At 61.5% G+C, this 57,671-nt stretch carries 51 protein-coding genes, 4 tRNA genes and 1 pseudogene (1 of these 56 only partly in view); 38 read left to right on the top strand and 18 right to left on the bottom strand.

Annotated elements, in window-relative coordinates; translation table 11 throughout:
- The 3 genes in view from R4P64_RS26810 to R4P64_RS26800 are tightly spaced (each overlapping or abutting the next) and all read left to right on the top strand, a layout consistent with a single transcriptional unit that may run on beyond the window.
- A protein-coding gene (locus tag R4P64_RS26810; protein ID WP_245005992.1) for a YbaB/EbfC family nucleoid-associated protein crosses the window boundary here: on the top strand, positions 1-15 show its 3' end. Its footprint begins 387 nt before the window's first position; 15 of the gene's 402 nt are visible here — the last part of the coding sequence; its start codon lies beyond the left edge, outside the window; its stop codon occupies positions 13-15.
- Positions 8-319: a WXG100 family type VII secretion target gene (locus R4P64_RS26805; RefSeq protein ID WP_033234752.1), complete on the top strand. Its 312-nt coding sequence runs from the start codon at positions 8-10 to the stop codon at positions 317-319. Before R4P64_RS26810 ends, R4P64_RS26805 begins: the two co-directional genes overlap by 8 nt.
- Positions 319-996 carry a hypothetical protein gene (locus tag R4P64_RS26800; protein WP_095886092.1) on the top strand — a complete coding sequence of 226 codons (678 nt, stop codon included), beginning with the start codon at positions 319-321 and terminating at the stop codon, positions 994-996. The genes R4P64_RS26805 and R4P64_RS26800 overlap by 1 nt, the downstream gene beginning before the upstream one ends.
- A 31-nt stretch (positions 997-1,027) precedes the next feature.
- Here the strand turns inward: R4P64_RS26800 and R4P64_RS26795 are convergent, their stop codons facing one another.
- From R4P64_RS26795 to R4P64_RS26785, 3 genes are read right to left on the bottom strand one after another with little or no spacing between them, the layout of a single operon-like run.
- Entirely contained in the window at positions 1,028-2,254 is a 1,227-nt protein-coding gene (locus R4P64_RS26795) for an MFS transporter (protein ID WP_317823342.1), read from the bottom strand.
- Entirely contained in the window at positions 2,251-3,333 is a 1,083-nt protein-coding gene (locus R4P64_RS26790) for an LLM class flavin-dependent oxidoreductase (protein ID WP_317540499.1), read from the bottom strand. Before R4P64_RS26790 ends, R4P64_RS26795 begins: the two co-directional genes overlap by 4 nt.
- A complete protein-coding gene (locus tag R4P64_RS26785; protein ID WP_141485941.1) occupies positions 3,330-4,451 on the bottom strand; it encodes an acyl-CoA dehydrogenase family protein in 1,122 nt (373 codons plus the stop codon). The genes R4P64_RS26790 and R4P64_RS26785 overlap by 4 nt, the downstream gene beginning before the upstream one ends.
- 298 nt (positions 4,452-4,749) lie before the next feature.
- On the opposite strand from R4P64_RS26785, the gene R4P64_RS26780 reads away from it, so the two are divergent.
- The 12 genes from R4P64_RS26780 to R4P64_RS26725 are packed head-to-tail and all read left to right on the top strand — an operon-like array spanning position 4,750 to position 19,246.
- Positions 4,750-6,384 (top strand): ABC transporter substrate-binding protein, encoded by a 1,635-nt coding sequence (locus tag R4P64_RS26780; RefSeq protein WP_317823341.1) that lies wholly within the window; start codon positions 4,750-4,752, stop codon positions 6,382-6,384.
- 14 nt (positions 6,385-6,398) lie between these two features.
- Positions 6,399-7,463, top strand: a complete 1,065-nt coding sequence (locus tag R4P64_RS26775; protein WP_233363660.1) for an ABC transporter permease — start codon at positions 6,399-6,401, stop codon at positions 7,461-7,463.
- The gene (locus R4P64_RS26770) at positions 7,460-8,374 is read left to right on the top strand and encodes an ABC transporter permease (RefSeq protein WP_317823340.1); all 915 of its coding nucleotides are present in this window, start codon (positions 7,460-7,462) and stop codon (positions 8,372-8,374) included. The genes R4P64_RS26775 and R4P64_RS26770 overlap by 4 nt, the downstream gene beginning before the upstream one ends.
- Positions 8,371-9,987, top strand: a complete 1,617-nt coding sequence (locus tag R4P64_RS26765) for an ABC transporter ATP-binding protein (RefSeq protein WP_317823338.1) — start codon at positions 8,371-8,373, stop codon at positions 9,985-9,987. Before R4P64_RS26770 ends, R4P64_RS26765 begins: the two co-directional genes overlap by 4 nt.
- Positions 9,984-11,234 (top strand): acyl-CoA dehydrogenase family protein, encoded by a 1,251-nt coding sequence (locus R4P64_RS26760; protein ID WP_317823337.1) that lies wholly within the window; start codon positions 9,984-9,986, stop codon positions 11,232-11,234. The genes R4P64_RS26765 and R4P64_RS26760 overlap by 4 nt, the downstream gene beginning before the upstream one ends.
- Positions 11,231-12,475 carry an LLM class flavin-dependent oxidoreductase gene (locus R4P64_RS26755; protein ID WP_317823336.1) on the top strand — a complete coding sequence of 415 codons (1,245 nt, stop codon included), beginning with the start codon at positions 11,231-11,233 and terminating at the stop codon, positions 12,473-12,475. Before R4P64_RS26760 ends, R4P64_RS26755 begins: the two co-directional genes overlap by 4 nt.
- A 10-nt stretch (positions 12,476-12,485) precedes the next feature.
- Positions 12,486-13,406 carry an LLM class flavin-dependent oxidoreductase gene (locus R4P64_RS26750; RefSeq protein WP_317823335.1) on the top strand — a complete coding sequence of 307 codons (921 nt, stop codon included), beginning with the start codon at positions 12,486-12,488 and terminating at the stop codon, positions 13,404-13,406.
- The gene (locus R4P64_RS26745) at positions 13,403-14,641 is read left to right on the top strand and encodes an acyl-CoA dehydrogenase family protein (RefSeq protein ID WP_317823334.1); all 1,239 of its coding nucleotides are present in this window, start codon (positions 13,403-13,405) and stop codon (positions 14,639-14,641) included. The genes R4P64_RS26750 and R4P64_RS26745 overlap by 4 nt, the downstream gene beginning before the upstream one ends.
- 40 nt (positions 14,642-14,681) lie before the next feature.
- Positions 14,682-15,713: an aldo/keto reductase gene (locus R4P64_RS26740; RefSeq protein WP_317823332.1), complete on the top strand. Its 1,032-nt coding sequence runs from the start codon at positions 14,682-14,684 to the stop codon at positions 15,711-15,713.
- Between the two features lie 43 nt (positions 15,714-15,756).
- Positions 15,757-16,788, top strand: coding sequence for an aldo/keto reductase (locus R4P64_RS26735; RefSeq protein ID WP_317823331.1), 1,032 nt, complete (start codon positions 15,757-15,759; stop codon positions 16,786-16,788).
- Between the two features lies 1 nt (position 16,789).
- Positions 16,790-17,863, top strand: a complete 1,074-nt coding sequence (locus tag R4P64_RS26730; protein ID WP_317823330.1) for an LLM class flavin-dependent oxidoreductase — start codon at positions 16,790-16,792, stop codon at positions 17,861-17,863.
- Positions 17,864-17,884: 21 nt separating this feature from the next.
- The gene (locus R4P64_RS26725; protein WP_317823329.1) at positions 17,885-19,246 is read left to right on the top strand and encodes an NtaA/DmoA family FMN-dependent monooxygenase; all 1,362 of its coding nucleotides are present in this window, start codon (positions 17,885-17,887) and stop codon (positions 19,244-19,246) included.
- 93 nt (positions 19,247-19,339) lie between these two features.
- Here the strand turns inward: R4P64_RS26725 and R4P64_RS26720 are convergent.
- Positions 19,340-19,413: transfer RNA gene (locus R4P64_RS26720), tRNA-Cys, on the bottom strand.
- 234 nt (positions 19,414-19,647) lie between these two features.
- Between R4P64_RS26720 and R4P64_RS26715 the strand changes: the two genes are divergently transcribed.
- The 13 genes from R4P64_RS26715 to R4P64_RS26655 all read left to right on the top strand — a co-directional run bounded on the left by R4P64_RS26715 (position 19,648) and on the right by R4P64_RS26655 (position 36,477).
- Entirely contained in the window at positions 19,648-20,019 is a 372-nt protein-coding gene (locus R4P64_RS26715; protein WP_317823328.1) for a rhodanese-like domain-containing protein, read from the top strand.
- A gap of 11 nt (positions 20,020-20,030) precedes the next feature.
- A complete protein-coding gene (locus R4P64_RS26710) occupies positions 20,031-21,899 on the top strand; it encodes an ABC transporter ATP-binding protein (protein ID WP_317823327.1) in 1,869 nt (622 codons plus the stop codon).
- Positions 21,896-23,668, top strand: coding sequence for an ABC transporter ATP-binding protein (locus R4P64_RS26705; protein ID WP_317823325.1), 1,773 nt, complete (start codon positions 21,896-21,898; stop codon positions 23,666-23,668). The genes R4P64_RS26710 and R4P64_RS26705 overlap by 4 nt, the downstream gene beginning before the upstream one ends.
- A 403-nt stretch (positions 23,669-24,071) precedes the next feature.
- A complete protein-coding gene (locus tag R4P64_RS26700; RefSeq protein ID WP_317540487.1) occupies positions 24,072-25,715 on the top strand; it encodes an ABC transporter substrate-binding protein in 1,644 nt (547 codons plus the stop codon).
- Positions 25,716-25,718: 3 nt separating this feature from the next.
- A complete protein-coding gene (locus R4P64_RS26695; protein ID WP_051730538.1) occupies positions 25,719-26,735 on the top strand; it encodes an ABC transporter permease in 1,017 nt (338 codons plus the stop codon).
- The gene (locus tag R4P64_RS26690; RefSeq protein ID WP_317823324.1) at positions 26,732-27,613 is read left to right on the top strand and encodes an ABC transporter permease; all 882 of its coding nucleotides are present in this window, start codon (positions 26,732-26,734) and stop codon (positions 27,611-27,613) included. Before R4P64_RS26695 ends, R4P64_RS26690 begins: the two co-directional genes overlap by 4 nt.
- Positions 27,610-29,355, top strand: a complete 1,746-nt coding sequence (locus R4P64_RS26685; protein WP_317823322.1) for an ABC transporter ATP-binding protein — start codon at positions 27,610-27,612, stop codon at positions 29,353-29,355. The genes R4P64_RS26690 and R4P64_RS26685 overlap by 4 nt, the downstream gene beginning before the upstream one ends.
- Positions 29,352-30,590, top strand: coding sequence for an acyl-CoA dehydrogenase family protein (locus R4P64_RS26680; protein ID WP_317823320.1), 1,239 nt, complete (start codon positions 29,352-29,354; stop codon positions 30,588-30,590). The genes R4P64_RS26685 and R4P64_RS26680 overlap by 4 nt, the downstream gene beginning before the upstream one ends.
- Before the next feature lie 168 nt (positions 30,591-30,758).
- Positions 30,759-31,664 (top strand): LysR family transcriptional regulator, encoded by a 906-nt coding sequence (locus R4P64_RS26675; protein WP_033234734.1) that lies wholly within the window; start codon positions 30,759-30,761, stop codon positions 31,662-31,664.
- A 75-nt stretch (positions 31,665-31,739) separates the two neighbouring features.
- Positions 31,740-33,086 (top strand): LLM class flavin-dependent oxidoreductase, encoded by a 1,347-nt coding sequence (locus tag R4P64_RS26670; RefSeq protein ID WP_317823317.1) that lies wholly within the window; start codon positions 31,740-31,742, stop codon positions 33,084-33,086.
- A complete protein-coding gene (locus tag R4P64_RS26665; protein WP_317823315.1) occupies positions 33,086-34,411 on the top strand; it encodes an NtaA/DmoA family FMN-dependent monooxygenase in 1,326 nt (441 codons plus the stop codon). The genes R4P64_RS26670 and R4P64_RS26665 overlap by 1 nt, the downstream gene beginning before the upstream one ends.
- Positions 34,412-34,567: 156 nt before the next feature.
- Complete coding sequence (locus R4P64_RS26660; protein ID WP_317823314.1) at positions 34,568-36,157, top strand: FAD-binding protein; 1,590 nt, start codon at positions 34,568-34,570, stop codon at positions 36,155-36,157.
- Complete coding sequence (locus tag R4P64_RS26655; RefSeq protein WP_033234730.1) at positions 36,154-36,477, top strand: ferredoxin family protein; 324 nt, start codon at positions 36,154-36,156, stop codon at positions 36,475-36,477. The genes R4P64_RS26660 and R4P64_RS26655 overlap by 4 nt, the downstream gene beginning before the upstream one ends.
- 118 nt (positions 36,478-36,595) lie before the next feature.
- Here R4P64_RS26655 and R4P64_RS26650 read toward each other — a convergent pair whose 3' ends face one another.
- On the bottom strand, positions 36,596-37,111 hold the full coding sequence (locus R4P64_RS26650; protein ID WP_317823312.1) for a GNAT family N-acetyltransferase: 516 nt from the start codon (positions 37,109-37,111) through the stop codon (positions 36,596-36,598).
- 486 nt (positions 37,112-37,597) lie between these two features.
- Entirely contained in the window at positions 37,598-38,278 is a 681-nt protein-coding gene (locus R4P64_RS26645; RefSeq protein ID WP_317823311.1) for a TetR/AcrR family transcriptional regulator, read from the bottom strand.
- A gap of 233 nt (positions 38,279-38,511) precedes the next feature.
- Here R4P64_RS26645 and R4P64_RS26640 point away from each other — a divergent pair, with 233 nt between their 5' ends.
- The 5 genes from R4P64_RS26640 to R4P64_RS26620 all read left to right on the top strand — a co-directional run bounded on the left by R4P64_RS26640 (position 38,512) and on the right by R4P64_RS26620 (position 44,498).
- A complete protein-coding gene (locus R4P64_RS26640; protein WP_095886129.1) occupies positions 38,512-39,321 on the top strand; it encodes a TauD/TfdA dioxygenase family protein in 810 nt (269 codons plus the stop codon).
- Positions 39,322-39,441: 120 nt separating this feature from the next.
- Positions 39,442-41,007, top strand: a complete 1,566-nt coding sequence (locus tag R4P64_RS26635; RefSeq protein WP_317823309.1) for an ABC transporter substrate-binding protein — start codon at positions 39,442-39,444, stop codon at positions 41,005-41,007.
- A gap of 6 nt (positions 41,008-41,013) precedes the next feature.
- Positions 41,014-41,973: an ABC transporter permease gene (locus R4P64_RS26630; RefSeq protein WP_317823308.1), complete on the top strand. Its 960-nt coding sequence runs from the start codon at positions 41,014-41,016 to the stop codon at positions 41,971-41,973.
- Complete coding sequence (locus tag R4P64_RS26625; protein ID WP_233363707.1) at positions 41,970-42,830, top strand: ABC transporter permease; 861 nt, start codon at positions 41,970-41,972, stop codon at positions 42,828-42,830. The genes R4P64_RS26630 and R4P64_RS26625 overlap by 4 nt, the downstream gene beginning before the upstream one ends.
- 30 nt (positions 42,831-42,860) lie before the next feature.
- Entirely contained in the window at positions 42,861-44,498 is a 1,638-nt protein-coding gene (locus R4P64_RS26620) for an ABC transporter ATP-binding protein (RefSeq protein WP_317823307.1), read from the top strand.
- A 139-nt stretch (positions 44,499-44,637) separates the two neighbouring features.
- Here the strand turns inward: R4P64_RS26620 and R4P64_RS26615 are convergent, their stop codons facing one another.
- Positions 44,638-44,883, bottom strand: coding sequence for a hypothetical protein (locus R4P64_RS26615; protein WP_317540475.1), 246 nt, complete (start codon positions 44,881-44,883; stop codon positions 44,638-44,640).
- A 268-nt stretch (positions 44,884-45,151) separates the two neighbouring features.
- Between R4P64_RS26615 and R4P64_RS26610 the strand changes: the two genes are divergently transcribed.
- Positions 45,152-45,877, top strand: a complete 726-nt coding sequence (locus tag R4P64_RS26610; RefSeq protein ID WP_219111656.1) for a hypothetical protein — start codon at positions 45,152-45,154, stop codon at positions 45,875-45,877.
- A gap of 226 nt (positions 45,878-46,103) precedes the next feature.
- On the opposite strand, the gene R4P64_RS26605 is transcribed toward R4P64_RS26610, so the two are convergent.
- Positions 46,104-46,589: a DUF6301 family protein gene (locus R4P64_RS26605; RefSeq protein ID WP_317823305.1), complete on the bottom strand. Its 486-nt coding sequence runs from the start codon at positions 46,587-46,589 to the stop codon at positions 46,104-46,106.
- Between the two features lie 266 nt (positions 46,590-46,855).
- On the opposite strand from R4P64_RS26605, the pseudogene R4P64_RS26600 reads away from it, so the two are divergent.
- Positions 46,856-47,378: pseudogene (locus R4P64_RS26600) on the top strand (recombinase family protein).
- Between the two features lie 237 nt (positions 47,379-47,615).
- Here the strand turns inward: R4P64_RS26600 and msrB are convergent.
- From msrB to R4P64_RS26580, 4 genes are all read right to left on the bottom strand, one after another.
- Positions 47,616-48,035, bottom strand: coding sequence for a peptide-methionine (R)-S-oxide reductase MsrB (msrB, locus tag R4P64_RS26595; protein ID WP_033234722.1), 420 nt, complete (start codon positions 48,033-48,035; stop codon positions 47,616-47,618).
- 9 nt (positions 48,036-48,044) lie between these two features.
- A complete protein-coding gene (locus R4P64_RS26590) occupies positions 48,045-49,328 on the bottom strand; it encodes a glycosyltransferase family 87 protein (protein ID WP_045067463.1) in 1,284 nt (427 codons plus the stop codon).
- A gap of 61 nt (positions 49,329-49,389) precedes the next feature.
- On the bottom strand, positions 49,390-50,946 hold the full coding sequence (locus R4P64_RS26585; protein WP_317823304.1) for an alpha/beta hydrolase: 1,557 nt from the start codon (positions 50,944-50,946) through the stop codon (positions 49,390-49,392).
- Positions 50,947-50,965: 19 nt separating this feature from the next.
- Complete coding sequence (locus R4P64_RS26580; RefSeq protein WP_233365974.1) at positions 50,966-51,724, bottom strand: pyrimidine reductase family protein; 759 nt, start codon at positions 51,722-51,724, stop codon at positions 50,966-50,968.
- Positions 51,725-51,758: 34 nt separating this feature from the next.
- Here R4P64_RS26580 and zapE point away from each other — a divergent pair, with 34 nt between their 5' ends.
- Positions 51,759-52,775, top strand: coding sequence for a cell division protein ZapE (zapE, locus tag R4P64_RS26575; RefSeq protein WP_033234718.1), 1,017 nt, complete (start codon positions 51,759-51,761; stop codon positions 52,773-52,775).
- Here the strand turns inward: zapE and R4P64_RS26570 are convergent.
- Both R4P64_RS26570 and R4P64_RS26565 read right to left on the bottom strand, forming a co-directional pair.
- The gene (locus R4P64_RS26570) at positions 52,772-53,305 is read right to left on the bottom strand and encodes a GNAT family N-acetyltransferase (protein ID WP_092808381.1); all 534 of its coding nucleotides are present in this window, start codon (positions 53,303-53,305) and stop codon (positions 52,772-52,774) included. The two genes, zapE and R4P64_RS26570, sit on opposite strands and share 4 nt — an antisense overlap.
- 66 nt (positions 53,306-53,371) lie before the next feature.
- Positions 53,372-54,568, bottom strand: coding sequence for an MFS transporter (locus R4P64_RS26565; protein WP_317823303.1), 1,197 nt, complete (start codon positions 54,566-54,568; stop codon positions 53,372-53,374).
- A 118-nt stretch (positions 54,569-54,686) separates the two neighbouring features.
- On the opposite strand from R4P64_RS26565, the gene R4P64_RS26560 reads away from it, so the two are divergent.
- Together R4P64_RS26560 and R4P64_RS26555 are read left to right on the top strand one after the other, a co-directional pair.
- Positions 54,687-56,072: a GH1 family beta-glucosidase gene (locus R4P64_RS26560; RefSeq protein WP_317823302.1), complete on the top strand. Its 1,386-nt coding sequence runs from the start codon at positions 54,687-54,689 to the stop codon at positions 56,070-56,072.
- A 161-nt stretch (positions 56,073-56,233) separates the two neighbouring features.
- Positions 56,234-56,716 carry an alpha-isopropylmalate synthase regulatory domain-containing protein gene (locus R4P64_RS26555; protein WP_116104520.1) on the top strand — a complete coding sequence of 161 codons (483 nt, stop codon included), beginning with the start codon at positions 56,234-56,236 and terminating at the stop codon, positions 56,714-56,716.
- A 54-nt stretch (positions 56,717-56,770) separates the two neighbouring features.
- Here the strand turns inward: R4P64_RS26555 and R4P64_RS26550 are convergent, their stop codons facing one another.
- The 4 genes from R4P64_RS26550 to R4P64_RS26535 all read right to left on the bottom strand — a co-directional run bounded on the left by R4P64_RS26550 (position 56,771) and on the right by R4P64_RS26535 (position 57,671).
- Positions 56,771-57,232 (bottom strand): hypothetical protein, encoded by a 462-nt coding sequence (locus R4P64_RS26550; protein WP_317823301.1) that lies wholly within the window; start codon positions 57,230-57,232, stop codon positions 56,771-56,773.
- Positions 57,233-57,336: 104 nt separating this feature from the next.
- Positions 57,337-57,411: transfer RNA gene (locus R4P64_RS26545), tRNA-Val, on the bottom strand.
- A 17-nt stretch (positions 57,412-57,428) separates the two neighbouring features.
- Positions 57,429-57,504 (bottom strand) — tRNA-Gly (locus R4P64_RS26540).
- 92 nt (positions 57,505-57,596) lie between these two features.
- A tRNA-Val gene (locus R4P64_RS26535) sits at positions 57,597-57,671 on the bottom strand.

The following is a 57,671-nucleotide window of genomic DNA, read 5'->3' as shown; positions in this document are numbered from 1 at the left end:
GCGGGCAATGTCTGAACTGTGGATCGATGTTCAGATTGTGCGTGCATTGGCACCGCGATTCGTGGGACTCGCGGAAGACATCGAGAGGTCGAAAGCGGATCTCGAACGAGAAATGACTGCCGAAGGTTCGAGCTGGGGAAATGACGAGGTCGGCAACACTTTTGCCGCCGCCTACCTTCCGGGCTCGGAGTCGGTGATTGCCGGTATCTCGATGATGGCCGGCGTCATGCGGAATCTCACGGATGCGCTGTACCGGACATCGGACAACTTCGAGGGCGTCGACGCGGAACTTGCCGACAACTTTGCAGGTGGTCTCTGATGGGAATCGAGATACCGGGATACCTGCAGGCCGTTGCCAGTGTGGCAGTGGGTAGCGACTGGCCTGAGGGGGACGAGACTTCCTTGTGGCGATTGGGTGACGCGTGGACCGAGATTGCAGACCATCTGACCAGTGCATCCATGGGTGGTGATGTCACACTGAGAGGAGTACTGACAGCAATCACCGGTGAGACGCACGATTCACTCGATGCATTCTGGCAGGATTCCGGTGGCGTCGCTGATGTCTTTGATCGATTGATTGCTGCCGCAACGGAATTAGCGGAATCCTGCAACGCTACGGCGACGGAGATCGAGTACACCAAACTTGCGATCATCGCGGCGTTGATCGCGCTGGCGCTCGAGTTGGCGGCCATGGCAGCGGCAGCGATTCCCACTCTCGGGCTGAGTGCGGTAGGAGCAGGCGCAGCGGAGGTCGCTACCGCGGTTACTGTCCGAATGCTGTTGCGGCAATTACTGACCGGGGTGCTCGAAGCCGCTGCGGTGGAAGCAGCGTCGGCCGTCTTCTCCGGCCTGGCCATTCAGCTGGGCCAGATAACAATGGACCATCGCGAGTCCGTGGATGTCGGCAAGGTCGTGACCGAGGGGCGCGAGGGGTTTGTCACGGGCGCGGTGGATGAGTTGTCCACATCCGGCGGCGCACTGAACTGGAATTTCTGACGCCGTAACCGGGCCTGAGTGCACACAACGTTCACTCGCGTGCGGCCACGAGCCCGCTTTCCGCGGTGGATTTCACTCCGATGAGTGGAAGCAACGCGACGGCGGCAATCAGTGCGAGTGAGCCGCTGACCACGAGAAATCGCCAATCGGCGAGCCACGCTCCGAGCAGTGGTGAGCCGGCTCGGGCCAGCGCTGTCGGAATGGTGATCGCGGCAAGGACACTCGCGAAGTGGGTAACGCCGAAGTTGTCGGCCAATATCGACGGCCGCGCGATGACGCCGACGCCTTGGCCGAGACCCACAGCAGCGACGCACAGCAACGTCAGGGGTATCGACAAGCCCGCGAGTGGTAGCAACAGTAGGCCGAACCCCTGTATGGCGAAGGCGCACGACGTGACCGGTGTGATGGCCAGTCGGGTGCCCGCCACTGTGAGTATCAGCCGCGAGAGAATCTGCAGGACACCGACAGCGATGGGCACTGATGTTGCGACCGCAACAGAGTGACCTTGGTCGAGCAAGTATGCGATCACGAGTAGGAGGAAGGCCGACGCCGATCCTGCCTGAGCGACGAAAGCGATCAGCAGCAACCAGAACCGGCGCTGCCGCAGTGCTGCACCGAACGGCGTTCCTGACCTTGCCCGGACTCGGTTGCGATGAGCGGCGCGCGACGGTACGGCCCACAGATGACCCGGAACCGCGGTAGTGACGAGTATCGCCGACAGGATGATCAAGGTTGTGCGCCAGCCGAATTCGCTGTTCATCCAACCGAGGAGTGGATACACCAGATATGTCGACAGTCCGGCGATCATCGTGACGGTGAGAATCGCCTGATTTCGTTGATGCGCTTCGGTCGCCACCACGATCACCGCGAAGGTCGACTCGTACGTCGACATTGCCAGTGCCAGCCCGATCAAGGCAAACGCAACATACAGCGACATCAGGTTGGTTACCTGTGACCACATCAGTACCGAGCCTGCTCCGATCACCGAGCCGGTGGCCATGAGCGCGCGTCCGCCCCGCCGGTCGAGGATGCGACCGACGGGCAAAGCGGCCAGTCCGCCCACCAGCGTCGATACTGTGGCGGCACCTGCCACGGCGGTGCGTGAGACATCGAGATCGGTGGCGATGGGAATGAGGATCACCGGCAGGATCTGGTTCATCGCGATGAAACTGATGGTGTTCGTGAGCGCGAAGACCATCACCAGATGGCGTCGATACTTAGGGCTGAGAGAAGTTGGAGTGTCGGTCTCGGCGGTCATCCGCGAAGTAGCGGAAGCAACTGGCTGCCTTGGCGTTCGATCTCGGGCAAGTACGGGGTGTCGGACAGAACGAAGTGACTGATCCCGAGATCTTCGTATTTACGTAGCGATTTTGCAACGTCTTCGGCGGAACCGACCAGCCACGTGGTTGCCGCGCCACCACCGCCCACTTTGCCGGGCGTGGTGTAGAGGTTGTCATCGAGTACCTCACCGCGCGAGGCCAGATCGAGCAGGCGTTGTTGGCCAACTGCGCTTCGACGGTGTGGATTCTGCGCCAGCGATTCGGGTGCACCTTGTTCGCGCTGGCGGGCTGCCATCTGTGCGACTTTTTCTTCGGCTTCTTTCCACGCCTGCTCTGTTGTGTCTCGGACAAAGGTGGTGATCCGCAAACCGTATTCCAGTGGGGCGTGTTGCCGATCGATCTGTCGACTCAGTGCCTCGAGTCTGTCGATGCGTTCGGCGACACCGTCAAGTGTTTCGCCCCAGAACAATTGGACATCGGCCTCCGCGGCTGCGACTTTCTCGGCGGCTTCCGAGGCGCCGCCGAAGTAGAGCTTCGGGTGTGGACGGCCGGGCCGAGTCTCGATGCGCGGCCCAATGGTCGAGTTCTCCACGTGGAAATGCTCGCCGCGGTAGGTCACGTTCTCTTCGGTCCACAGTTTGCGAACGAGTTGGAGGAACTCCTGGGTCCGAGCGTAGCGATTCGCTTGATCACCATCGGTATCTCCGTAGGCAGCGAGATCGTCCTTGCCGGATACGATGTTGACGCGGACGCGACCGCCGGTGAGGTGATCGAGTGCCGCCGCAGACGCCGCAAAGTTAGCCGGCCGCCAGTATCCGGGGCGGATCGCGATGAGTGGCTCGAATGTGGTTGTCCGCGCGGCCAGTGCAGTAGCCACCGTGAAGGTGTCCGGACGCCCCCAGCCTGCGCCGATCAGGGCACCGGTCCAACCGTTCTGCTCCAGCGCGAGTGCCTGGCGAGTGAGGGTTTCGAGGCTGTTGTGACCGGCCTGCGTGTTGTCGCCGCGGTGGCCGGGCTCAACCTGATTGGGGATGTACCAGAGGAATTCGGTGCTCATTGCTTCTTCCTGATCTGTGCGAGATGGGACAACTGCGCGTCACGTACTTCGGCTGTTTGTCCTTGCACCAGGACGAAGAGGGCTGTGCGTGCGTACAACTGCGCGGTGTTGTCGCGAACGATGCCCCGTCCCGCTCGGGCTATGACAAGGGCGTGAGTGAGGGTGACGAGTGCTTCGCCCATGGCAACTTTTGCCGCAAGACGCTCATCGATTCGGTGCCTTTCGTTCCCCGTGCTCTTGGCTGCGTCGGAGAGTGCGTATGCGTCGGTCCGAAGCTGCGCGATCCGGGGGCGCCACAGGTCGGCGAGCTCACGGGAAGTGGGATGAGCCTGCTCGAGTTCGCCGAGGACTCTGTCGGCAAGCCCGAAATGATGTGGCCTGGCATCGCTCGCTGTGCTGAAATCGGTTGTGCGGTACTTGGATAGAGGAACCCTGCTGATGACATGCGCTTCCGGTACGAACACTTCGGACAATGTCACTCGTTCCGTTCGACTACCGGCCACGGCACTCAACTCCAGATCGGAGGACTGAACACGCTCGTTGATCGGTACCAGTGCGGTCACAACGGTGCGGGTCGAGCTTTCGACAGCAGCCACCATCAAGACGGTGTTCAGGCCCCAACCGCTGACCCACGAGATAGTGCCGGAGAACGTCCAGCCGGCAGATTCACGCGTCGCCGCGATGAAGTGGTCGGGGTATCGCCGGACGTCGCTGATCGCCGCTCCGGTCAGTAGGCGTCCGCGCAGAATCTGGTGGGCGATCGGGGGTAACTCGGTGCCTGCCGCGTGTGCATCGGCCAGTCGCCCGACCACTGGTGCATGCTGCGCCCATACGAGCCACGTGTTCAGGCAGGCACCGGCCAGGACTTCGTGGAGGAGTCGATCACTATGTCGGTCGACATGTGCCCCGTCGAACTCGGCCGGCGCCAGATGGTTCAACAGGTGGAGGTCGGAGAACTCGACAATGCGTTCAGGGGTTACTCCGTGCCGATCTGTTTCGAGCGCGGTCGGTAGCAGTACGGCGTCGGCATACTGCTTGGCACTGGCCACCAACGGATGCGTGTTGACAGCCGTAACTGCCTGAGCTCTCACGTGTGTGGCGAGTTCGGAGACAGTCATACAGGCACGATTCCTCTCGAGGTGTACTGGATTTCGGCAGCGGCGAAGAGGGGATTTGGATCGTCGCGAGAAAAAACTCGCTGTTGCGATCGCATGTGTCCCTACAGAGAAATCTACTGCGGTGGAGCAATTTTCACCAGATTGTGATCATCGTGAATGCAAGAGGTGACGTTTGCTCCGGGATCGGGTTGACTTCCATTCAGTGTCTACCGGACCTCGACGGGCTGCGTTCTCGTTTCAGTCGCGACGGTGATCGTCCGTCTCTCCCTTCGGAGCCCTTCAAGAAAGGCAAATTCCTTTGTTCACCAATAGTTTTCAACGTGCCGTCAAGTCTGCGGCGGCCGTGACAGTACTGGCCGTAGCACTTGCCGCCTGTGGTGGCGCGTCGGCGTCGGACGGCACCGCCGGAACACCGGTGGACGGCGGGACGCTGACCTTCTACGACCCTGTCGATTACGCGGCGTGGAAACCTACGAACTCGCTGTGGTCCAACAGCCAGGTTTCCAACAATCTTGCTGAGCGGCTGATCTGGCAGGACTCTGAAACGGGTGAATACAGGCCATGGTTGGCAGAGTCGTACCAGGTCAGCGATGACCATCTGTCGTACACATTCACGCTGAAGTCCGGCGTTACATTCAGCGACGGCACTGCGCTGAATGCCGGAGTGGTCAAGGCGAACTTCGATCAGCACGGCATCGGCGACCCGCAGAAGGGCATCACCGTGGATCCGTTCTGGACCGATTACGCCGGCACCGATGTGGTCGACGATCGGACGGTTGTCGTCAAGCTGGCGAAGCCCAATGTCGGCTTCATTCAGATCCTGTCGAACTACCGTGCCAGCTCGATCCTCGGGCAGTCGCTGCTGGATCGAGATCTCAACGGTCAGAGTGATATTCGTAACTGGGTGGGAACAGGCCCCTTTGTGGTCGAGTCGGTGAACGGAACCAGCGGCGTCACTCTCGCGCGACGTGACGATTACAACTGGGCGCCCGAAGGTTCGGGTCATTCCGGCCGAGCCTACTTGGAGAAGATCGTCTTCAAGACAGTTCCGGAAGCCGGAACGCGGGTCGGCGCATTGCAGTCGGGTGAGGCACAGATCGCACGCAACATCGCGCCGTACGACGAGGAAACTGTGGCAGCGGGCGGCGGAGTCCTGCTACCGATTTCGGTGCAGGGTGAGACCAACGACCTGACCCTTCAGTTGAAGGATCCGGAAGCGCCAACTCAGGACAAGCGGGTCCGTCTCGCGTTGCAGGCGGCCACCGATCGCACGGAGATCAACCAGACTGTGCTGTCCCCGAACTACCCGGTTCCGTCGAGTGCACTGGTTCAGGGAACGCCGCTTCGTGGTGATTCGAGCAGCTATCTCACCTACGACCTCGACAAGGCCAAGTCCCTGCTCGACGAAGCGGGTTGGAAGCCGGGAGCAGACGGGGTCCGGGAGAAGGACGGCAATCGATTGGCCTTCCACTTGCGGGTGGCACCCTACTATCAGGTCTCGCAGTCGGTTCTGGAAGTTGTTCAGTCGCAGTGGCGAAAGGCCGGCGTCGACGTCACGCTGACGCGCCCGTCGTTGACGGAATACGAGTCCCAGTTGGCTTCCGCGCCGGACTGGTACTTCACGCAAGGTCAGACCTCCACCGCGGAACCCAGTGTCCTGCGCACGTCGTATGGCAGTGACCGCCAGAACGGGACCAAGAACTTCCAGAAGGACGAAAAGTTCGATCAACTCTTGGCGGCGCAGTCGTCTGCATTCGATCCGAATGAGCGCAAGACCGCGATCCAGGCGATCGAAGATCACATCTTCGGCGAGGGCTACTCGATACCGCTCTACGACGAGACCCAGGTCTTCGGCCTCGCTTCCAGCGTCCACGGTTTTGCCACTGAATCCACCGGCCGGTCGTGGTTCTACGACACATGGGTTTCGCAGTGAGAGGCAACGGAGGAATGCGCAATTACACCCTGAAGCGAATCGGGCAGTCGATCTTGGTGATGTGGGCCGCCTACACCCTGTCCTTCTTTCTCCTCAGCGCATTACCTGGGGACGCGGTGAACAACCGCATCCAGAACCCGGAGGCCCAACTGTCCCCGGAGTCCGCGCGGGCGCTGGTCGAGTACTACGGACTTGATCGGCCGTTGCTGGAGCAGTATGTCAGTGGTCTGGGTGGAATCCTGCGGGGAGACTTGGGGTATTCGCTCACCAATGGCACACCGGTGACCGGCCTCATCGGTGATGTCCTACCGAGCACGCTCCAACTTACCGGTCTGGCATTGGTTTTCGGCCTCGTCCTGGCAGCTGTCATCGCCGTGGTCGCGAACTATGCTCCGTGGGCGTCGGTGCGAAGTGTGGTTGGTTCGGTACCGGCGTTGTTCGGTTCGGTACCCACTTTTGTGGTGGGAATCCTTGTACTGCAATTCTTGTCGTTCAAGTTGCATGTGATTCCGTCGTCCGACGACGGTTCGTTCCTGGCATTGTTGGCTCCGGCCGCGACATTGGCTATTCTCATCGCTGCACCGCTGGCACAAGTGTTCAGCACCTCGATAACCACAACTCGCGACTTGCCATTTGTTCACGTACTGCATGCGAAGGGCGCTGGGGAGGGGTATGCCTTCCGCCGGGGCGTACTGCGAAACTCTGCATTGCCGGTACTGACGCTTCTCGGACTTGCCTGCGGCGAACTGATCGCCGGATCTGTGGTGACCGAGGCAGTCTATGCTCGACCAGGACTCGGCCAGCTGACCGTGAACGCGGTCGGTACCCAGGATCTCCCGGTTCTCCAGGGAGTGGTGTTGGTTGCGGCTTTGGCATACGTGGCGGTCAACCTCGCTGTCGACCTGGCGTACCCGTACATCGACCCGCGGGTTCTTGTCGACGGTCGAAACTCACGCGTCACCGCTCGTAGAGCCCGAACGAAGCTGGTACTTCCCGGATTCGGCGTCAAAGCAACTGGCGTCGCTTCTGTACCCGTTTCGGTTCAGCGCCGGCTGCCGGCGGAGGTGTCGATGCCATGACCGTCATCATCGAGGACACAACGGCGCAGAACGCGCCGCCGACGAGCGGTGCAGAGCCAGAAGCGGCTGCATCGAGCGTTCGAGAAACGGTGCGATGGGCTGCCCGGAGCTGGGGTTTGGTGCTGTCGACCGCCATTTTTGTACTTGCGGTGCTGTGGGCGCTCCTGCCAGGGGCGTTCACCAGCTTTGATCCGATTGCCGTCGACAACGGCCGTAAGTTGTTACCTCCGTCCGGCGAACACTGGTTTGGTACCGACCTTCTCGGTCGCGACATGTACGCACGTGTCGTCTACGGCGCACGGGCGTCGCTACTGGGCGCCAGCATGGCGGTCGCCGTCGCGGTGATCGTCGGTTCGGTGCTCGGCGCAGTTGCCGGTTGGTTCGGTGGGTTCGTCGACACCGTGGTGATGCGACTCATCGACGTTGTGCTGTCCGTCCCCGGGTTCTTGCTCGCTATCACGATCGTGGTGGTGTACACGGCAAAAGTGGGGCAGGCGGGCCTGATTCCCGCCGCGATTGCAGTGGGTCTGACCTCGGCGGCGACGTTCGCGCGATTGATCCGGTCCGAGGTACTCACGGTGCGGGCAAGTAACTATGTCGAGGCGGCGATCACCAGCGGGGCAACAACCTTCACGGTTCTGCGGCGCCACGTGGTTCCGAATTCGCTGGCTCCGACCGTATCGCTGATTGCCGTTCAGCTCGGCATCGCCATCATCTGGATTGCCTCACTGAGTTTCCTCGGACTCGGTGCTCAGCCGCCGAATCCTGAATGGGGACTGCTTGTTTCGGATGGGCGGCAGTTCATTGCCACGCGAGGATGGCTCACACTCTATCCCGCACTCACCATCATCGCGGTGGTTCTGGCGACCAACAACATCGCTCGTCACCTCACGACAAGGAGTTCGCGATGAGCCTGGATCCAGTCTTGTCCGTCAAGGGCCTCACCGTTGGCTACCGGACGAATCGCACGCTTGCCCCAGTGGTGCACGATGTCAGCTTCGACGTCGGCCCCGGCCAGGTTCTGGCGCTGGTGGGGGAGTCGGGGTCGGGTAAGACCACCACCGGCCACGCGATCCTCGGCTTACTCCCCACGAACGGTGAAGTGATCTCGGGTTCGATCGTCTTCCGCGGTCAAGAGTTGACCGCGTTGAACCCCAAGGGGTGGCGCGAGATCCGTGGCCGGTCGGTGAGTCTGATTCCGCAGGACCCGACGGTGTCCCTCGATCCGGTCCGCCGGGTGGGGCATCAAGTCGAAGACGTAGTGCGTCTTCACACCGACCTCGACGCGGATGCGCGGCGTGAGCGTGTTCACGAACTGTTCGCGCTCGTCGGTTTCGACGATGTCGAACGCCGATACGGGCAGTATCCGCACGAGTTGTCGGGGGGAATGCGGCAACGAGTGCTGGTTGCAGCCGCAGTGGCCGCGGAACCTGATCTGATCATCGCCGACGAACCCACGTCGGGACTCGATGCGACCGTGCAGAAACAAGTCCTCGATCTCATCGACAGCCTGCGGGCTCGATCGTCGACGAGCATGGTTCTGGTTACCCATGATCTTGGTGTTGCCGCAGACCGCTCCGATCTCATCGGAGTCATGCGCAACGGGCATCTGGTGGAAGTCGGACCGACAGCGGAGGTTCTCGCGAATCCACGGCATGCCTATACCCGGCATTTGTTGAACAGCGTGCCATCGCGGTTGTCGGTGCGCGAGAATCGAGGCTCTGTGCTCGCGGCACGGAAGACGGTTATCGAGGTCGCGGACCTGCACAAGGATTACGGCGAAGTCCCTGCCGTGGAAGGTATTTCGTTCCACGTTCGGCAGGGTGAGACATTTTCGATCGTCGGCGAATCCGGTAGCGGAAAGTCGACCACTGCCCGAATTCTCGCGGGATTGACCACTGCGACGTCAGGGCGCGCGTCCGTGCTTGGTTCGGACATCACTGCACTGAGCCGCTCGGAGTTTCGGCCACTGCGCCGTGACCTGCAAATCGTGTATCAAAACCCGTACTCGTCGTTCGATCCCCGGTTTACGGTCTTCGACGTAGTCGAAGAACCGCTGCGGTCCTTCCAGAAGGCGCGCTGGGGACGACGCCGGGGAAACGTCGACCGCGTGGCGGCTGCGTTGGAAGCCGCGGCACTACCAGCTGACTTTGCGCGCCGTCATCCACGTGAACTGTCCGGTGGCCAACGCCAACGTGTGGCAATCGCCCGTGCGCTGGTGGTCGAACCGAAAGTTGTCGTGCTCGACGAGCCGATCTCGGCGCTGGACGTGTCGGTGGCCGCACAGATTCTCGAACTCCTACAGCGCCTTCAACAAGAGCGCGGGCTCACTTACGTTTTCATCTCGCACGACTTATCTGTTGTTTCCGCAATCTCAGATCGAGTTGCGGTGATGCAGCGCGGACGCATTGTCGAACAAGGATCCGTGGAACAGGTCTTTTCGAATCCCACGGACGACTACACCGTCCGGTTGCTCGAGGCGATCGCCGGACGCGAACTCACCACTACCCGAGGAACCCCATGACTACTCGACCCGACACCCTCGATGCCGCTCTGATCCGGTTCAGGTCCATCTTCGGTGAACTGGCAAAAGGTGCCGGAGAACGTGATCTGTCCGGCGAACACCCGTATGAACTGGTACAGGAGCTTGCCGGCGCCGGATTCGGCAAGCTGCGAGTCCCCCGCGAGTACGGCGGATTCGACGTCGATTTGCCGACCTTGTTCGCCCTGCTCGCGGAGGCCGGGCAAGCCGACGCCAACGTGCCGCAGATCTGGCGTGGGCACTTCACCACCACCGAGATCCTGCGGCTGGAAACCGATTCCGAGGTGAGGGGGTATTGGTTGACTACGGTCGCCGGTGGTGCGGTGTTCGGCAATGCGCAGTCGGAGCCGGCCGACCGTGTTGCCGGCCTTGATTCGGGCGGCGGATGGGGCACGATCACCACACGGGTCAGGCGCAGTGACGCGGGCGAGCGGGTTGTCTCCGGTACCAAGTTCTATTCGACAGGCTCCCGCTTCGCGGATTACATTCGGGCGGCGGTCGTGGACGGCGACGGGCACCGGGAGTTCGTGGTGCTCCCCGCCCGGCACCAGGGCGTTGAGCATGTCGACGACTGGGACGGTGTCGGACAACGCCAGACCGGTAGTGGTACAACAATTTTCACTGATGTCCCAGTGGAGTCCAACGGCGAGATCGGCCGCTATACCGAATCTTTGCGAGGGCTGGACTCGTTCGTTCAGATCGTGCATCTGGCGAACCTGGTCGGGATTGCGCGCAGTGTCCTGGCTGAGACCATCGATATCGTCCGTAACCGAACCCGCACCAGTCGGCATGCCCTGACGCAGGATGCAGTCGCCGATCCGGACGTGCTCAGTGTTGTCGGAACCCTCTACTCCCGCACGCTGACGGCGGAAACTCTGCTCGGTCACGCCGCGCGTCGGTTGGACGAGGCACATGCCACCGGTGACGAGGCGGTGTATTCCGACGCCTATATCCAGGCCTCTACTGCGCAGGTAGCAGTCATCGACGCCGTTCTGGCCGCCGCCAGTGATGCGTTCAATGCGGGTGGTTCGTCGACAGCTCGTAGGCGAGCGCACCTGGATCGACATTGGCGCAATGCGCGCACGCTCGCGTCACACAATCCGGTCATCTACAAGCCGCGGGTGATCGGCGACTACTACGTCAACGGAAATGCGCCGGTATCAGGCTATTACGCCGATCGGCTGTCGGCAGTCAACGCTGCCGACCAGAGCGAAAGGGTTCAGCTGTGAGCGGGCAACTGCATCTGAACGTCAACATCCTCAATGCCGGTGTCTTCGGAGGCTCCTGGCGGTTCCCCGATACCGACGCGCTGGCGAGCTACACGATCGAGCACTACACAGCAATCGCCAAAAAGGCCGAGGCGGCCAAGCTCGACGCGGTTTTCCTCGCCGACGGTCCACTACTGGACCCGAGTATCAGGCACCGATCCGGCAACAACCTGGAGCCCACAACAGTATTGGCGCGGGTGGCCGCACAGACCGAGAAGGTCGGACTGATCGGGACGCTGTCGAGTTCGTACAACGATCCGGAGGAAATCGCCAGGCGACTCGGAGACCTCGATTACGTCAGCGGCGGGCGATTCGGTTGGAACGTAGTGACAACGGCGGGGCCGGTCGCAGCGCGCAACTTCGGCCATACCGGCGAGCCGGAGCACGGTCTCCGCTATCGCCGAGCCGCGAGTGTGGTCGACCAGGTGGTCACCAAGTGGGGAGCGCGAACTGAACTCGTATCACCGCAAGGACGGCCTGTCATAGTGCAGGCAGGAGGCTCCAGTGACGGAAAGCGGTTGGCCTCGCAGATCGGTGAAGTGATCTTCTCCGCGGAACAGGACCTGGACAAGGCGCGAGCATTTCGCACCGAGATCCGCGAAGGTGCAAGGAAGTTCGGTCGTTCGCCGGACGAGGTGGTCGTTCTTCCCGGGCTGTCGACAGTGTTGGGCAGCACGGAGGCGGAGGCTAGAGCGCGGCGCGAACTCCTCGACGAGTTGCTGCCCGATGCGTACGCCCGCGATCGGCTTGCCGGACAACTCGGATTCTCCCTGGACGGACTCGACGACAATGCGCCGATTCCTCCTGAGCTATTGAGAAATCCAGATCACGCCGGCGGATCTCAGACGTTCTACCGGGTTGTCCTCGGCATCATCGAGCGCGAGAATCCGACCCTGCGTCAACTGTTGAAGAAGCTGTCCGGAGGTGGCGGTCACCGCATAGTCGTCGGCACTCCGGAACAGATCGCCGACGACATCGAGCGGTGGTTCCGCGATGGCGCGGCCGACGGATTCAACGTGATGCCGGATGTATTGCCTTCGGGGTTCGACGATTTTGCCGACCATCTCGTGCCGGAGTTGCGCCGGCGAGGCCTGTTCCGCACCGATTACGAGGGGACCACTCTGCGTGATCACCTCGGGCTCGGTGTGCCTGGCGTCCCATACACCACCACAGACGAGTACCCGCTCGTGAGCGCGGAATGAGGAGAAACAGATGACCGTGTTCGTGGAGTTGGCGGTGGGTGAGTCGGCGGGACAAGTATCAGTCTCCGCCGCAGATGCAATCGCACGAGTTGCCCAGAGCGTGAACGCAAGTGGCATCAGACTTGTCGACGAGGTCGACAGCCTGCGCACGATCGATCCTTCGATTGTCGGCAGCTACCTCGCTGGTCGGTACGGACACCTCGGGTACCTGATCGATGCGCGGACAACGCACAATGCGCCGTACAACCTGGCTCGGCGAGTGCTGTCGCTGGATCGTGCGACAGACGGCCGCGTGGGTGTTGTCCTCGCGCCGGGGGAGGGCGACGAGGTCAGCGATGCGACAACCCCAGACCCCCAGGCATCGGATACATCCGAACGGTGGGTCGAGTATGCGGACATCGTCTCGCGGCTGTGGGAGTCGTTCCCGCGCGCGGCACTGCTCGGAGACCAGGAACGTGCCACCTTTGTCGACGACACGTTGATCGCACCGATCAATCACGAAGGTCGGTTCTATCGCGTGGCCGGACCGTTGGACGGACCGGCTTCGGTGCAAGGTCGCCCCGTGGTCGTGGCTGCCGATCCCGACGCTCTGGGATGGTCGCGGATCGCAGCGGTTGCGGACGTCGTCATCGTGGAGCGCAACAACATCGACGGGGCCGACGCTGCCCTGTCGGGCGCACTTCATTCCGTTGGACGCCGGCGATCCGATGTTGCGCTGCTGGCCCGGTTGACCGGTGCCGTCAGTGCGGTAGAACTCAAGCAGTGGGCGCCTGACAACGGTGTCGACGGATTTGTCCTCGCGACAAGTGGACGTGACGAAGCTGCGATTGTGGACCTTGTCAGGGACGTGGTGCCTCAACTTGCGGGACCGATAGGGCGCACGCTGCGTTCGACACTCGCACTGCGTGAGAGCGCAGAGGTGTTTGCATGACCGCCGTACATGTGTCTCCGGCACCCGTACCGGAGCACGGCGTGGAGCGTCGGGAGGAATACTTGACTGTCGCCGGGATCCGAGCAGCTGCCGCTCCGGTGTTGACCCGCCTCGGTGCCACTGCTCGGGCTCGCGAAGAGACACGGGACTATGCGTTCGATGATGTCCGTGAACTTGCCGATCTCGGAATTGCCCTTACCGGCATCGCCACTGCCGAAGGTGGCGGCGGAGGAACCGTCAGAGATGTCGTGGAGCTGGTCATCGACATTTCCCGTGCGGATTCCAATGTCGCGCAGGCGCTTCGGCCGACATTTTTGGCTGCGAACCAGGTCGCCAGTCGTGAGGACGTTCCGCTTCGGGAGATCAATCTGGAGCGTTTGCGTCAACGCGCGTTGTTCGTGGGTACCGGCAACGAGCGCAACGGCGGGGCGAGTGGAAGCGTATCCACCACAGCCCGGCGCCACGGTGATGGTTATGTCGTCAACGGACGAAAGTTCTATTCGACGGGCGCGTTGTACGCGACGTACTTCTCGTCGCAAGCAGTCACCGAGGACGGCACCATCATCCGATTCACGGTGCCCGTTGATCGCGCGGGCGTAGACCGACGTGACGACTTCGACGCTATCGGCCAGCGGCTGACGCAGAGCGGTTCCACCTGGTTCAACGATGTGTGGGTCTCGGATGACGAGGTTGTCGTCGCGGAGGACTCGCGTCCGGACAATCCGTGGCAGGGCTCCTTCGCGCAGCTCTATCTCGCGGCGGTACAGGCGGGCATTGCGGCGCGCGCGCTCGATGATGCGGTGTGGTTCGTGCGGGAGCAGGCTCGTCCCATCAAGCACAGCTCGGCGACACAGAGCGTCGATGATCCGTACGTGCGGGCGACCGTCGGAGAACTCGGTGCGCGGGTACGGGCAGCACGCGCGGTGGTGTTGTCGGCTGCCGAAGAGCTCCAGAACTTGCGGGGATTGGCGGGCGAGGATGCGCGGCGGGCCGGCGCGAATGCCGCCGTTGTCGTCGCCGAATCAGGCGTCATCGCGATCGAGTCTGCGCTTCGCGCTTCGGAATTGCTCTTCGATGTCGGTGGCGGTTCGATTACGAACCGCGAGTGGGGTTTCGACCGTCACTGGCGTAATGCCCGTACGGCTGCGAACCACAATCCGCGTCAGTGGAAAGCGGCAGTCGCCGGCGCCTATCACCTCACCGGGGAAGAGCCCCCTCTCACGGGGTTGTTCTGAACAGATTTGTGCACAGCACCATTCATGTGAAAGGAAATCAATGACCATCGAGGTTGACCGCGTACTCGGCCGAACCGGTGTCCGGATCACTCCACTGACGCTCGGGACGATGAACTTCGGCCGCTGGCAAGAGGAAGGGGAGAGCCTTCGGATCATTTCGTCCGCTCTGGATCTCGGTGTCTCGGCTATCGACACCGCGGACGTGTACGCCCAGGGTGTTTCCGAAGAGATTGTCGGGAAAGCGCTCACAGGTCGCCGCGACGACGTGTTCCTCGCGACGAAGTTCCACGGCCAGATCGGGACCGACCCTCTTCACGCGGGCAATTCACGCCGCTGGATCACGCGGGCGGTCGAGGACAGCTTGCGCAGGCTGCGTACCGATTACATCGATCTCTATCAGGTACATCGCCCAGATCCGGATACGAGCCTGCTCGAGACGTTGCAGTCACTCAACGACCTGATCCGTCAGGGCAAGATCCGGTACTACGGAACCTCCGCGTTTCCGGCACATCAACAGGTCGAAGCCCATTGGCTTGCCGAGAAGTACGGTCTCGTCGCCCCTCACACCGAGCAGCTCCCTTACTCGCTGCTGGTGCGTGGCGTCGAGCGTGAGGTGTTCCCAGTGGTGAGGAAGTACGGCGTTGGCGTCCTCTCCTACGGCCCGCTTGCCGCCGGGTGGTTGTCCGGCAAGTATCGGTTGGGCGCGCAGCAACCGGAATCGGCTCGTGCCGAACTGATCCCGGGTCGCTTCGACGTGAGTGCCGAGCGCAACCAACGCAAACTGGTGGCAGCTGATGCACTTGCCCAGCTTGCGGAGGACAACGGACTCACACTTGTCGATCTGTCGATCGGATTTGCCCTCAATCATCCGGCGATCAGCAGTGTCATCATCGGCCCCCGAACGCAAGAACATCTCGAAGCGTATGTGAAGGCCGCGGCGGTGCAGCTGAGCGATCAGATCCTGGATCGCATCGATGAGATCGTCGACCCGGGTACACAATTCTCCGAGCGAGACACCGGGCGAGACACTCCGTCGTTGACACCGGCCGAGCTTCGCCGCGACCACCGCTGACCTACTGAAAACTACTGAAAACTACCGAAAGACATTCACACTCATGAGCTATGGCACTTTCGAAACCATCTACACTGCTGATGCCGAGCGCTACACCAAGATTCCGTACCGCAGAAGCGGTGCGTCGGGGCTCGACCTTCCCGCGTTCTCTTTCGGGCTGTGGCAGAAGTTCGGTACCGACTACGCGTTCGAAACGCAGCGGGAGATCATCCTGCACGCTTTCGACCTGGGGATCACCCATTTCGACAACGCGGACCGGTACGGCCCGCCGCACCGCGCCGCGCAACAGAACTTCGGAAGGGTTCTGGCGAAGGATCTGGCGTCCTACCGCGACGAGATCATCCTGTCGACGAAGGCAGGCAACGCGATCGGGCCCAGCCCGTATCTGAAGGGTGGATCCCGCAAGTCCTTGCTGGCCTCGCTCGATCACAGTCTGCGTGATTTCGGCACTGACTACGTCGACATTTTCTACAGCCACAGCCCAGACCTGTCGACTCCTGTCGAAGAGACGGTCGGAGCCCTGGTGTCAGCTGTGCAGCAGGGCAAAGCGCTCTATGTCGGACTCTCGAACTATCTACCAGAGCGTGCGCACGAAGCCGCAGTGTTGCTCCGCGAGGCCGGCGTTCCGTTGCTCATTCACCAGCCGAGGTATTCGATCTTCGATCGGCGTATCGAGCAGAACGGATTGCTGGAACTGGCGCAAGAGGACGGCTTCGGGCTGATCGTGTATTCGCCGCTGGCTCAGGGTCTGCTCACGAACAAGTACCTCGAGACGATCCCCGCCGATGCCCGAGCAGTCAACAGCACCTTCCTCAGTCCCGATGTCCTCACCGACACCTATCGGCAGCGTGCATCCGAGCTCAACAAACTGGCGGAATCACGTGGACAGTCGCTGGCGCAGTTGGCGCTTCAGTGGGTCTTGCGGCAGCCAGCAGTCACGTCGGCGTTGGTGGGGGCCAGCTCGACGTGGCAGCTCGACCACAATCTGCAGGCACTGAGCTTCCCGGAGTTGACCGACGAGGAACTCGCAATCATCGAAGAGCACGGTGTTCACGGCACCGGGCTGAACCTCTGAGATGACGTCCGTCGCAGCGCCGATCGGTGCGGGCATCGAGGATGGACGACCGTTCCGGCTCAATTTCCTCCTCCATCTGGACCGGGATCTGTCACCAGCGCAGGCCTACCGCGAGGCGATCGAATTGTTCGTTGCCGCTGAGGAATTGGGCTACGACTCCGGGTGGGTGATCCAGCGTCATTTCCGTCAGGGCAACGAACATATCTCGGCTCCGCTGGTCACGCTTGCGGCGATCGCCCAGCACACAAGCAGAATTCGTTTGGGCACCGGGGTATTGGTGCTTCCCCTCGAGGATCCGCTGAAGGTTGCCGAGGACGCTGCGACGCTTGACGTACTCAGTAATGGACGGTTGGAACTCGGTCTGGGTTCAGGGCCTTTCCCGGGGGCATGGGAAGCGTTCGGGCGAGATCTATCCGACAAACAGCGGTTGGTTGACGAGTCGATCGATCGACTGCACGGCGCACTCGAGGGGAAGTCTCTCAACAGTGCCGGGGAGGTCCTGTACCCACCTGGTCACGGCGTACGGGATCGATTGTGGCAGGCCACGACGAGTGAACCCACGCACGCTCACGATGCGGCCAGAGCAGCGGCTCTCGCCGGCGACGGCTTGCAGTTGTCCAGGGCCACAACGTTTCGGGGTGGGAGCGCGCGAGAGGCACAGGAACGACAGGCGGCGTGGATCGACAGCTACCGCGGCGCCTGGAATGACCCCGTGCGCTCGCCACGGGTACAGGTGTCGCGCGCGGTGTATCCACATCCGGATCGGGAAGTGGCAACACGATTGGTGACCCCGGGTGTGCAGCGTTGGCAGAGTTGGAGCACGTCGGGAAAACAGACACGCAGCCAGAGCGTCGAGGACTATCTGGCGGCTGACAACGCACTGATCGGACCCAGCGAGACACTGGCAGCTGAACTTGCCGCCGACCCGGCACTGCGTGACATCACCGATTTGCTGGTGAGCTTTGTTCCCGGGGTGCCAGACCGGGATGAACATCTCCGATTGCTCGAAACCAGCGCCCGGGAGCTGGCCCCCTTGCTGGGCTGGCGATCGGCCGCTGCGTCCGTCCCTTCATAACCCGATTGTGAGACTTCTGCGATGACTGGATTGCACCTGAACTTGTCCCTCATGACGCCGGGTCATTTCCGGCACGCGTGGCGGTTACCGCACGCTGATCCACTGGCCTATCTCGATATCGATCATTTTGTGCGGCTCGCTCAGATCGCAGAAGCGGCCAAGATCGACGCCGTCTTCCTCGGCGATGGGCCGGCGTTGCGCGGCGAGATCGAGGAGGCACCTGGAACCGGAATCGATCCGCTGGTGCTACTCGGCCATCTGGCGGCGATCACCGAGAACCTTGGTGTCGTAATTACCAGTTCGACGACCTATAACTCGCCGTACAACTTGGCACGTCGATTTCAAGCACTCGACCACGTCACCAAGGGGCGTGCCGCCGTCAACATCGTGACAACCGGGACACCGGCGGCAGCTGCGAACTTCGGACTGTCCGAGCACCCGGACAAAGAATCTCGTTATCGGAGGGCGTGGGAGTTTCTCGAGGTGGTGACTGGTCTGTGGGACAGCTGGGGCCCGGATTGGCTTGTCGCGGACAAGAAGTCAGGTCAATACGCGGACGTCTCCCGAATCCGCTCCAGCGACCATGTCGGGGAGTTCTTTTCGGTGGCCGGCCCGCTTCCTGTCCCGCCGGGGCCACAGGGTCGTCCGGTGTTGGTGCAGGCAGGCGGGTCGGAAGGCGGGTTGAAACTGGCCGGAGATTTTGCCGACGTCGTATTCACGGTGGCACAGACGCAGTCGAAAGCGGTTGCCTTTCGAGATGACATCCGGCGTCGGGCCGTCGCTGCCGGTCGCGGGCCCGATGACGTGAAAATCTCACTCGGAGTTGTTGTGCTGGTTGCGGCGACCGAGGAGCAGGCCCGAGCTCGAGAAAAGGAACTGTATGAGACATTGCCGATCGAACGATTGACTGCAGTTCTGCTTGCGAATCTGGGCTTACCCGAAGGCTCGTTCGGTCCCGACGACGTGATTTCCGAAGCCGACCTGCCGGGAACGATTCCGACAGGTGCGTTCTCGACCGGGTTCAGTGTGTCGACGCGCGCCTTGATTCACGAGGGGCCGCTCACGCCGCGTGAACTGGTGACGCGTGGCGCAGGCGGTTCGGGGCATCGTCTTGTGGTGGGTTCGGCTGAGCAGGTTGCCGACGATCTGCAGGAGTGGTTCGAGGCCGGAACAGCGGATGGCTTCACCATCATGCCTGCGGATACTGCCGTCGACCTCGAGAACTTCGCAAACCTGGTTGTACCGATCCTGCAATCACGCGGTCTGTTCCAGCGTGAGTACACAGCACCAACTCTGCGAGAGAGATTTGGCCTGTCCTTCGGGGACCGTCGACGCCCGCAGTCGCATCGGTCCGGAACCGAGTTGGTTGCAGTCCCGGTGTAGACGCCGGACATCACAACGAGCGCGTGATCTGTTGTTATCGCGGCAAATCTCAACCCGATGGGCACCGACTTCGAGGTCGGTGCCCATCGGTGATGGAGCGGATGGCAGGATTCGAACCCACGTGGACGGTTTTGCAGACCGCTGCCTCGCCTCTCGGCCACACCCGCGCTGGCAATCAATTATGTTTGTAGAAAACAGCATTCGCCAGAGTTGGGATCACGAAGAGTTGATCGGACTGAAATGTCGAGTATCTTTGAGCCGCAACGAGTTGAAGCAAATCTAAACAATCCTCGTAGATCAGCTTGCTTGTTCTTCGGGCAACCGCTGTGCAGACTCAATTGCGTGCACGTGCATTTAACTGTGCATCTATTTTCCGTACCCGCGAACCATGAAGGACCACTATGTCGCCGCAGAACGAACCAGCGTTGGTCACTCCGGTAATCGCCGCAGCAGCAGTGGCCGGAGGGGCGTTGCTCATCGATGTGCGCAGCGCGAAGGGCCGCAACGAGAATGGCGCAATTCCAGGAGCCGTGGTCGTCGACCGCAATGACCTCGATGCCGAGTTCGGACTCGACTCGCCCGCCAAGCACTCGGAGGTGAACTCGCTCGATCAACCGATCGTCGCGGTGTGTGGCTCGATTGCCGGTTCCGCGCCGGTTGCCGAGGGGCTTCTTCAGCGCGGGTTCGCGAACGTGGTCCACGTCGACGGCGGTTTCCCGGCGTGGAAGGCGGCGGGTCTGACCGTTGCCGAACCTGTTTCGCCGCAGTCGTAATTCGTTTCTCGATGTCGATGCGTGGAGGTTCGGCCATTTCGTTGCCTGGCGACGATCTCGATTCGATGGAAACCGGTACCGTGCTGCGTGCCGGCGTGCGGGTCATGGCCAGGGGGAGCCTGGGGTATCGGATAGCGACTCCACTGTCGATCATCGCCGGACTGATCAACGGTTCCACGATGGTTTTCAGTGCTGTCGCCATCGGCTGGGCCACCGATCATCTGATCATCCCGGCCTTCACGGTTGCCGAGGTTCCGGCGCGGTCGTGGTGGATCGCTTTGGGCGCCATCGCCGGAGTGTCACTTCTTCGAGTGATCACCATCGTCACTCGAGCGGTTGCGGCGGCGTACGTGCAGTACGGCAACCAAGCGTCGACCAGGCGTGCGTTGATACGGCAGTATGCCAAGCTCGGCGTTCCCTGGCATCGGCGGCACTCCACCGGGCAGTTGCTTTCCAACGTGGTCTCCGACGTCGAAGTTCAGTGGGCGCCCATGCAATTCTTCGCTTTTGCGATGGGCAGTGTATTCATGCTCCTGGTGGCGCTGGCGAACATCGCGCGCTCGGACTGGTACCTCGCGGTGGTCGCGCTGATGCTGGTGTTCGTCGTGCTTCTGGCTAATTTCGTGTACCAGCGGGTGATGTCACCGCGTGCTCGTGACGCGCAACGAGCCAGAGCCGCGGTCAGTAGCGTCGCGCACGAGGCCATCGAGGGCGAGCAGGTTATCCGCACCCTGGGGATCGTGGACAGTGAGTCGGCACGATTCGTGCGCGCCGCCGAGAACACCCGCGTTGCGAATACTCGGATGTCCTTCGTCAGTGCGGCCTTCGATCCCTTCGTCGAACTTGCCCCGACGGCAACGGTATTGGTGGTGCTGCTCATCGGTTCTGGCCGAGTGTCCGCGGGCGAGCTGACTGTGGGTACGCTGGTCGAGACCATCTATCTGTTCCTGACGATGGCCTTGCCGCTGGGCATGATCGGCCGGTTCCTCAGCATCCTGCCGCTGGCCGTGGTGGGGAACAAACGCACTGCTTCGGTACTCGATTCCGTCGACTACACGCAGTTCGGAACCGAAACTCTGGCCGGTGAGAAGGCTTTGGGGGTGCAGGTAGAGGCGGTGCGTTTCACGTACGACGGGGCACTTGGTGAAGCTATCGGCCCGGTGGAGTTGCGTTTCGACGCCGGTGATGTCGTTGCCGTCGTCGGCGCCACCGGATCCGGGAAAACGACGCTCGTCCGCATCCTGGCCAGGCTTGCCGATCCTGATACGGGCATTGTGCGCTACGACGGTATCGACGTGAGAAGCCTCGCGGACGGAGAAATCGAAACCCGGGTAGCAGTGGTGAGCCAGACGTCCTTCTTGTTCGACGACACGATTCGAGGGAATGTCACGTTGGGTCGCGATATCGACGATCTCCAGGTTTGGCGGGCTCTCGACGTGGCCGAGGCCGCAGCGTTCGTCCGAGGCATTCCCGGTGGGCTGGACGCCGCGGTCGGGAAACGAGGTGCCTCACTCAGCGGTGGCCAACGTCAACGGATCGCGCTGGCCCGCGGTCTGGCAGGCTCGCCGTCCTTGCTGATCCTCGACGACGCGACCAGCGCACTCGATCCCACAGTCGAGCGCGACGTGCTCGACAACATCCGTCGCGAATTCGTGAGCGAACGCGGCGGCGACCGTCGATGTACCGTCGTGATGACAGCGGCGCGCAAGAGCACGGTAACTCTGGCCGATCGCGTCTTGTGGATGAACGGCGGTGTGATCGCGGCTTCCGGCACTCACACGGAACTTCTCGCGCACTACGACGGCTACCGGCAGATAGTCGACGCCTACGCCGACGGAATGGACATCGACGAGTTGGACGCGGCCGGCGGCCGGTCATGAGTGAGTCCCTGGCGTCGAAAGTCCGAGCGACTCGAGTGCTGTACCCCGGTCTCCTCCGCGGAATGTGGTTGACCGTTCTACTGGCGTTTGTCGCTGCCAGCGGACGAATCGTGGTTCCGCTGACGGTGCAGTACGCCCTCGATCACGCACTGCTGCACGGCAATGCCGACAATGACAATTCGACTGTGCTCCTCGGCGCGGTGGGGGTGGGTGCACTCGGCGTCGCGGCAGCGGGAACGGCGTCGTGGTTGCTCAACCGCCGGTTGATCCGCACCAGCGAAAACGCGTTGGCGGCACTGCGCACAGCTGCATTCACTCACATCTTCAGGTTGCCGCCCGCGAGATTCGACGACACAGCCCGCGGATCGCTGGTCGCCCGCGTCACCAGCGACGTCGACACGGTGTCGCAGTTCGTCCAGACCGGTGGTGTCACACTGGTTGCGAACTGCGCACAGATGTTGGTCGCATCGTCGATCATGCTGGTGTACAGCTGGCAGTTGGCACTGTTGGTGATCGGTGTCTCCGTGATCGCGGTGGTGACCATGCGATTGATCCAACGAGTGATCGCCCGCCGATTCGGCGAAGTCCGAGTAGCCGTCGCGAATCTGTACGACGGTGTGTCCGAGATGGTGAACGGCGCCGAGGTGACTCGTTCGTACGGAGCCGACGCACGTATCCAGGCGCGAGTGGACGGACTGATCGACACGACGAGGAAATCGCTGTTGCACACCCAATTGCCGTTGGGCGTCAACATGTCTCTGGGTGAAGCCGCCAGCGGAACCATCACAGCTGCGGTCGTGCTCTTCGGCGCCGCCGTGGGTACCGGTCACATCGAGTGGATGGATCTGACTGCGGGTCAGTTGGTCGCATTCCTGTTCCTCATCACGTTCTTCGTGCGCCCGCTGCAGTTCTCCGTGTCGATTCTGGGGGAGTCGCAGAGTGCGGTAGCAGGATTGCGCAGAGTGTTCCGCTTGCTTTCCGAGCCTTCGGTCACCGTGGGAGCTGGTGCGGGTACGCCGCTCCCCGTCGGCGGCGTCGGCGTCCGGATGCGCGCGGTCGATTTCTCGTACAACCCGAGCAAACATGCGATCCGCAGCCTGGACCTCGACATCGAGCCACATGAGCACGTGGCTGTGGTCGGCGAAACCGGCTCGGGAAAAACAACTTTCGCGAAACTGTTGACCCGTCAACTCCTGTCGACCAGCGGATCGATCGAACTCGGCGGAGTCGACATCCGCAGGATCACCGACAGTTCGTTCGCCCGTCGTGTCGCCATCGTCCCGCAGGAAGGGTTCCTGTTCGACCGCTCGGTGTTCGAGAACATCGCAATGGGGAGTCCCGGCGCCACCCGTACCGACGTCATGGACGTGTTGTGCGATCTGGGCCTCTCCGAATGGGTGCAGGGTCTCGGTTCCGGGCTCGATACGCTCGTGGGAACGCGAGGCGATGCGTTGTCCGCCGGCGAGAGACAACTCGTGGCCCTGGCGCGGACCGCTGTGGTGGATCCCGATCTGCTGGTACTCGACGAAGCAACCAGCGGAGTGGATCCCGCCATCGATGTCACCGTGCAGCGCGCACTGGCCCAGCTGACCAAGGGGCGCACGACGGTCACGATTGCTCACCGCATGATCACCGCGGAGACCGCAGACAGCATTCTGCTCTTCCACGACGGTCTATTGGTGGAACGAGGATCGCACGCCGAATTGACTGCAGCAGGTGGGCGGTACGCTGCCCTCCATCAGGCATGGAAGACCATGAACAGTCTCTGACCCGCTATCCCGGCCCCGGCCGTCGTCGGTGAAGTTCTTCTTAAATGATTGCGTAGCCCCGATGGGTTGTTGTGACGCGGAATTACTTCGATAGTGGACGTGACAGCAGTGCATGCGTTCGGCATCGCACATGATCGGCTCGGTTATCAGGAGTTATACGTGTCCAACAACAACGACGGCGATCTCGGTCGTCACAGCAGCAGCGACGGCGTGGTCCACGCACGTCCGCTGCTGTGTTGTCTCAGTTGTTGACCCACTCCTGATCGAGATTCACCTCGTTGCGCCCCGACTCCGGGCGCACTTCGTCCACTCGCATGATGCCCACGGCAGTCGGTCCCCTTGGGTGTCGTCTGCCGTTTCGCGCATCGGTGTATTTGAAAAACCGCACAATAGGAGCACTTTCGTGAAATCTATCCGCCATTGGCGCGCTGTCGGCGCACTTCTTCTTGCAGTCGGTATCGCGGCCACCGGATGCTCTGCGCAGGCGAAGGTCGCTTCGGCGCAGGGAGGTGATCCGGTCTCCGGTGGAACACTGCGATTCGCGGTTCTCGATGCCCCGGCCAACCTCGATCCACATTCCGGGAGTAGCTATCCGGAGTCGTTGATCACCAGCAACACCAGCGACAAACTGACCTACCAGAACCCCGAGACAGGAGAGATCGAACCGTGGCTCGCGACGTCGTGGGAGTACAACGACGATCTGACCGCGTTCACGTTCCACCTGCGTGACGATGTCACCTTCAACGACGGCAGCAAACTGGACGCTGCGGTGGTGAAGGAGAACTTCGATATTCTCGGGCTCGGCAACGAGGCACTCGGCGTTCCCGCGGTGACCGCGTACTGGGTCGGGTTCGTCAGCAGCGAAGTGATCGATCCACTGACGGTGAAGGCCACCTTCAATCGGCCGAATGCCGGTTTCCTGCATGCACTTTCGCACTATTTCTCCGGAATAGTCGGACACTCGACACTCCAGCTGAGCAAAGCGGACCGCGCACTCCCGCAGAACATCGTCACCACCGGTCCGTACACCGTGACCGAGCAGATCTACCAGGAGAAGACGGTGCTCACCAAGAGGGCAGGGTACGACTGGGCACCGGCGAGTCGAGCGCACAGCGGCGAGGCGTACCTCGACACGGTGGAGATTGCGGTGATTCCCGAGGCAAGCGTTCGGACGGGTGCGCTGAAGTCGGGTGAGGTCGACGCGATCCTCGATGTCAATTCGACGGACGAGGCGCCGCTGAAGGCGCAGGGGTATCAGATTGTCTCCCAACTGATTCCCGGACGCGACATCGCCTTCGACTTCAAGACCGACGTCTTTCCGACCGACGACATCGCTGTGCGCAAGGCAGTCAATCTGGGCTGGAGTCGTGACGCCCTGAAGAAGACCGTGCTCACGGACAGCTACGCGGTGTCGACCTCGGCGATCTCCTCGCGGGTTCCCGGATGGAAGGACTTCAGTGCCGATCTGACCGAGAACCAGGACGAGGCGGCGAAGATCCTCGATGCGGCTGGCTGGAAGTCGGGTGCCGACGGTATCCGTGAGCGTGACGGAAAGCGGCTCACTCTCGAGCTTCTCGGCATCGACAATCTGGTGGTCAACAAGCCCGCGTACGAGCTGATTCAGCAGGACCTGGCCAAGATCGGTATCGAGCTCGATCTGGCGGTTCTCCCGATCCCCGACTTCAGCGCGGAATCGAAGAAGTCCGGCGTCTACAACATTCAGGTCGCCAACACGAGTCGCGCCGATGTCGCAGTCCTCGAACAGACGTACTCTCCGCTGTTCTCCAACGCCGGCAAACTCGCGAAGGACAATCCGCTGTATCAGCAGGCAGTCGACGTTCTGCTCGGAGTGAGCGCCACGCTCGATCCGACGGCGCGCGCGCAGGCGGCGGCAGATGCGCAGGAGTTCATCCTCGACACCGCAGCTTTGACCTCGCCGGTGTACAACCCGGCTCAGGTCACGGCGGCAGATCCGAAGGTGCACGGGATCAAGTACGAAGCGCAGTCGCGGAATGTCTTCTACGACACGTGGATCGAGAAGAGCTGAGCCATGACCCGTTACGTGCTGGCCAAACTGGGCCAATCGCTTTTCGTCATCTGGGCTGCCTACACTTTCACGTTCGTGCTTCTCTACGTACTGCCTTACGACGCAGTCGATGTCATGTTCAGTCCAAGTGACGGTGACCTGGTCAGTGATGCGCAGAAGGATGTGGTCCGCGACCAGCTGGGAATGAGCGGGTCGGTATTCGAGCAGTACTTCACTCGCCTGCTGCGCGCCGTGCAGGGTGACTTCGGACAGTCGACGCGGACGGGTGAACCTGTCTTGTCGATGATCGCCCAAGTCCTGCCGCAGACGGTGATCCTGGCCGCAGTTGCACTGACCATAGCGGTGGTCTTTGCTTTTGCACTGGCACTCGGTGCGGCCTACACGCGCAATCGATGGTTGGCCAACACCCTCGCAAGCATCCCGGCACTTGGAGTATCCGTCCCGGTCTTCCTGGTGGGATTGGTCATCTTGCAGGTGTTCTCGTTTCAGCTCGGCTGGTTTCCGTCGATCGGCAATGACGGCGTCGCTTCGCTGATTCTGCCGGCGGTGACCTTGGCGATCCCCGTCAGTGCTCCCATCGCCCAGCTGCTGGTGAAGAACTTCACCATCGGATTGGGATCACCGTACGTCGCGGTGTCGACGGCAAAGGGCGGAACGCGGCTCTGGGTTCTGGTCAACGACGTGGTGAAGAACGCCGCGCTTCCGGCTCTGACCATTGCCGGCATCACCCTCGGCAACCTCCTGGCGGGAGCGGTGATCGTGGAGACGATCTATTCACGATCCGGTCTGGGCAGGTTGACGGAGACCGCGGTGCGGACCCAGGACGTGCCCTTGGTCCAGGCGGCAGTCGTGTTCGCAGCGTTGGTATTCGTGACGGTGAACTTCCTGGTCGACATCGTCTATCCGTTGCTCGATCCGAGATTGCGCACTGCCGTGCTCAATTCGAAGTCGGGTGTGTCAGCCAAGGATGTCGACTCCGCGCAGAAGAAGCCCGTCGAACAGGAGTTGGTGCTCTCATGACCGCAGTAGTCGACATCCCCCGCACGGTGGTCGCGGAGGAGCCATCGCCGGGGTACTCGGCCGGGCTGCGCCGCCGAGCACGCGAGATCGTGTCTGTGCCCGGCCTGGCCTTGTCCTGGATTGTCATCGTCGTGGTGATCTTGTTGGCGCTCGTGCCCGGTCTCTTCACGAGCAAGAGCCCCTATGACGGTGACGTCGACGCGAGCTTTGCGCCGCCGAGTTTCGAGCACCCGTTCGGTGCCGACCGGCTCGGACGTGACCTGTTGGCACGCACGATCTACGGAACGTCGACGACGTTGACGGCGACGTTGGTCGCAGTGGCGGTCGGATTTGTCATCGGCTCCGCGACAGGTCTGCTCAGTGGCTTCATCGGTGGGCGTACGGACGGTGTCGTGATGCGTTTTGTCGATGTGCTGCTTGCCATTCCCGGCCTGCTCCTGGCGATGACCGTCGTGACTGCGCTTGGCTACGGAACACTGAACGTGGCGGTCGCCGTCGGAATCACCGCCATCGCAGCCTTCGCTCGTGTCATGCGCTCCGAGGTTCTCAAAGTGGCGCACACCGAATTCGTCGAAGCCTCTTACGGATCCGGGGCGAAGTTCGGACGGGTTGTTCTGCAGCATGTTCTTCCCAATTCACTCGCCGCGGTCCTTTCTCTGGCTGCGCTCGAATTCGGTGCGGCGATTCTTGCTGTCGCAGCGCTCGGCTTCCTCGGCTACGGCGCGCCGCCGCCGCAGCCCGAATGGGGGCTGGCGGTATCCGAAGGCCGCGACTATCTGGCCGTGTATCCGTGGATCGCGATCTTTCCGGGAATCGTGATCGCGGTAGTAGTCCTGTCCACCAATCGAATCAGCAAGTCGTTAGGAGAGTCGCGATGACCGAGCTTCTCGAATCACCTGTCGGTACCGAGCCGGCCCCGACGTCGACGCCGTTGTTGGCGATCGACAGATTGAGCGTCAGCTATGTCAGAGGTAGAGGTCGGGCCGTCGCGGCCGTGCGTGATGTGAGCCTGATCGTCGAGGCCGGCGAGTTCGTGGCGGTGGTGGGTGAGTCCGGTTCGGGAAAAAGCACCACCATTCATTCTGCGCTGCAGTTACTTCCGTCGTCGGCGCGGGTCGACAGCGGCACCATTCGCTTCCGCGGAGAGGACACCACCGGCTGGAACGACAAGCGACTGGCCAAGGTTCGGGGTCCGTTCGTCGGATTCGTTCCGCAAGATCCGGGTAACTCGCTCAATCCTGTCAAACGCGTCGGCACTCAGGTACTCGATGCTGTCGGTCTGCACCGACGTATAGGCAAGTCAGCAGCCAAGGCCGTGGCGTTGGAAAAGCTTCGTCTGGCCGGACTTTCGGACGTGGAGCGGTTGTACTCGCAGTTTCCGCACGAGCTCTCGGGAGGTATGAAGCAACGTGTTCTGATCGCCATCGCACTCGCGAACGATCCGGAGTTGCTGATTGCGGACGAGCCCACATCGGCGTTGGACGTGACAGTGCAGAAGGTGATCCTCGATCACCTCGAGCACCTGCGCTCCACACTCGGCTTGGGCATTCTGCTCATCACTCACGATCTGGGGGTCGCCGCGGAGCGAGCCGACCGTCTGATCGTCATGCAGGGCGGAACAATCGTCGAGCAGGGCACTACCGAATCGGTGGTCGACGATCCGGCGAGCCCGTACACGCGGCAACTGCTCGAGGCCGCACCGTCGTTCCAGCTCGGCCGATTGGCGCCAGACGTCGGCGTCGAACCGGCGAACGGCGACACGGTGAATGGCGACAGCGGGGAGGTGGTACTCCGAGCAGACGGGATCACCAAGTACTTCTCAGTGGTCGACGCGACCGGCGCGCGTGATGTCTTCACCGCGCTCGACGACGTCTCGATACGGCTACGCCGCGGAACGACGCACGCGGTGGTGGGGGAATCCGGCGCCGGGAAGTCGACGCTGGCCCGCGCCGTGGTGGGGTTGACGACTCCGGATCTCGGAAAGGTGTACTTGCACGACGACCCGATCTCGGGATTGTCGAATCGGGCACTGCACCCTGTTCGTCGACGGATCCAGCTGGTGTATCAGAATCCGATGTCCTCGCTCGACCCCAGATTCACGATCGAGCGCACCATCGCAGAGCCGTTGCGAACCTTCGGGATCGCCAAGGACCGCAAGGAGATCCGCGCGCGGGTGACCGACCTGCTGACAGCTGTTGCACTCGGCCCTGAGTATCTGCTTCGCAAACCGGCGGAACTGTCGGGTGGTCAGCGTCAGCGAGTTGCCATCGCTCGCGCACTCGCCGCCGATCCGGAAGTGCTCGTCCTCGACGAGGCGGTCTCCGCGCTCGACGTGTCGGTGCAGGCCCAGATCCTACGACTGCTCGTCGATCTTCAAGCCGAACGTGGGCTGACCTACCTGTTCGTCACACACGATCTGGGAGTCGTGCGTCTGGTGGCCGACGATGTCACGGTTATGCGGGCCGGTCGCACCGTGGAGTCGGGAGCCGTCGAGCAGGTACTGGGGAATCCGAGCAGCGACTACACCCGTGCACTTGTCGCCGCCGTACCGCATGTTCACCGGCAGGAACTGGTCGACGATCACAGGGCCCACAGCCGTACGATCGGAGTTGCGTCATGACGTCCACGCTCGAAACGCCCACGAATCCGCTTCCACCCGGTCCGATCGATCCAGGTCCGGTGACACGCAGACTCGGGTTGGCCGAACTCTTCTCGAAGATACGTGTCGGGGCATCCGACCGAGATCGTGACCACGACATCCCCTACGGCTTGGTGGACGAACTTAAACAGGCAGGAATAGGCGCGTTGCGTCTACCTGTCGAGGCGGGCGGCCACGGCATCAGTCTCGTCGAATTGTTCGATGTGGTAGCTGATCTGGCCTCCGCGGACCCGTCCATCGCGCATGCGCTGCGCAACCACTTCGGCTTCGTCGAGAATGCACTCTCCCTGCCGGTCGTCGGAATCCGAGGACGACTCCTCGAAGAGACAGCGCGCGGTAAGTTGGTGTTCGGATCGTACGGTGAACGGACCACGCCCACGTCAGGCGACGCCCAGGCGGACTTCACAACCACCGTGCGTAAGCGGGACGGCCAACTTCTCCTGCGTGGTGAAAAGTTCTACTCCACTGGCAACCTGTACGCGGACTATCTGGTCGTGAAGGGGAATTGGGAGACCGGAAAACCGGTGACCGTGGCGATTCCCGCCACGCGGGTGGGTATCGATCGGACAGATGACTGGGACGGAATCGGCCAGCGACTCACCGGAAGTGGCTCGACCAGATACGTCGACGTGATCGTGCGCGACGACGAGGTCCTTCCTGAAGACGGTCCGTCCGTCGACAAATACGAGGCATCGTTTGCGCAGTTGTATCTCACGACGGTCATCGCCGGAATCGTTCGCAGCATCGTCGCGGATTCCGTGGAGGCAGTCAACGCCCGTAGTCGCAACTATTTTCACGGTCAAGCCGACCATCCATCGGGGGAGGCGGTGGTGCACCATACGATCGGGCAGATTTCGGCGTACTCGTTTGCCGTGACATCGGCAGTGCGCGCCGCAGCCCAGGCGCTGGACGCGGCGGTGCGGGCAACCGATCCGGACGAGCGCGCCGAACTGAGACTGGCTGCTGCTCTTGATGTCTCGAAGGCGAAGGTGATCGCCGACGAACTCGCCGGCAAGGCCGGATGGTTGTTGTTCGAAACTGGCGGTGCATCCACCACCAGCCAGTCGAAGAATCTCGACAGACATTGGCGAAATGCCCGGACGCTGTCCTCGCACAATCCCGGTAGTTACAAACTGCGCTATCTCGGAGCTTACGAGGTGAACGGTGAGTTGCCGCCGCCGATCAGCTACTTCTGAATTCCCTTCCGCAGCTGTAGCAATCTGAAACTTCGGTCTGTTGTTTCCGAGTGTTTCGCGCTGAGGTTGCTCGAATCCCGGTGATCCCAACTCTGTGGAGGCGCCGGGGTTTCCAGCACAATGTGTTATCGGGCGCTCCGCTCAATTGCCTGGCCGCGAGGACACATCATGTATGACATACGACGATTGATTCTGCTCCACGACCTCGCGGAACTGACGACGATGACCTCGGTCTCCGAACGTCACGGAATCACGACATCTGCAGTTTCCCAGCAGATGCGTCTCCTCGAAGAGGAGGTCGGCACAGTTCTCACGCGTCGGGAGGGACGAGTCCTGCGCCTCACCCATGCCGGCCGGGTTCTGGTCGACCACACCGCACGCATCATCGCTGCGCTCGAGGAGGCTGAAAGCGCTGTCGCGGCCACCGGTGAATCGGTCACGGGTGTCCTCACCCTCGCGACGTTTACCACCGCTCTCACCCGACTCGCGATTCCCGCAGCAACCCGTCTTCATCGGGAACATCAGGGTCTGCGAGTCCGATTGGTGGACGCGGTACCGGTCGATTCCGTACCGGCAGTGAGGCAACAAGAAGTCGACCTTGCGATCACCTACACGTATTCGTTTCGTACGAGCGAACTCCCCGTCGGATTGAGCTCGGAGTTCCTGTTCACCGATCCGCTCGTGCTGTTGGCGCCGGCACCGCTGCGTGAGCGGGCTCAGCTGTACGGTCTCGAAGCAGTTGCCGATGCCGACTGGATTGCGGCCAAGGACGGTGCTCCGTCGATTGCGTCGATCATGTTCTCCTGCAGGCAATCCGGGTTCACCCCACGAATCGAGCATCGTTCGGCAAGCTTCAGTGCCATGGCGGAGATGGTCGATCACGGTTTCGGTGTGACGGTGCTGCCGGAGATGGCTGTGCCGGAGTCGGCCAAGCATCTCGTTGCCTGCCCTGTCGCCAACGGAGCCCGCGAGATCGGTGTGACGTATCGTCAGGCCTCGCTCGAGCGACCGGCGGTGGCTGCGGCGATCCGCGCGCTGAGGATGGCTGCGGTACCGCTGCGTCTCGCGTCGTGAAGTCTGCCGCGATCGGTACCCATGTCCTTCAGGTCGCGGATTTCATGTATTCAGTTACGAAGGAGGCGAACATCGATGACCCGTCAGGTCCATCTCAACGTCAACATCCTCAACGCCGGTGTGTTCGGTGGTTCCTGGCGACTTCCGGGAACCGATCCGCTGGCGAGTTTCGGCCTCGCACACTATGTGGACATCGCGCGCAAGGCCGAGGCCGCTAAGTTCGACGCAGTATTTCTCGCCGACGGTCCGGCGATCCGGGAAGATTTGCGCTATCGGCCGTTCAACAGTCTCGAACCGTCGGTGGTGCTCGCTGCGGTGGCCGCGTCGACGTCCAGGATCGGATTGATCGGCACCCTGTCGTCGAGTTACAACGATCCGTATGACGTGGCAAGACGCTTTGCGACGCTCGATCAACTCAGCGGCGGACGGTCAGGGTGGAATGTCGTCACCACGGCGGGCCGGGAATCAGCGCGCAATTTCGGTTTCGACGACGAGCCCGATCACGGCCGGCGGTACGAACGTGCGGCAGAGTTCGTCGAAGTGGTACGAAAGCTTTGGAACAGTTGGGAACCCGACGCGTTGGTGGGGGATAAATCTGGCCAGGTGTTCGCGGACACCACACGGATTCACCGTACCGACCATCACGGCGAACACTTCGACGTGGCAGGCCCGCTCAACGTTCCGCGGTCACCACAGGGTGAGCCGGTGGTTGTGCAGGCGGGTGCCTCACGTGACGGGCGGGCACTGGCGGCCAGGGTCGGCGAGGTGATCTTCACGGCGGCGCAGACCGAGGACGAGGCCCGGGAGTTTTACCACGATGTGAAGGCGAGGGCGCGCGGATACGGCCGAGGGCCCGAGGACGTCATCGTCCTGCCTGGACTGTCGACCGTGATCGGCAGTACGGAAGCCGAGGCTCGTGAGCGTCGTGAGCTGTTGGCCGAATTGGTGCCTCCCGAGTACGCGCTCGACCGCCTGGCGGGTCAGTTGGGAGTTCCTCGCGAGAGCTTGGTTCTCGACGGCTCGTTGCCGTGGGAGCTCTTGGCCGATCCGGACGACGCGGGTGGATCGCAGACGTTCTACAAGATCGCGGTCAGTCTCGCCCGGCGCGAGAGCTTGACCGTTCGGCAGCTGTTGAGGCGACTGGGCGGAGGTGCCGGACACCGGATCGTCACCGGTACTCCGGAACAGATAGCCGATGCCATCGTAGATTGGGTGGACAAAGGCGTTGCCGACGGATTCAACCTGATGCCGGACGTGCTCCCGAGCGGATTCGACGATTTCGTCGATCACGTCGTGCCGGAGTTGCAGCGCCGCGGTGTTTTCCGCACCGACTACGACAGCACCACGCTTCGTGGACATCTCGGGTTGGCCGCTCCTCACCATGCGATTCCGTCGTCGCACGTCGAACAGGTGGTGGCGTGATGAGTCGTTCGCTGCACTTCTTCGTCAACGTCGGTAGCGCGGGCTACCACTCGGCGGCCTGGCTCGACCCGGAACTCGATCCCAGCGCCTTTGTCACTCTCGACCACTACCGCCGCGCCGCCGAGACCGCCGAGCGCGGCAAACTCGATGCGTTGCTGTTCCCGGATATCCCGGTCCAGCACCCGGGCATCGGCCGTGGACCGGCGGCCTCCCTCGATCCGGTGCTACTGACCAGTGCGCTCGCGGTGTCCACCACCCGGATCGGTCTGATTCCCACTGTGTCATCCACCCTGAATCTGCCGTACAACCTTGCTCGTCGAATTCTCTCGCTGGATCACGTGAGCGGTGGTCGTGCCGGATGGAACGTGGTGACGACGTTCGAGCCGAATGCGGCCAAGAACTTCGGAATCGACCACCTTCCGGAACGCGACGAGAGATATCGCCGTGCAGCGGAATACGTAGAACTTCTCGAAAGATTGTGGGACAGTTGGGAGTACGGCGCTCTGATCGGTGATCAAGAGAACGCGCGCTTTGCAGATCCGGATCTGGTACACGCTGTCGAGCACCGGGGCGAGTTCTACTCCGTTGCCGGCCCGCTCAACGTCACGAGGTCGCCACAGGGACGACCGGTTCTGGTCCAGGCAGGATCTTCCTCTCGAGGGCGGGAATTCGCCGCAGCCCATGCCGAGGCGATCTATGCCACCCAGTTCGGACTCGACGCTTCAGGAGAGTTCTCCACGGAGATCAGGTCGAAAGCTGCTGCACTCGGCCGCGATCCGGATCAGATCAGGATTCTGCCCGGACTGGTGCCGATCGTTGCCGAGACCGAACACGCGGCGCGAGAGAAGTTCGACGAACTTCAAGCGCGCCTTCGTCCAGAGAGTGCACCCGTTCGCCGGCTCGCGTCGTGGTTGGGATTCCCGGACGAAGAGTTCGACCTGGATTCGCCGCTCCCCGCGCATGTACTGGACCTGCCGTCCGGTCGTGTCGGCCCCCAAGGATTCTTCACTTCGCTCGCCGATTATGCAGCATTGACCGGCCACACTGTTCGTCATCTGTTGACCGAATTCTTGGGCGGTCATCGTGTGGTAATCGGCGATCCTGCACAGGTGGCTGATCATATCGAAACCTGGTGGCGGAGCGGCTCTGTGGACGGATTCACGATTATCCCCGCTGTCCTGCCTCGATCACTGGAGGACTTCGTCGACCTTGTCGTTCCGGTTCTTCAGGAGCGGGGCATTTTCCGGTCCGAATACAGCGGGGTCACGTTGCGCGATCACCTCGATCTGCGTGAACCTGCGAATTCCTTTGCGTCCCAAAGGTGACTCCGTCCGTGCGAACGCGTTTTCGTCCACACTGCGTCGATGTAAGGGCAGAGCCGGTTGCATTCACGATGATCCTGATTGTGGCACTGCAGCGTTCACTGGAGAAACATAGCGGTAACAGGTTCAGTCGTGTAGACCTTTGACAGGAGCAGACCAGTGACGGACGTCCTCGAAGTTTCCACCGATGTGCTGGTAATAGGTGGTGGTCCCGCCGGCGCCTGGGCAGCGTTGCGTGCCGCCGAGGCCGGTGCGGACGTCGTCCTGGTCGACAAAGGGTATTGCGGGACGAGCGGGGCGACTGCGCCGTCGGGCACAGGTGTCTGGTACGTCGAACCCGAACCTGCGGCGCGCGCAAAGGCCAAAGCAGGGCGTGAGGCACTCGGCGGATTCCTCGCCGATCACCATTGGATGGACCGCGTCCTCGAGCAGACGTATACCAACATGGACCTCCTCGCAGTGGAAGGCAGATACCCGTTCCCCGTCGACGCGCGTACCGGTGAGCAGATTCGCACCGGCCTGCAGGGGCCGGAATACATGCGCAGAATGCGCGCCTGGATCCGCCGCGCCGGAGTGCGAATTCTCGACCATTCGCCCGCGCTGGAGTTGTTGGTGGACAAACAAGGTTGCGTGCGGGGCGCCAGCGGATATCGGCGTCACGAGCTACACGACTATCGAGTGTCCGCAGGTGCTGTCGTGGTCGCGAGCGGCGGATGTGCCTTTCTCTCAGGCGCATTGGGTACCAACGTCGATACCGGTGACGGCGCACTGATGGCAGCTGAGGTGGGGGCCGAGTTCTCCGGAATGGAGTTCTCCAACGCATACGGAATTGCTGCGGCCGGATCCACCATCACGAAGACGGCGTACTACGCCTACGCAACCTTTTTCCATGCCGACGGGAGCGTACTCGAAGGGGCCGGCTCGGCGAAGGGGCGATCTGTCATCGCGAGAACCTTGAAGTCCGAACCCGTCTTCGCGCAGATCGACCGTGCGGACGTCGAGGTGCAGCGTCGAATGAGGATGGGGCAGCCCAATTTCTTCCTGCAATTCGATCGCCGCGGAATCGACCCCTTCACCGAAAGGTTCGAGGTCGGGATGCTCGCAGAGGGGACCGTGCGCGGTACTGGTGGAATCAACGTCGTCGACGACGATTGCGCCACGACTGTCCCCGGACTGTTCGCTGCTGGGGACGCTGCAACTCGCGAACGTATATGCGGTGGGTTCACCGGCGGTGGCAGCCACAACGCGGCCTGGGCGATGTCGTCCGGTTCATGGGCAGGATCGGGTGCCGCGAGGTACGCGCGGTCGGTGGGGCGTGGATCAAGGATCGGTCTCCGCGGAGCGGGGACGGTAGGGCTACGTCCCTCGTCCAACTCTCGCCTGACTGCTGTCGACGTGGTGAAAGCTGCTCAGGAGCAATTGCTTCCCTTCGACAAGAACTACTTGCGGAGCGGAGATCGAGTGTCGGCGGCGCTCGATGAACTCGAATTGCTCTGGGGTGCAGCGAGCGTGGTTCTGGGTGGCGCGCCCGCTGAACGGATGGCAGCTCGTCAGGCGGCGGCGATCACTGCCGTGGGTCGGTGGATGTATCACTCGACCTTGGTGCGGACTGAAACTCGGGGGATGAACAAGAGAGACGACTTCCCGGAACTCGACGTCGCGCAGCATCATCATATCTTGACCGGAGGACTGGACGCGGTGTGGACCACTACGGCCGATCCCGCCGGTGCAAGTTTGGTGGCGTCGTGATCGAACTGGTGTCAGCACCGGACTGCATCGGGTGCGACAAGTGTGTAGAAGTCTGTCCGACAGATGTTTTCGATCGCACGCCATCAGGTGTTCCCGTGATCGCGCGCCAATCGGACTGCCAGACGTGCTTCATGTGCGAGGCATACTGCCCGACCGATGCCTTGTACGTGCATCCGCAATCGGCACCAGTGGGAAGTGCCGATGTGATCGAGCGCGATCACATCGGACGCTACCGGGAGAAGATCGGGTGGGGAAAGGGGAGGACACCTGGGGCGCTTACCGCAGTGGGACCCGAGGTACCCCGCCCGATCACAACCTGACGACAATCGTTGCAGCCGTTCCGAGATCGTCTCTTCGAGCGGGAGCCGGCCGGTGATGAACGGCGCCAGGTCTACAACCAGCTCGTGATCGCGGACGTGATCGTCAGCGAAGCCGAGCTCAGTCGTGGGGTTGTACGAAGACCTTCTCGAAACAGTTCGAAAACGGCATTACTTCATAGGGCGAGAAGATCGGGATCCGCGAGTATCCGCTCTTTTCGTACAACCTGACTGCATCGGGTTGACGGTCCCCGGTCTGGAGAATCAGCCGTGGCCGACCAGCCTGCTTGGCCGCATCCTCGACTGCGTCCAACAGGAGCGTGGATACGCCGGAGCCGCGATGCGAGGGCCTGACGTACATCCGCTTCAACTCCAGATCTGCGCCGTTCCAGCGAAGCGTGGCATGACCTACTGCTTGTGGTTCTTCGGCTTCGCTGCCGTCGGCGTACGCCACCACAGTCAGGTGAACTGATTGTGGGTCAACCGAATTTGCGGCGGCACGGTCCGTGGTGGATACGCGATCGGAGTAGCGTGGTCCCACTTCGGCAGCCATTTCGCCGCGTAATGCCTCGGCATCAGGATGGGACCACGACACCTCACGAACATGAAGGGATGAAGTCTTGATGTCGTGTGCCATGTGTAGTGTCCATCCTGACGCAGACGATGAGATCAATTCGACACGAATAGTATCGGCAAGCGCATGCCGCGGGGTGTGGAGTGCGACAACAGGAAGTCAGGATTCGGGGTTTATCCCGAGTTTCGTATGAAAGGCGTTGGAGTAGTCTCCCGCATCAACCGCGGCGATCCACTGGCTTACGGGACCAGGCTCGTTAATGCGGTAAATATCGCTTGAATATATTGTGGCAGTGTTGGATTCGATTTCATGTGTGCTCGGTGAATGGCCGTCGCTGCGCACGGTGATGGAATGCGGGATCGACGAAAGTGACCGCCCAGTGACGGTCGAATTACGGCATATGGATCGGAATGGATCCGTTTCGATCCGAGTGATTTCAACTGGCCACCGACAAGCGTGGAGTGAGTGTCACGAGAAGGCGGCACTGTTAGGGCCTGCAAGAGACTTCGGGGTGCAGCGTTGATGCTGCGCACCGAAGCATCAACGCCTTCAGTGACTCGATGGAGTCGGGTTCAGCTGGGCGTCCTTCTGGGCGTCGAGAGTTTCCTGGGAAACCGGAGCTCGCAGTAGTGCTTCCCATCCGTCGATCAGGGCGGACAGTTCAGCATGGGTGGGTCGGGTGCCGCGTCTGTCGTAACCCGCCAATACCCGGAGATAGCTGGTGTAAACGATCTGAATGCGCTGCAGTCGAACATCTTCCGCAAGTTCGACAAGGCTGTCGTTGAGGCTCTGGTTGACGGCGGATCCGCTTGTTGTCACAGTCGGATCTGCGGCGGTGAAGACGCGTCCGAGGATTTCCGTCTCCATCAACCGATCGAGTAGTGCGACGTAGTGGTTGTCCGGGCCGATGCTGTTGGCCAAGGGTTGCACAATTGCCCATAATGCCTCGCGCGTAGTCATATTCGCGCCCTGTGAGCTTGTTCGGAGCATCATTGCTTGTCTGTCTGCGTTGATGTCGGGCAGGCGGTACGCGAATATCGCGTGCAGCAGATTTTCCTTCGAACCGAAGTAGTAGGCGATTACCGATGCATTCTGCTGGCCTGCCGCGATGCGGATTTCAGAGATGGAGACGCCCTCATAGCCGCTGAGTGCAAAAAGCCGCTCCGCGGTTTCGATGAGTTGTACGCGTGTCTGTTCTCCCGCGCGGTATCGGCCACGTTTTGAGGTCACACTGGTCGACCCTACCGGCGACAGTGTTGCGGCTGGACTCGTTGGGTCGAATATAGCCGGACTGCAAGAGCATTGGTGAATTATCAGCGTGAGTGGCTGGCAGGATATCGACCAATCTGACGTCTGTCAATGCTTAAATCATCGAAATTTTAACGATGCTCAAAATAAGAAACATTGATTACTTTGAACGCAGTCCAATTTGCACACCCACGTATATGTTTCGAGGAAGATTGATGACCGCAATCGCAGAACCCACGACAACTACAATCGTGCCCCTCGCCGGCAAGATCGGCGCCGAAGTCCGGGGCCTGCGAGTGGACTCACTGACGGACGCCGATGTTCAACTGGTCAAGGACGCGCTGTACCGCTACAGCGTGCTCTTCTTTCCGGAACAGGGCCTCGATCCGGCGATCCACCGCGCGTTTGCGCAGCACTTCGGTGAGGTTGTTCTCCCACATGAGCACTTGTTGAACCTTGGCGACGAGGGTTACCGCGAGATCAGCGTGATCGGCACAGAGAACGGAAGCGCGTACCAGGCCAATCGTTGGCACTGCGACGTGTCCTGGCGCGACGCGCCGTCCAGGTTCAGCGTTCTGCACATGCAGGTCCTTCCGGAATTCGGCGGTGACACCATGTGGTCCAACCAGTCCGACGCACTCGACGCTTTGTCGGAGCCGCTGCGTGAACTCCTCTACGGCCTGACCGCAAAACACCGCATCGCACCGAGGGAGAATGTCCCCGAAGCCGACCACCCGTTGGTGATCCGGCATCCCGAGACCGGACGCGAAGCGCTTTTCGTCAACGACCTGTTCACCAGCTACATCAACGAACTCGACGCACAAGAGAGCGCCGCGATCCTGGGTGTACTCAAGGCAGTGTCGATCCGACCGGAATTCACCGTCCGTCGCCGCTGGACTGTTGGCGAAATCGCTATCTGGGACAACCACTTTGTCCAGCACAACGCGATCTACGACTACGCGGATCAGCCGCGCCGAATTCATCGCATCGAGGTTGCTCCGGAAGCTCCCATCCCGGCTCGCTGACTCTGACGTCACCTCGCGCTTCTCCAAGCTGCTCACGAACCACTGTCCGCGAGCAGCAAGATCTTTCATCCCGATCAACAGCAGCACCTGCCCGTGCAGGGCCCCTCGAAAGGTTTCTCCGTGAACAGCCGCTCCGTCCTCAGACGTCCCTCCCTGCGGGGGATAGTCGCCGTTGCTCTCTTCGGTGCCCTCACCGTGACGGGATGTAGCTCGGCAGTGGATCAGGCGGCCGCCGGCACGGAGGTCGTAGATGGCGGTGTGTTGCGGATCGGCGACAGTGGGGATCTGACCCCGGCGTCGTTCTTTTCAGGCGTACCGGTAAATGCTGCGCTCTCCGGGCTTGTCTACGACACGCTGATCACCTACCCGGCGGGAAGCCTCGACCCCCAGCCGGCGCTTGCCGAATCGTGGCAGGTGTCTGATGACGGGTTGACGATCACGCTTACGCTGCGGCCCGATGTCACGTTCCACGACGGACGCCCGATGACGTCCGACGATGTGCAGTTCAGCCTCGAAACCTATGCGGACCCAGCGCGTTCCGGACAGCTCGCGCGAACTGCGCAGCTGATCGCCAACTACGCCAGGCCTGATGATCACACGATTGTGCTTACTCTCGCGCATCCGGCCGGTAACTTCTTCGATCTGCTCGACGTCGTGCCCGTCATCGACCGCAACACCATGGCCGACTTCGATTTGGGGAAGGACTACAACGGAACCGGAGCTTTCACCTTCGCAAACTGGCAACCCGGAAGCGGAATGACCTTCGAGGCCAATGAGCAGTACTGGGGTGGTGCGCCCAACCTCGACGGCGTCGAGTACGTCATTGTTCCCGACGCGCAGACACGGGTGTCGCAACTTCGGTCAGGACAGCTGGATTTGCTGCTCAACGCAGCTCCGCGTGACGCCGATATGCTCGCCGCCGACTCCAATTTCGAGGTCGTGGACCAGACCGGCGTGCTGCGCACGTGGTACATCGGCGCGAACGTGCAGGCTCCGGGGCTGGGTGATGTTCGCGTCCGCCAGGCAATCGCGAATGCCGTGGATCGCGAACGCCTACTCGAAGACGTCTATCAAGGGCATGGCAATTCCGACAACCTGCCGTGGCCGGAGTACTCGCCGGCGTTCGACGCGAGCCTCAACTCCACGTACAACCATGACGTCGACAAGGCAAAGGCCCTCGTCGCCGAGGTCGGCGCCATCCCGGTCATTCCGATCAGCTACACCGCGGGATCGAGTGAGTCGGAATCCATCGCGCAAATCATTCAAGCGGACCTTGCCGCAGTCGGTATCACAACGGTTATCGAACCGATCGATGCTGCGACATCGGTCAAGAACCTGATCGGTGGCACGTACGGCGGACTCTGGATCACCTCGCACGTATTTGCGCAGTACACACCCTCAACCTTGCCAACCAGTGCCTACCCGTTCAACGCCTACAAGAACACGTCCAATTTCATCGATGCGGATTACCAGGCTGCCACCGAAGCGGTGTGGCGGATCACGGATCCGAAAAGCCCGGAAGCGTCTGCGGCATACCAGGTTCTGAACCACGAACTGCTCGACAACGCCGTCGTGATCGGACTGCTCAACGCAGACAACACCCTCGCAATGTCCGCCGCGGTCCACGATGTGGACTGGTCGAAGAGGGCGGAACTCGACCTGAGTAATGCCTATCTGAGTGAGTGATCGGTCATGCTCTCGTATGCACTTCGGCGCCTGCCCTCGGCCCTGCTGGTTCTGGCAGTGGGTTCGTTGCTGATCTTCACCCTTTTGCGGCTGGTACCTGGTGACCCGGCCAGTGTGTTGGCCGGTGCAGATGCCACTCCGGAAGCTCTGGAAGCCCTGCGTGAGGAGTTGGGGCTGAACGGTTCTCCACTCGGTCAGTACTTTTCGTGGCTTGGCGGAATTCTCACCTTCGATCTCGGTCGGTCGTTGATTCTCGGCGGTGAGATCTCCACGCTGATGCTCGACGCACTTGGCAATACCTTGCTCCTCTCGGTCACCGCCCTGGCGATTGCGATTGCTGTAGCGCTCACCTCGAGCACGGTGTCGGTCATCATGGATCGGCGGTGGCTCAACAGCATTGTGACCACATTCGGCACGGTCGCCGTCGCGATCCCGAACTTCGTGACGGGCGCGCTCCTGGTGGTGTTGTTCGGTGTGGTCTGGGCGGTATTGCCGGCCGGCGGGATTCCCCGCAAAGGGTTCCTGGACGACCCGGGCATCACGGTGCAGTATCTGATTCTTCCCGCGGTATGTCTCGGGCTTCCGATTGCGGCTGCGCTGACCCGGTTTCTCGCCGAGTCGCTTCGCAGTCAACTTGCGGAGCCGTACGTCACAACGGCACGTGCCCTTGGTATTTCGCGTCGACGGATCATTCTGACTCAGGTGCTGCCCAATGCTCTGCCGTCGACCGTGACGGTGTTGGGGATGCAAATCGGTCATCTACTCGGTGGAGCCGTACTCGTCGAGGCCATCTTTGCCTGGCCAGGCCTCGGAAACCTCATCGAACGCGCGATCTCGAGCCGGGATTACCCGGTGGTTCAAGTGATGCTGCTGTTCTCCGTGGTTCTTTTTGTCATCGTTCAGCTCGCCACGGATCTCGTCAACGCGTGGCTCGACCCTCGAATTCGATTGGGGAGTCAGTCATGACCATGTCCCTCGAGAAGTCCACCGACGGAACCGGCGCAGATCGCGACGATCGCTGGGCAGCACTGCGAAGCGGTCGCGGACTGATCGGCGCCGCGTTGGTCGGGGCTGTTGTCCTTGCCGGACTGCTAGCCCCTTGGCTCGCTCCGTTCGCGCCGGACGAACAGATACGTGGAGCGACTCTGCTCGGCCCGAGCAGTGATCATTGGTTCGGTACGGATTCGGTTGGCCGCGACGTATTTTCGCGGACTCTGTACGGCATACGGATCGATTTGCTGGTGATCTTCGTTGCTGTCCCGTTGGGAGCTCTGATCGGCTCCTTTCTCGGTCTGGCAGCATCGCGCGCCGTCTGGCTCGATACCGCGCTGCAACGCTCGTTCGACCTGATTCTCGCGTTTCCGACCATCGTTCTTGCTATCGCATTGACGATGGTTATCGGCCCGGGAATCATGACGATCTCGGTTGTCATCGTGCTCGCCGAAATCCCGGTGTTCGGCAGGCTCATGCGCACGTCAGTGCTGACGGTGCGCGAGCTGCCGTACGTCGAATCCGCTCGAACCCTGGGTGCGAGCGAAGGCTGGATCCTGCGACGCCACGTACTGCCCAACTGCCTCGAACCCCTCACCGTTCAACTTGCGTTGGCAATGTCGGTTGGCGTGTTCATCGAAGGCGCGATGAGCTTCCTCGGACTCGGAGTTATCCCGCCGATGCCGTCACTCGGTTCACTCATCAAGGAGGGAACCCAGAATGCCTATCACTCGCCGTATTTTGTCTTCGGTCCTCTTCTGGTCGTTGTTGTTCTGGTCCTCGGACTGCTCCTGATTTCGCAAGCGCTGGCAGCCCGGTCCCGGCGCCGGTAACTACTCTTCTCCCGAACAAGGACACCTCTCGTGCGCACTGCTCTCCTCTCCGTCCGCGACCTGCATATTGCCTTCGGGCAGCAGCCGCCCGTCGTCAACGATGTCACTCTCGAGGTGTGTCGGGGCGAAGTCGTGGCTCTCGTGGGGGAGTCCGGTTCGGGTAAGTCGATGACAGCCCGCGCGATCCTCGGCCTACTCCCTGATGGAGCCGCGGCGGGCGGTTCGATCGGTGTTGACGGCACATCCGTACTCGACGCGACCGAGGACGAATTGAATCGGCTGCGTGGCTCGACGGTCGCGCTGATCTTCCAGGAACCGCAGAGCGCGCTCAATCCAGTCCGTCGTGTCGGATGGCAGATCCGAGAGGCGATTCGCGCCCATCGAACGGTCTCTTCCCGTGATGCTCGCGTCCGCGCAATCGAACTTCTCGAGCAGGTGGAGATTCCAGATCCGCAGCGCCGCGTCGATTACTTTCCGCACCAACTCTCGGGTGGCCAGAAGCAGCGCGTTGCGATCGCGCTGGCCCTGGCCAACGACCCCGATCTACTGATCGCCGATGAACCGACCACCGCGCTCGACGTCACCGTGCAAGCCGAGATCCTGGCGCTGCTCGACCGCATCCGTCAGCGGACCGGGATGGGAATCCTGCTCATCACTCACAACATGGGAGTTGTTGCGCAGCATGCTGATCGGGTGATCGTCCTCCGAGATGGCGAAGTTGCCGAGACTGGAGACACGCACACACTGTTTGCCGCGCCGGCCCACCCGTACACCCGTCGACTGCTGGCCGCAGTGCCGCGCCTTCCCGAGGGTGCCGCAGCGGCTGCGATCACTCCGGAGTCGACCGAGGATACTGTGCTCGAATTCGACAGCGCCACAGTGCAGTTCCCGGCCAGGCGCGGTAGTCCCGCCTTTCTGGCAGTCGATGGCGTGAGCCTGACGGTCAGCAGGGGAGAGGTCCTCGGTCTTGTCGGTGAGTCGGGTTCCGGGAAGACAACGCTCGGCCGCGTTGCTGCCGGCCTGGTGCCGTTGGCGGCGGGACGTGTTCTGTTCGGTGGCCACGATCTTGCTGAAACGCCGTCCCGTCAGCTGCAAGAACTACGCCGTGATCTGGCATTTGTTCACCAGGACCCCGCCGCGTCTCTCGACCCGAAACTGACGATCGCAGCAACCATCCGTGAGCCGTTCGACGTCCACAAGATCGGTACGGCGGGGGAAAGGCGCGCTCGCGTACTCGAGCTACTCGACGCCGTTCGGTTGCCCAGTACGTTGGCCGACCGTTTCCCACATCAGCTCTCCGGTGGGCAGAGGCAGCGCGTTGCACTCGCCCGCGCACTGGCGCTGACGCCCAAGCTGGTTATTACGGACGAGCCGACCAGCGCACTCGACGTCTCGGTGCAGGCCGAGGTGCTGGAGCTGTTCACCGAGGTGCAGCGTGATCTCGGGTTTGCTTGCCTGTTCATCAGCCACGACCTCGCCGTTGTCCACCAGGTCGCGGACCGGGTTGCAGTGCTGCGATCCGGCTCCGTTGTCGAGATCGGCAGCGTCGACGCGGTCTTCACCGCACCGCGTGATGCCTACACGAGGGCCTTGATCGACGCCGTTCCGGTGCCTGACCCCGCGCACGCCCGCGATCGCTCGACTGACTTGGCCTCGCTCGCTGTGTAATCGGCGTCCCATGTCAGTTTCAGAAGGCGACTGCATTTTTCAGAAGACGACTGCACTCTCGGCGAAGGCATCATCACTCCAGCCGTTCTCTGTCTGTCGATCGTTCTGACGCAGTGCAGCAGAACATCCGAGGACTCAGTCAGTGGTTCAGCACCGATTCTGCGATTCGATGTGCAGCCTCATCCGCAGTCTTGAGCCGCTCGAACCGGTGGAGATAGTTGTGGCCCGCGCCCTGTGCCTGCAACGTCGGTGGCCACGACTCGGTGCGGTGGGCCAGCGGATAGCCCCACAGCCCGGCCTGCACCGCCACTTCAGCTCGCGACCGCAGTGGCGACCTGGAATCGATCCCTTCAAGTGGTACGACGAGGGCTATCGAATCGTTCACAAGATGCGGCTGCAATTCCCGGATGTACACGTCAAGCCGAAATTATCGTCACCGACCGCGCACAAATCTCGAGTGAGCCAGGAAAAGGACTCCGGCACCGAATTTCAGTGGGCATGGAGGGATGAATTATGTGACTAGGCCTCGCGTATCGGACGCCAGGTAACCTCCCTGAGGTGGCTACAGATCCGGCAAGGTCGTGGTGGGAGCGCTACAACGACGGGATTGGTGAATCGATGTGGTGGGAGCTCTCGCCTGAAAGGAGTTAGTTGTGGCTGCTCGAAAAAGAGACCGTGTTACCAATATGGTTAAGGGAGAATTGACCGATGCAATGGTGCGCGCGGGATATATGCCGTATGAACCCTTAGTGGAGAGTAATGACGGTGCCTTTTGGTTCAAGAGTGATGCTGTTGGCATTCCGAATACCATCGCTGCCGTGCAAGCACTTATCGGCTATTCGAGGGACGGTGCCACAAGGTGCACGGGAACTGCATTCCTGATATCTCCGAGGGTAGGTGACGCACTACAGTCAATTCCATCAGACGCACTGCTGAAAGGCGATAGGCCGGACAGCCCCTTCCATGAGCGCGTTGACTATCGGGTTTTCAACGAACTGCCGGGTCTGGAGTTGGTGGGGAAGGCACCGTGGGTGATTACTGAAGCGGACGTCCCGATTGCCGTGCAGTGGTTTGAGAATCGCGTATCCGGTGCGGTTGTGAAATGGTTCGACGATCGCAACTCGATTGAGAAGTTGATCCGGGTGGCGGAGGAGCCGATCCCGGGAACCTCGCACGACCGGATCAACCCCCGCGTTCTACGGGCGACAATTACTTTGTGCATCGTCAATGGTTACTTCACTGATGCAGCAGGATTGATGACGGCGCACCTTGAACGCGATCACGTGCAGCCGAATGTTGATTCATTCGATCGTGTTGCCGCGTTTGATAGAGCTCTAGCGGATAGATTTCCAGAATATCGGCGTGCTCGAGGCCGCTGACCTTGCCATATCCCAGACGGCGGGATATCCGCTGTGGGTGTCCTCTGGATCGGTGGCCATGAGCTGAATCACTTCTCGGTGTGGCAAGTCCGTCGGGCACTATGAGTTCTCTGGGGAGAATTCGAACAGGATTGGAGGCTCTTCCGGATCCGGAGTGCATGAGGCCGGGGCCGCGCGGTGACTAGTACTGTTTCCGCACCGGATGCGATCTCGCCGACCTCGATCGCTAGTCCTCGTACTCGTACTCCGGTTCGGGCTCATCCGCCCATGCCTGATATCCCGGACTCTTCAGATGCAGGTGGATCGCACTGACACCCCGGTTCAGTGTGATGACCGCTTTCGGCAGATCCCACCGGATAGTTGCCTCAGGTTCGGCGCTCGTGGCTGTCCCCAGGAGTGCAGTAAGTGCCACATCGAGGTTCGTGAATCCTTCGACCAGCAACGGACGCACCACTGTCATGGGCGTAGCGTCATCTGCCAGATCCGTGACTAAGATCGAGATCGAATCCATTCTGTGTTGCCGCCCGAACATGTTCGCCGTCGGCCGGCTGACATGAAAGTTCGTCCGAATCGAGCCGCCAGCATGCCTGAGTTCGACGAGCTCCCATCCAGCTTGTGCGCAGAAGGGTTCCAGGTCGTCGACGGCCCAGGTCCAGTCGAATTCTGCAGCGAGGCGGGCGATCTGGGTGGCGCCTTCGATGTCGACGTGCATGTGTGGATGCTACTTCCTTCTCGACGCAGCCAGTTCCGCCGCAGAGGGACCCTACGATTCATTGATCGAAGCGCTCGCGGCTAGCTGAGCCGAAGGGTCGGTGCCAGCAGACCGTCGACCGCCAACTCGCCCGGCGGGGCCTCACCGTGCCAAATAATTCGGGGAAAAACGTGCCAAATAATTTCGAGAGTCACACGCAAAACCCGTCCGAAAACCCACTGTCTCTCAATACTTACTGTCGTTGAGTTCTGCAACACTGTGCCCTTGTGAGCACACTTTTGGGGTGCGCGAGGGTATCGACGGCAGATCAAAACCCAACTCTGCAGACGGACGCTCTGACGGCCGCGGGCTACTACAAGATCTGGACCGACGTCGCATCCGGCTCGAAAGACGACCGCCCGCAACTGGCCGCAGTCATCGAACACCTTCGACCGGACGACACGCTGGCCGTGTGGCGCCTGGACAGGCTCGGCCGAAGCCTTCCTCACTTGCTGGAAACGGTTGCCCACCTCGAAGCTATCGGCGTCGGGTTTGCCTCCCTCCCCGAAGAAATCAACACCACCAACTCCGGCGGCCGGTTGATCTTCACAATTTTTGGAGCTCTCGCCGAATTTGAGCGAAATCTTCTGAGGGAGGGAACATTTGCTGGCTTGGAAGCGGCGAAAAGGCAAGGACGAACCGGTGGCCGACCACCTGTGCTTCATGAGAAACAGAAGGGCAATCGCCCGCAAGATGAAAGGTGCCGGCGTTTCCATGACCGCAATAGCCGACACGCTCGGAGTCGCCTGATCAACCCTGTACCGCAACGTCAGTTAGACGGTTGGTGCACAGCACTTCTGAACACGGAATGTCAGAAGACGACTGCACGCGACACCAAAATCGCAGGTCACCGTGCAGTCGTCTTCTGAAACTGACACCCCAGTTTCAGCTTGGGGCCGGGACGCACACAAGTCTCCCTCGGATGGCTGATCCAGCCACGCAGGGGAGACTTGTGTGCACTTGTACCTGTCTCAGGGACCCCGAGGACTACTTCGCGGGATTCAGTACCAGTGAAATTGAGTTGATGCAGTACCGCTGATCCGTCGGAGTGGGATAGCCCTCACCCTCGAAGACATGGCCGAGGTGGCTGTGGCACTTCTTGCAGATAACTTCGACGCGTCGCATTCCCAGGCTCACGTCTTCCTTCAGGATGACGGCGTCGGAGTTGGCCGGATCGAAGAACGACGGCCACCCGCAATGCGATTCGAACTTCTCGGTGCTGCGGAAAAGTTCGGCGCCGCACGCCCGGCAGGAGTAAACACCTTCGGTGGTGGTGTCGGTGTATTCGCCCACGCCGGGCCGTTCGGTGCCGGCCTGACGCAGGACGGCGTACTCGGCCGGGGTCAGTTTTTCGCGCCACTGCTCGTCGGTGAAGGTGACTTCGGGGGCGTTATCTGTAGAACTCATGCCTACACGCTAATCCTTTACTGCAGGTTCGGCTTTGCTTGCAGGTGGGACGGCATCCACAGGAGGATCGAGGAGGTAGGCGGGATCGATTCCGCGGTCCAGGCGTCCTTCGCGTCGGGCAACCAGATACCGGTAACCGAGGACGCAGAAGATCACGATCAGCAGCAGGCTCCACCCGAGAGTGCTCTTCATGTACTCCGCTGCCCGGCCGAAGGCGGGCCAACGGAAGGACCACCAGTCGTCGAATGTCATGCACCCGTACACGGCAAGCCAGGCCGGCCAGTTCCGCATGACGGAGTTCTTGAGAATCACCGACATCAGGAGCGGGAACAGCATCATCGAGTAGTACATCTGCCCGAGCGACGGCAGCAGGAACGACGCGGTCATGATCACGCCCGTTGTGGTGGTGAGGAAGAACAGATCGTCATTGCGGTAGTACCGGTAGAGCAGCCACAGCGAGATCAGGACCATGGCGGCGAAGACCGCGCGCAGGGTGAGGACCAACCAATCGGGCAGGCCGAAGTAGGCGCCGTTACCGACTATCGAGCTGTTGAAGTAGTCGCGTGATTCCAGCAGGTACGGAACCGTGCGTTCGACAAATGCCATCGGATCTGCCGAGAGAGGCACTGCGACGACGGTGAGGATGAACGGGATGCCGAGTGCTGTGACAAAAACCTTCCACTGACCACGAACCAAGGGGAGCAGTAGCAGCGGCGCAAGAGTGGGTTTGACGGCCAGAGTGATGCCGATCGATGCGCCTGCCCATAGATCTTTACGGCGCATCAGGAGTAGCAGGAACGCCATCTCGCTGAGCAGCACGATGCCATTGATGTTGGTGAACACCAGGGTGTTGGTGACGGTCTCCGACGAGAACGCGGCCAGTACGAGAATTGGCGCGGCGATGGAGCTGATTGTCAGATCGAACAGCCGTAGCAGCAGATAGAGCGCGACCAGGATCGCAATCGCATTGGTGCCGATGAACAGCCAGCGCGAGCGCTCGGGATCGAGGATGGCCAGTGGTGCCATCAGCAAGGATCCCGATGGGGGATACAAGTAGTGCGGATCTACCGTGTTGAAGTCCGCGGTGTAGACCTCGCGGCCGTTCCAGAATGCCAGCGCGGCGTTGTAGACCGGCCGGAAATCATCGGTGATCGACCCGTTGACGGCTTTGACGACAACGCGATTGATCACGGTCATCACGGCGATCGGCCACAAAACGTAGTTGACGACTTGTTGGGTTGTCCGCCCGGTGCGAGGCTCGATTTGTCTAAGGAACACTTCGGAACGGTACACCGAGACGCAAACAGATCTGGGGATGCACCCTGCAATGGTGGGTGACGGCCGTCATTTTCGACTAGGCCGGGCACACATTGCCGTTGGCCGGCAGGCTCTGATTGTCCAGGTAGGACACCGCGGCCTGTTGCACGCAGGCAGATTGCATCGCGGGGTGTCCGGAGCCTTGCCAATCGAGGCTGGCGAACCGGGCGCCGGCGTTGGTGACAACTCCGGTGACGGTGGCCAGTCCGGTGTTGCCGACGGCGGGGTCGGCTTGACCGCTGAGGACCAGAACAGTCGGTTTCAACGCGGTGGGTAAGGGCGTCGGAGCGGTTGTCGGCCAACTTGCGCAGGCCGACAATCCGAGTGCGGCTTCGTTCCCGAACACGGGGTAGGACTTACCCCACGTTTGTTGCAGTTCGCGGATGCGGCCCACTCCCGGCCACTGAATGCCGTCGGTGCAGCGTCCGACAAACTGACCGTCACTGGCAAGTGCTTTCTCCGCGGCTGCGGCACGTTCGCGCATGGGTACGGGGTTTCCCGTTCCGAGTGCGCTGAGAGCATCGGCCAGAGACGTTGTGTCCAGCTGGCGATTCTGGCTCGCGATGGCAAGACTTGCCGAGATTGCGCGGGTGATCGACGCCGCGGACAAGGGCCGGAACTCACCAGTTCGCGCGCGTTCCATCAAGGCAACGACGGCCGCGCGGGGGTCGGGTCCGAGTGAGCAGGACAGCGCCGCGCAGCGAGTAGCAAACGCCGTCAACGCTGCTTCCTGGCCTTGGACTCGGCTTTCCTCCTCGGTGGTGGCATCGGTGGCGATCGGTGCGGGTGAGTCGAGGATCAATCGTGCGATGTTGTCGGGATATGTTGCGGCGTAACTCAATGCGATGTCCGAACCGGAGCCTGCAGCCCACAGTGCGATGGTGTCGACGCCCCATCTCGTGCGCAGTGCGTTGATGTCGTCGGCCGCGGCGTCGGCTCCGAATTCGAGTTCCTGCGGATCGAGATAGTCGGTGCAGGAGATTGTGGCGTCGTGCCCGAGGGTGGCGACGGCGTCGGCTGCGTCTCCGCTGAAACTCGGCTCGAATTGGCCGAGATCGGCGAGTCCGCGCCGAGTATCGGGTTCCATGCATTCGATCGGCGTCGAGCGGTCGATACCGCGGCGATCGAGAGCCACAACCGGGTGGGCTGCGAGGACGGCCGTCAGTCCGGTGGCAGAGAGCATGGCCAAGGTGCTTCCCGACGACCGATCGGTCCCGGATGTGAAGACAATCGGGTAGGCGTCAGCAGGAGTAGCTGACGTTCGGGCCCGGGTCGCCGCAGCCGTGAATGTTCCGTCGATGCGGCCGCTGGTGTCGATGGGAGCGCTGAATTCGGCGCATTCGACGATGACGCCCGTGCTGGCTGCAGCCAACGCGGCGTCGGCAAGAGATGTCCCGCTGCAGTCGCGCCACGGGAGATCGCTGGTCGGGACGGCCGGAGCGGGAACCGGGGGAGGTGTCGCCTGTGACGTATCGGAACTCCCGGGGGTGCCACCGGTGTGACCTTCGACGGCGACGTCCGGGCGAATGGAGGGCCCTGCGCCACAGGCGCAACAGGTCGCCAGGACAACTGCAATCAAAGCCGCTCTGCGCATGCCGACCAGAGTGCCAGGTTCAGTGCCGAGGACGTTGACGAACCCACCGCGACAGCACCGTGCCGTCGGAGTCCGTGAGGATATGTGCAGGCATCATCGGGGTGGGAAGGGACTGTGCGGAGAGGGAAATCCGCCCCGCGTTGCCGCCGACCAATTGCGGAGACGTCGTCACGCATAGTTCGTCGACGGCGTTGTCCGTGATCAGTTGGCCGAACAGGGACGGTCCGCCTTCGCACAGAATTCGCGGCAAATTCAGAGTGGATGCTGTGTTCTCGATGTCGACGCTGCGCACCGCCGCGCCGACGCTTCGGTGAATGTCGGCACCGGCATCGCTCAACCTCGATACGGCAGCGGCGTCTGCATCGGAGCCGACCAGCAGAATCGGTGGGACCTCGGCGTCACAGAACAGCCGGCTTTCGGGGTCGATCGACGCGCGTGACGAGACAACCAAGATCGGGGGCACCGGGGCGAGCCCCGACGCGACCCGGCGTGCCCGAGCGTCGTCGTTCATCACGGCGCCGCCGTAGTTCTCCGCGCGCGCGGTTCCGGCTCCGACGACAACCACGTCGCAGAGTTCGCGCAGCGTGTCGAACACCGTCTTGTCCGCCGGGGTGCCCAGACCGCCGCTGAGCCCACTGACGGAGACGGCACCGTCAATGCTGGACACGAAGTTCACCCGTACCCACGGACGCTGCAGGTTTTCCGGATATGAATAGAGCTCTCGGAGCCGCTGCGGCTGATCGGGTGTGAAGTAGGTCGCAAAATCCAGATGGTGCATATGAGAGATCACACCACGTAGATACCCTTGATGGATGCCTCAACGTCTTGTCGATCGCAGTCCGGTGGTACCCGCCGATCAATTGGTCGCTCAAATGGTTCCACCCGCAATGTTCGACGACGTGAGCTTCGCGTCCTACATCCCGGATCCCAACGAGCCGAGTCAGGCAGCTGCCGTTGCCAAGACCGAGGAATTCTCCAAGCGCGTAGCCAAGATTCGGGCCGGCGGTCGTCGCGGATTGTTCGGTAAGAAGACTCAGGCCACTGGCGCCGGTCTGTACCTCGACGGCGGCTTCGGTGTCGGTAAGACGCACCTTCTGGCGTCGATCTTCCACAGCGTTCCGTCGCCCAAAGCATTCGGCACGTTCGTCGAACTGACGCACGTGGTCGGCGCACTCGGCTTCAACAAGGCCGTCGAGGCATTTTCCGAGCACAGCGTTCTGTGCATCGACGAATTCGAGCTCGATGATCCGGGCGACACCATGCTGGTCTCTCGCCTGCTGTCCGAGCTGTCGACGCGCGGTGTGTCCATCGTTGCGACGTCCAACACACTCCCGGGTCAGCTCGGTGAGGGCCGCTTTGCTGCGCAGGACTTCATGCGCGAGATCAAGAAGCTCGGCTCGATCTTCGAGACCATTCGCGTCGACGGTCCTGACTACCGTCACCGCGATCTGCCACCCGCTCCCGAGCCGATTTCCTCCGAAGAGTTGGTCGCGCGCGCCGAGTCCGTCGATGGCGCAACGCTCGACAACTTCGACGAGCTGTGCAAGCACCTCAGCACGCTGCACCCGTCGCGATACAACAAGTTGGTCGAGGGTGTTCGTGCTGTCTACATCGACGGCGTCCACCCCGCGACAGACCAGTCGGTTGCGCTTCGGTTCGTGGTTCTTGCCGACCGCCTGTACGACGCGAGCATTCCGGTGACAGTGTCCGGCGCTCGCCTGGACGAGATTTTCACCCCGGAGATGCTGGCCGGCGGTTACAAGAAGAAGTACCTGCGTGCCATGTCGCGTCTACTTGCGTTGTCTCGTTTCGAGGTTGCCGCGACCTAGTTCACCGGTCGCTCCATCACAAAATCGTGATGGAGCTGGGTGCCCACGACAAAGGTCTTGGTCCCTACCCGTGTGAAGCCATGCTTTGCGTAGAACTTTTGCGCTCGCGCATTTTCCTGGTTCACTCCGAGCCAGATTCCCGCACTGCCACTTTCGTGGGCGTGAGCGACCACCGCGGCCATCAATGATGCTGCGGCGCCGCTTCCGTGATTTCCGGGAAGCACGTACAGCTTGCTCAATTCTGTTGTCGGGCGAAGCGTGAGTGCTGCCCGCACGTCGGGATCGGACGGTTCGGCGTCGATGAGCATTGCGTAGCCGACGATGGCGTCGCTCGAGATCACTTTGAGAACCGTGCGCGTCGGGTCGGTCAGGTATTCGGAGAACTTGTCGACCGAGAGCACGTTGTCGATGAAGGCATTGATGTCGTCGTCGGATGCATCGGGTGGGCAGGCGAGCGGAAACGTCACCGCGGCCACGTCGGCGATTGCTTCGGAATCCCAGATTCCGGCCCGGTCAACGGTGATGCTCACGTCACTTCGTCCTTCCCTGCACGTGCAATGGTCGCTCAAGTACACCACTTGCCGTGTCAGTGACGGCTATCCGGCTTTCTCAGCCGCCAGGCTCTCGGCGCGTTTCGGGGCAAACGCGGGGGCAAGTGCGATCAGAATCACGCAGAACGCCAGCGGTATGAGGAACCCGATCCGCAGGTCGCTGAATGCGGCGACAGCTCCGACGATTCCGCCGCCGACAACGGTGCCTACATAGTTGAAGAGGTTGATGCGAGCGATGACGGTATCCACCTGATCGGGTGGCGCCATCCGACCGGCAGCGCTGAAGCAGATCGGGGCGATCACCGGAAGGCCAAGGCCGACGATCAGGAACCCGGCGATTGCAATCGCAGGAGATTGCGCCGTCACGACAATGGTCATGCCGATCACGCCGATCACTGATCCCATGCGGACGACGGTGGTTTCACCGAACTTGCCCACCCAGTAGTCGCCGGTCAATCGCGCAACCAATGCTGCGATTTGGTAGGCAGCCATCGACAGAGCAGCAGTGCTCGCGTCGGCAAGCAGGACGTCTTCGAGGTACAGGGTCGACCAGTTGCCGATGCTGAAATCGACTGCGTAGAACAGTGCCATCGCGATGCCGAGCAGGACAAACGCTCGCATCGGGACCGTGAGCGTGACGGAGCCACCGGTATTCGTATCCGCGACGGTTGTTGCGCTTCGATCGAGCAATGACGGTCCGAATACCAGAAGCAGCAGGGCCACAATCACTCCCGCGACCACCTGGGTAACCCGTACCGAGATGTCGAGTCCTGCGGTTGCCGAGATGTAGAGCGCGCCGGCGATGGCCCCGACGCTCCAGGCTGCGTGGAACGAGCTGAGAATGAAGCGTCCCTTGGCGTGTTGGATCGAGACGGCCTGCATGTTTGCTGCCGCATCAACGATGCCGAGGCCGATTCCGTAGACAGCGAGGCAGACAAAAAAGAGTGCAGAGTTGGGGGCCAGTCCGGTGGCGCCGCCGAAGACCGCGATGACGGCCAGTCCGGTGCGGAGCGTGGTCTTGCTCGACGTTCGAACTGCGAGTCGCTCGGCGAGAACGCTGCCGAGTCCGGCGATGACTGACACCGACACAACCGCAACGACCAGCAACGACTCGCTGAGCGCAAACAAGTCCCGGTACGCCGGCAGTTGCGTCAGAATCGACGCGAGAAGAAAACCCTGGAGTCCGAAAGCCACGGAGGTGGCGATCCGAGCCTTCGTCAGGCTGCGGGTGTGATCCGTCATCGAATGTGGCCTTGTCTGTGGTTGGGCACTGCCCGCCGAACGCTACTTGATATTTGGTACTGGTCGAGTGTCCAACAAAGTCGCGTGTCGCGCAGCATTCTTTGATTAACTGACGGCTATGAGTGCACATCCAACAGCAATGTTTCCCCCCGAATTTGTGTGGGGAACCGCGACGGCTGCGTATCAAATTGAAGGCGCAGTGACCGAAGACGGTCGGGGACCGTCGATTTGGGACGATTTCTGCACTCAACCCGGTGCTGTGGTGCGCGGCGAGACCGGTGAAGTTGCTGCGGATCACTACCACCGCTGGGAATCCGACGTCGCTCTCATGGCGCAGCTGGGACTTGACGCGTATCGCCTGTCGCTGTCGTGGTCGCGAATCCTCCCTACCGGATCAGGCGAGATGAACCAGAGGGGGCTCGATTTTTACGACCGCGTGATCGACAGGCTCTGCGAGTCCGGAATTACGCCCGCCGTCACGCTCTTTCACTGGGATCTGCCGTCAGCTCTGCAAGAGCAAGGGGGCTGGATGAATCGCGACACCGCGTATCGGTTGGGGGAGTACGCGCAGATTGTGGGCGAACGGTTTGCCGATCGTGTCGGCCTGTGGATGCCACTCAACGAGCCTGTTGTCCACACTCTGTACGGCCACGCCCTAGGAGTTCATGCCCCGGGACTTGCCTTGGGATTCGCCGCCTTCCAGGCCGCACATCACCAGCTCCTCGGGCATGGTCTGGCAGTCGACGCGCTGCGGTCGGCGGGCTGCTCGGGCATTGGCATCGCGTCCAATCACGCTCCGGTGCGCGCCGCAACGGATTCGGCGGAAGACGTGATGGCCGCAGACATCTACGACCACGTCGTCAACTGGATGTTCGCCGACCCGATACTGCTCGGAAAGTATCCGGCCGACGAATTTGCGCAGATCCTCACCGGACCGGTCGACGAGGATCTGACGATCATCAATGCGCCCCTCGACTGGTACGGCATCAACTACTACGAGCCGACGATGATCGCTGCCCCTGTCGAGGGACAGGGCACCGACGGCGTTCTCGAGATCGATCTACCGCCGGGACTTCCCTTTGCTCCGGTGGCGATAACCGGTTACCCCACAACCGATTTCGGATGGCCGATCGTTCCCGAAGGACTTGGCGAGATCCTGCGAACATTCCAGTCGCGGTTCGGTGAGTCCCTGCCGCCGATCTACATCACCGAGAGCGGATGTTCGTTTCACGACACCTTGAACAGTTCGGGCGAGGTCAGTGACACTGCTCGAATCGAGTACCACGACGCACATCTACGGGCCCTGCGATCGGCCATGGACGACGGTGTCGACGTGCGCGGCTATTTTGTGTGGTCGCTGCTGGACAACTTCGAGTGGGCAGCCGGCTACCAGGAACGATTCGGCCTGGTCCACGTCGATTTCGACACCCAGAAGCGCACCCCGAAGGCTTCGTTCGAGTGGTATCGCAGCTTGATTGCGGGTCAGAAGGCAGCGCGGGTTTAGCGTCCAGGTTTGCGTTCTGGCGCCTGGCCGCCTAGCCTCACTCACATGAAGCGCATGCTCGTAGTACACCGCCGTAGCGGGGTCTGAATCGGACCGACCCCCCGCTGCGGGTCGTCGTGCTACCAGTTGGTCCTCCACTTCATTCCAGGAAGACCACGACAATGACTTACAACTTCGCCTTCGCTTCTGATTCGTCTTATTCCTTTGCCGGCGATCCTTTTGCTGCGCGTCATGGAAAATCCTTGCCTGCCGGCCTGCGTGCCGAATGCGCTGAGATGTCGTGGAACGAATTCGAATCGACGTATGCGGCAATGAGTGGCCCGATCCGTCTGGGCGCATGGTCGAGCGAGAAGATCGCCCCCGGTCGCTGGGCGTACGAAGCGACTCTCGGTCTGGGGGAGCGCATCGCTACGGCATCCGCCACCGCAACCGGAGCAATTTCTGCGATGACATCGATGCTGCACGACGCAGGAATCGCGCTGGAGATTCTCTCGTTCCATCAGCACGAAATCGGCCACCGCACGGCAACCTTCATTTTCACGGAGTGCAATGGTCGCCGGAACTGGGCCATGGGCATCGGCGAGTCGGCAACCGAGTCGTCACTGCGTGCGATGACGTCGGCAGCAAACCGTTTCTCGAACTGACTAGTCGGATGTCGCCGTGCATCGGAAAGCTGTAGGTGTGTCACTCGATTTCAGCTAGTCGAGGAGGTTGTAGTCGCGGAGAAGTTCGCGATTCACTTCGAATTGTGCCCGGGATGTTGCGGCGTCCAAGTCCGTCGCGATCGTGCAGAACCAGTCGAGATGGCTGACTATCGCTGCGCAATGCCATGCGAGAAACTTTGCGTGTTTCTTGTGCAGCTTGAAAATCGCGATTTGCCTCGTTGTGCACGCGAATTCGATGGTCGCGGTTACACGTTCGATTGCGTAGATGAGTTGGAAGTAGGCGCCGATGTGTTCGGGACCGTACGTGTCATCGGTCTGGAGCTTCAGCAGGGTTAGCACGTGGCGGGCGTCGTCGACGATTCCGGTGGTGATATTCGTGTGGACGTCTGACAGGGCGCGGTTAGCCACTCGCCGTGCATTTGCCGCATTGAGCCCGAAAGTGCTGATGGAAATAATCAGTGCCACAATACTCACGGTGAGCGATGCAGGTTCCACAGCTGCAGCATAAGTGGCTGGGCGCTGGTCGGGTTCTCGGGGTTGAGGACCGCAACGCAGAAAGCCGGAATCCCGTAAGGATTCCGGCTTTCTGCGTATTTCCGTGGTGCGCGATACTGGGATTGAACCAGTGACCTCTTCCGTGTCAGGGAAGCGCTCTCCCGCTGAGCTAATCGCGCGGGTCTGGAGATGAAAATGGAGCGGACGACGGGATTCGAACCCGCGACCCCAACCTTGGCAAGGTTGTGCGCTACCAGCTGCGCCACGTCCGCATGTGCATTGAACTCCGTTACCGGCGCTCAGTGCGTGTCTAACCTATCAGACCCGCAAGCGAGTCTTGACCATCAGGCCCGAGGGCCTGACGTGGTGCGCGATACTGGGATTGAACCAGTGACCTCTTCCGTGTCAGGGAAGCGCTCTCCCGCTGAGCTAATCGCGC

The sequence above is a fragment of the Rhodococcus sp. IEGM 1366 genome, from assembly GCF_033142425.1.
Taxonomy (GTDB): domain Bacteria; phylum Actinomycetota; class Actinomycetes; order Mycobacteriales; family Mycobacteriaceae; genus Rhodococcus_F; species Rhodococcus_F globerula.
The sequence above is the reverse complement of the archived record's forward strand: the minus strand, read 5'-3'. Positions and strand labels throughout refer to the sequence as shown.

Excerpts from the sequence above, each read along its gene's own strand:
- R4P64_RS26805 (WP_033234752.1), top strand. The coding sequence starts at position 8 with ATGTCTGAACTGTGGATCGATGTTCAGATTGTGCGTGCATTGGCACCG.
- R4P64_RS26800 (WP_095886092.1), top strand. The coding sequence starts at position 319 with ATGGGAATCGAGATACCGGGATACCTGCAGGCCGTTGCCAGTGTGGCA.
- R4P64_RS26795 (WP_317823342.1), bottom strand. The coding sequence starts at position 2,254 with ATGACCGCCGAGACCGACACTCCAACTTCTCTCAGCCCTAAGTATCGA.
- R4P64_RS26790 (WP_317540499.1), bottom strand. The coding sequence starts at position 3,333 with ATGAGCACCGAATTCCTCTGGTACATCCCCAATCAGGTTGAGCCCGGC.
- R4P64_RS26785 (WP_141485941.1), bottom strand. The coding sequence starts at position 4,451 with ATGACTGTCTCCGAACTCGCCACACACGTGAGAGCTCAGGCAGTTACG.
- R4P64_RS26775 (WP_233363660.1), top strand. The coding sequence starts at position 6,399 with ATGCGCAATTACACCCTGAAGCGAATCGGGCAGTCGATCTTGGTGATG.
- R4P64_RS26770 (WP_317823340.1), top strand. The coding sequence starts at position 7,460 with ATGACCGTCATCATCGAGGACACAACGGCGCAGAACGCGCCGCCGACG.
- R4P64_RS26765 (WP_317823338.1), top strand. The coding sequence starts at position 8,371 with ATGAGCCTGGATCCAGTCTTGTCCGTCAAGGGCCTCACCGTTGGCTAC.
- R4P64_RS26760 (WP_317823337.1), top strand. The coding sequence starts at position 9,984 with ATGACTACTCGACCCGACACCCTCGATGCCGCTCTGATCCGGTTCAGG.
- R4P64_RS26750 (WP_317823335.1), top strand. The coding sequence starts at position 12,486 with ATGACCGTGTTCGTGGAGTTGGCGGTGGGTGAGTCGGCGGGACAAGTA.
- R4P64_RS26745 (WP_317823334.1), top strand. The coding sequence starts at position 13,403 with ATGACCGCCGTACATGTGTCTCCGGCACCCGTACCGGAGCACGGCGTG.
- R4P64_RS26740 (WP_317823332.1), top strand. The coding sequence starts at position 14,682 with ATGACCATCGAGGTTGACCGCGTACTCGGCCGAACCGGTGTCCGGATC.
- R4P64_RS26735 (WP_317823331.1), top strand. The coding sequence starts at position 15,757 with ATGAGCTATGGCACTTTCGAAACCATCTACACTGCTGATGCCGAGCGC.
- R4P64_RS26730 (WP_317823330.1), top strand. The coding sequence starts at position 16,790 with ATGACGTCCGTCGCAGCGCCGATCGGTGCGGGCATCGAGGATGGACGA.
- R4P64_RS26725 (WP_317823329.1), top strand. The coding sequence starts at position 17,885 with ATGACTGGATTGCACCTGAACTTGTCCCTCATGACGCCGGGTCATTTC.
- R4P64_RS26715 (WP_317823328.1), top strand. The coding sequence starts at position 19,648 with ATGTCGCCGCAGAACGAACCAGCGTTGGTCACTCCGGTAATCGCCGCA.
- R4P64_RS26710 (WP_317823327.1), top strand. The coding sequence starts at position 20,031 with ATGTCGATGCGTGGAGGTTCGGCCATTTCGTTGCCTGGCGACGATCTC.
- R4P64_RS26705 (WP_317823325.1), top strand. The coding sequence starts at position 21,896 with ATGAGTGAGTCCCTGGCGTCGAAAGTCCGAGCGACTCGAGTGCTGTAC.
- R4P64_RS26695 (WP_051730538.1), top strand. The coding sequence starts at position 25,719 with ATGACCCGTTACGTGCTGGCCAAACTGGGCCAATCGCTTTTCGTCATC.
- R4P64_RS26690 (WP_317823324.1), top strand. The coding sequence starts at position 26,732 with ATGACCGCAGTAGTCGACATCCCCCGCACGGTGGTCGCGGAGGAGCCA.
- R4P64_RS26685 (WP_317823322.1), top strand. The coding sequence starts at position 27,610 with ATGACCGAGCTTCTCGAATCACCTGTCGGTACCGAGCCGGCCCCGACG.
- R4P64_RS26680 (WP_317823320.1), top strand. The coding sequence starts at position 29,352 with ATGACGTCCACGCTCGAAACGCCCACGAATCCGCTTCCACCCGGTCCG.
- R4P64_RS26675 (WP_033234734.1), top strand. The coding sequence starts at position 30,759 with ATGTATGACATACGACGATTGATTCTGCTCCACGACCTCGCGGAACTG.
- R4P64_RS26670 (WP_317823317.1), top strand. The coding sequence starts at position 31,740 with ATGACCCGTCAGGTCCATCTCAACGTCAACATCCTCAACGCCGGTGTG.
- R4P64_RS26665 (WP_317823315.1), top strand. The coding sequence starts at position 33,086 with ATGAGTCGTTCGCTGCACTTCTTCGTCAACGTCGGTAGCGCGGGCTAC.
- R4P64_RS26650 (WP_317823312.1), bottom strand. The coding sequence starts at position 37,111 with ATGGCACACGACATCAAGACTTCATCCCTTCATGTTCGTGAGGTGTCG.
- R4P64_RS26640 (WP_095886129.1), top strand. The coding sequence starts at position 38,512 with ATGACCGCAATCGCAGAACCCACGACAACTACAATCGTGCCCCTCGCC.
- R4P64_RS26630 (WP_317823308.1), top strand. The coding sequence starts at position 41,014 with ATGCTCTCGTATGCACTTCGGCGCCTGCCCTCGGCCCTGCTGGTTCTG.
- R4P64_RS26625 (WP_233363707.1), top strand. The coding sequence starts at position 41,970 with ATGACCATGTCCCTCGAGAAGTCCACCGACGGAACCGGCGCAGATCGC.
- R4P64_RS26605 (WP_317823305.1), bottom strand. The coding sequence starts at position 46,589 with ATGCACGTCGACATCGAAGGCGCCACCCAGATCGCCCGCCTCGCTGCA.
- msrB (WP_033234722.1), bottom strand. The coding sequence starts at position 48,035 with ATGAGTTCTACAGATAACGCCCCCGAAGTCACCTTCACCGACGAGCAG.
- R4P64_RS26585 (WP_317823304.1), bottom strand. The coding sequence starts at position 50,946 with ATGCGCAGAGCGGCTTTGATTGCAGTTGTCCTGGCGACCTGTTGCGCC.
- R4P64_RS26580 (WP_233365974.1), bottom strand. The coding sequence starts at position 51,724 with ATGCACCATCTGGATTTTGCGACCTACTTCACACCCGATCAGCCGCAG.
- zapE (WP_033234718.1), top strand. The coding sequence starts at position 51,759 with ATGCCTCAACGTCTTGTCGATCGCAGTCCGGTGGTACCCGCCGATCAA.
- R4P64_RS26565 (WP_317823303.1), bottom strand. The coding sequence starts at position 54,568 with ATGACGGATCACACCCGCAGCCTGACGAAGGCTCGGATCGCCACCTCC.
- R4P64_RS26560 (WP_317823302.1), top strand. The coding sequence starts at position 54,687 with ATGAGTGCACATCCAACAGCAATGTTTCCCCCCGAATTTGTGTGGGGA.
- R4P64_RS26555 (WP_116104520.1), top strand. The coding sequence starts at position 56,234 with ATGACTTACAACTTCGCCTTCGCTTCTGATTCGTCTTATTCCTTTGCC.